Source organism: Streptomyces sp. NPDC026377 (genome assembly GCF_055567715.1).
In genome coordinates this window covers 1-56327 of the sequence record NZ_JBVHPV010000019.1, presented here as the reverse complement: position 1 = coordinate 56327, position 56327 = coordinate 1, and the positions used below count along the sequence as shown (strand labels likewise).

The 56327-nt window shown below is 72.6% G+C and carries 49 protein-coding genes and 3 tRNA genes (1 of these 52 running past the window's edge); 29 read left to right on the top strand and 23 right to left on the bottom strand.

What is annotated here, in order from left to right; translation table 11 throughout:
• The 3 genes from ACZ4MU_RS29850 to ACZ4MU_RS29840 all read left to right on the top strand — a co-directional run.
• On the top strand, nt 1–119 hold the final stretch of the coding sequence (locus ACZ4MU_RS29850) for a hypothetical protein (RefSeq protein ID WP_467882432.1). It extends 607 nt beyond the left edge of the window; the window shows 119 of its 726 coding nt (coding positions 608–726); the start codon falls outside the window, past its left edge; its stop codon occupies nt 117–119.
• A gap of 85 nt (nt 120–204) precedes the next feature.
• Nucleotides 205–1626 carry an acyl-CoA synthetase gene (locus tag ACZ4MU_RS29845; RefSeq protein ID WP_467882430.1) on the top strand — a complete coding sequence of 474 codons (1422 nt, stop codon included), beginning with the start codon at nt 205–207 and terminating at the stop codon, nt 1624–1626.
• The gene (locus ACZ4MU_RS29840) at nt 1619–2977 is read left to right on the top strand and encodes a carboxyl transferase domain-containing protein (RefSeq protein ID WP_467882429.1); all 1359 of its coding nucleotides are present in this window, start codon (nt 1619–1621) and stop codon (nt 2975–2977) included. Before ACZ4MU_RS29845 ends, ACZ4MU_RS29840 begins: the two co-directional genes overlap by 8 nt.
• A gap of 246 nt (nt 2978–3223) precedes the next feature.
• Here the strand turns inward: ACZ4MU_RS29840 and ACZ4MU_RS29835 are convergent, their stop codons facing one another.
• From ACZ4MU_RS29835 to ACZ4MU_RS29815, 5 genes are all read right to left on the bottom strand, one after another.
• A complete protein-coding gene (locus ACZ4MU_RS29835) occupies nt 3224–4489 on the bottom strand; it encodes an MFS transporter (RefSeq protein WP_467882427.1) in 1266 nt (421 codons plus the stop codon).
• Between the two features lie 83 nt (nt 4490–4572).
• A complete protein-coding gene (locus tag ACZ4MU_RS29830; RefSeq protein ID WP_467882426.1) occupies nt 4573–5307 on the bottom strand; it encodes a class I SAM-dependent methyltransferase in 735 nt (244 codons plus the stop codon).
• A 1070-nt stretch (nt 5308–6377) separates the two neighbouring features.
• A tRNA-Ile gene (locus ACZ4MU_RS29825) sits at nt 6378–6451 on the bottom strand.
• Nucleotides 6452–6615: 164 nt separating this feature from the next.
• Nucleotides 6616–6688: transfer RNA gene (locus ACZ4MU_RS29820), tRNA-Asn, on the bottom strand.
• Between the two features lie 5 nt (nt 6689–6693).
• Nucleotides 6694–6766, bottom strand: a tRNA-Asn gene (locus tag ACZ4MU_RS29815).
• Nucleotides 6767–6960: 194 nt separating this feature from the next.
• Here ACZ4MU_RS29815 and ACZ4MU_RS29810 point away from each other — a divergent pair.
• The 4 genes from ACZ4MU_RS29810 (at nt 6961) to ACZ4MU_RS29795 (ending at nt 12678) form a co-directional block, all read left to right on the top strand.
• Nucleotides 6961–7272, top strand: coding sequence for a YtxH domain-containing protein (locus ACZ4MU_RS29810; RefSeq protein WP_406555018.1), 312 nt, complete (start codon nt 6961–6963; stop codon nt 7270–7272).
• A 72-nt stretch (nt 7273–7344) separates the two neighbouring features.
• A complete protein-coding gene (locus tag ACZ4MU_RS29805) occupies nt 7345–8790 on the top strand; it encodes an FGGY family carbohydrate kinase (protein ID WP_467882424.1) in 1446 nt (481 codons plus the stop codon).
• 232 nt (nt 8791–9022) lie between these two features.
• Nucleotides 9023–10756, top strand: a complete 1734-nt coding sequence (locus tag ACZ4MU_RS29800) for an ABC transporter ATP-binding protein (protein ID WP_467882423.1) — start codon at nt 9023–9025, stop codon at nt 10754–10756.
• Nucleotides 10753–12678, top strand: coding sequence for an ABC transporter ATP-binding protein (locus tag ACZ4MU_RS29795; protein WP_467882421.1), 1926 nt, complete (start codon nt 10753–10755; stop codon nt 12676–12678). The genes ACZ4MU_RS29800 and ACZ4MU_RS29795 overlap by 4 nt, the downstream gene beginning before the upstream one ends.
• Nucleotides 12679–12732: 54 nt before the next feature.
• On the opposite strand, the gene ACZ4MU_RS29790 is transcribed toward ACZ4MU_RS29795, so the two are convergent.
• The 5 genes from ACZ4MU_RS29790 to ACZ4MU_RS29770 form a co-directional block, all read right to left on the bottom strand.
• Nucleotides 12733–13965, bottom strand: a complete 1233-nt coding sequence (locus ACZ4MU_RS29790) for an RNA polymerase sigma factor (protein ID WP_467882420.1) — start codon at nt 13963–13965, stop codon at nt 12733–12735.
• 184 nt (nt 13966–14149) lie between these two features.
• Nucleotides 14150–16039 (bottom strand): DNA primase, encoded by a 1890-nt coding sequence (gene dnaG, locus ACZ4MU_RS29785; RefSeq protein WP_467882418.1) that lies wholly within the window; start codon nt 16037–16039, stop codon nt 14150–14152.
• Nucleotides 16040–16191: 152 nt separating this feature from the next.
• Complete coding sequence (locus ACZ4MU_RS29780; protein WP_467882417.1) at nt 16192–17466, bottom strand: NAD(P)/FAD-dependent oxidoreductase; 1275 nt, start codon at nt 17464–17466, stop codon at nt 16192–16194.
• Between the two features lie 179 nt (nt 17467–17645).
• On the bottom strand, nt 17646–18947 hold the full coding sequence (locus tag ACZ4MU_RS29775) for a deoxyguanosinetriphosphate triphosphohydrolase (RefSeq protein WP_467882416.1): 1302 nt from the start codon (nt 18945–18947) through the stop codon (nt 17646–17648).
• A 46-nt stretch (nt 18948–18993) separates the two neighbouring features.
• On the bottom strand, nt 18994–19911 hold the full coding sequence (locus ACZ4MU_RS29770; protein WP_467882415.1) for a sirohydrochlorin chelatase: 918 nt from the start codon (nt 19909–19911) through the stop codon (nt 18994–18996).
• Nucleotides 19912–20090: 179 nt separating this feature from the next.
• On the opposite strand from ACZ4MU_RS29770, the gene ACZ4MU_RS29765 reads away from it, so the two are divergent.
• A complete protein-coding gene (locus tag ACZ4MU_RS29765; RefSeq protein WP_467882413.1) occupies nt 20091–20780 on the top strand; it encodes a SanA/YdcF family protein in 690 nt (229 codons plus the stop codon).
• On the opposite strand, the gene ACZ4MU_RS29760 is transcribed toward ACZ4MU_RS29765, so the two are convergent.
• Nucleotides 20710–21225, bottom strand: a complete 516-nt coding sequence (locus ACZ4MU_RS29760) for a gamma-glutamylcyclotransferase family protein (protein WP_467882411.1) — start codon at nt 21223–21225, stop codon at nt 20710–20712. The genes ACZ4MU_RS29765 and ACZ4MU_RS29760 overlap by 71 nt on opposite strands.
• Nucleotides 21222–21545, bottom strand: a complete 324-nt coding sequence (gene cutA, locus ACZ4MU_RS29755) for a divalent-cation tolerance protein CutA (protein ID WP_467882410.1) — start codon at nt 21543–21545, stop codon at nt 21222–21224. The genes ACZ4MU_RS29760 and cutA overlap by 4 nt, the downstream gene beginning before the upstream one ends.
• Nucleotides 21546–22392: 847 nt before the next feature.
• Between cutA and ACZ4MU_RS29750 the strand changes: the two genes are divergently transcribed.
• Nucleotides 22393–24048, top strand: coding sequence for a M4 family metallopeptidase (locus ACZ4MU_RS29750; protein ID WP_467882408.1), 1656 nt, complete (start codon nt 22393–22395; stop codon nt 24046–24048).
• Between the two features lie 33 nt (nt 24049–24081).
• Here the strand turns inward: ACZ4MU_RS29750 and ACZ4MU_RS29745 are convergent, their stop codons facing one another.
• Complete coding sequence (locus ACZ4MU_RS29745) at nt 24082–24705, bottom strand: NADPH-dependent FMN reductase (protein ID WP_467882406.1); 624 nt, start codon at nt 24703–24705, stop codon at nt 24082–24084.
• 57 nt (nt 24706–24762) lie between these two features.
• Between ACZ4MU_RS29745 and ACZ4MU_RS29740 the strand changes: the two genes are divergently transcribed.
• The 8 genes from ACZ4MU_RS29740 (at nt 24763) to ACZ4MU_RS29705 (ending at nt 32666) form a co-directional block, all read left to right on the top strand.
• Complete coding sequence (locus tag ACZ4MU_RS29740; RefSeq protein WP_467882405.1) at nt 24763–25542, top strand: aminotransferase class IV family protein; 780 nt, start codon at nt 24763–24765, stop codon at nt 25540–25542.
• Between the two features lie 134 nt (nt 25543–25676).
• Nucleotides 25677–26267 (top strand): hypothetical protein, encoded by a 591-nt coding sequence (locus ACZ4MU_RS29735; RefSeq protein ID WP_467882403.1) that lies wholly within the window; start codon nt 25677–25679, stop codon nt 26265–26267.
• A gap of 6 nt (nt 26268–26273) precedes the next feature.
• A complete protein-coding gene (locus ACZ4MU_RS29730) occupies nt 26274–26984 on the top strand; it encodes a class F sortase (protein WP_467882402.1) in 711 nt (236 codons plus the stop codon).
• 351 nt (nt 26985–27335) lie between these two features.
• Nucleotides 27336–29867 carry a nitrite reductase large subunit NirB gene (nirB, locus tag ACZ4MU_RS29725; protein ID WP_467882401.1) on the top strand — a complete coding sequence of 844 codons (2532 nt, stop codon included), beginning with the start codon at nt 27336–27338 and terminating at the stop codon, nt 29865–29867.
• Nucleotides 29864–30196, top strand: a complete 333-nt coding sequence (gene nirD / locus ACZ4MU_RS29720) for a nitrite reductase small subunit NirD (protein WP_467882399.1) — start codon at nt 29864–29866, stop codon at nt 30194–30196. Before nirB ends, nirD begins: the two co-directional genes overlap by 4 nt.
• Nucleotides 30197–30252: 56 nt before the next feature.
• On the top strand, nt 30253–30837 hold the full coding sequence (locus ACZ4MU_RS29715; protein WP_467882397.1) for a TetR/AcrR family transcriptional regulator: 585 nt from the start codon (nt 30253–30255) through the stop codon (nt 30835–30837).
• A gap of 72 nt (nt 30838–30909) precedes the next feature.
• Nucleotides 30910–31692 (top strand): SDR family NAD(P)-dependent oxidoreductase, encoded by a 783-nt coding sequence (locus tag ACZ4MU_RS29710; RefSeq protein WP_467882395.1) that lies wholly within the window; start codon nt 30910–30912, stop codon nt 31690–31692.
• A 53-nt stretch (nt 31693–31745) separates the two neighbouring features.
• A complete protein-coding gene (locus tag ACZ4MU_RS29705; RefSeq protein ID WP_467882393.1) occupies nt 31746–32666 on the top strand; it encodes an oxidoreductase in 921 nt (306 codons plus the stop codon).
• 62 nt (nt 32667–32728) lie between these two features.
• On the opposite strand, the gene ACZ4MU_RS29700 is transcribed toward ACZ4MU_RS29705, so the two are convergent.
• From ACZ4MU_RS29700 to ACZ4MU_RS29685, 4 genes are all read right to left on the bottom strand, one after another.
• Nucleotides 32729–33739, bottom strand: a complete 1011-nt coding sequence (locus ACZ4MU_RS29700; protein WP_467882391.1) for an ArsR/SmtB family transcription factor — start codon at nt 33737–33739, stop codon at nt 32729–32731.
• Nucleotides 33740–34275: 536 nt separating this feature from the next.
• Nucleotides 34276–37011, bottom strand: a complete 2736-nt coding sequence (gene ppdK / locus ACZ4MU_RS29695) for a pyruvate, phosphate dikinase (protein ID WP_467882389.1) — start codon at nt 37009–37011, stop codon at nt 34276–34278.
• A 404-nt stretch (nt 37012–37415) separates the two neighbouring features.
• The gene (gene dusB, locus ACZ4MU_RS29690) at nt 37416–38561 is read right to left on the bottom strand and encodes a tRNA dihydrouridine synthase DusB (RefSeq protein WP_467882388.1); all 1146 of its coding nucleotides are present in this window, start codon (nt 38559–38561) and stop codon (nt 37416–37418) included.
• A 24-nt stretch (nt 38562–38585) separates the two neighbouring features.
• Nucleotides 38586–38846: a hypothetical protein gene (locus ACZ4MU_RS29685; RefSeq protein WP_467882387.1), complete on the bottom strand. Its 261-nt coding sequence runs from the start codon at nt 38844–38846 to the stop codon at nt 38586–38588.
• Between the two features lie 144 nt (nt 38847–38990).
• On the opposite strand from ACZ4MU_RS29685, the gene ACZ4MU_RS29680 reads away from it, so the two are divergent.
• Nucleotides 38991–39827, top strand: a complete 837-nt coding sequence (locus ACZ4MU_RS29680; RefSeq protein ID WP_467882386.1) for a helix-turn-helix domain-containing protein — start codon at nt 38991–38993, stop codon at nt 39825–39827.
• Entirely contained in the window at nt 39824–40033 is a 210-nt protein-coding gene (locus ACZ4MU_RS29675; protein ID WP_467882384.1) for a DUF397 domain-containing protein, read from the top strand. The genes ACZ4MU_RS29680 and ACZ4MU_RS29675 overlap by 4 nt, the downstream gene beginning before the upstream one ends.
• Before the next feature lie 17 nt (nt 40034–40050).
• Here ACZ4MU_RS29675 and ACZ4MU_RS29670 read toward each other — a convergent pair whose 3' ends face one another.
• Nucleotides 40051–40926, bottom strand: a complete 876-nt coding sequence (locus tag ACZ4MU_RS29670) for a helix-turn-helix transcriptional regulator (protein ID WP_467882382.1) — start codon at nt 40924–40926, stop codon at nt 40051–40053.
• Between the two features lie 161 nt (nt 40927–41087).
• On the opposite strand from ACZ4MU_RS29670, the gene ACZ4MU_RS29665 reads away from it, so the two are divergent.
• From ACZ4MU_RS29665 to ACZ4MU_RS29655, 3 genes are all read left to right on the top strand, one after another.
• Nucleotides 41088–42485, top strand: a complete 1398-nt coding sequence (locus ACZ4MU_RS29665; protein WP_467882575.1) for an MFS transporter — start codon at nt 41088–41090, stop codon at nt 42483–42485.
• Nucleotides 42486–42600: 115 nt separating this feature from the next.
• On the top strand, nt 42601–43617 hold the full coding sequence (locus ACZ4MU_RS29660; RefSeq protein ID WP_467882381.1) for an aldo/keto reductase: 1017 nt from the start codon (nt 42601–42603) through the stop codon (nt 43615–43617).
• Nucleotides 43618–43683: 66 nt separating this feature from the next.
• Nucleotides 43684–44280 (top strand): TetR/AcrR family transcriptional regulator, encoded by a 597-nt coding sequence (locus tag ACZ4MU_RS29655; protein ID WP_467882379.1) that lies wholly within the window; start codon nt 43684–43686, stop codon nt 44278–44280.
• Between the two features lie 27 nt (nt 44281–44307).
• On the opposite strand, the gene ACZ4MU_RS29650 is transcribed toward ACZ4MU_RS29655, so the two are convergent.
• From ACZ4MU_RS29650 to ACZ4MU_RS29640, 3 genes are read right to left on the bottom strand one after another with little or no spacing between them, the layout of a single operon-like run.
• On the bottom strand, nt 44308–45150 hold the full coding sequence (locus tag ACZ4MU_RS29650) for a DUF4097 family beta strand repeat-containing protein (protein WP_467882377.1): 843 nt from the start codon (nt 45148–45150) through the stop codon (nt 44308–44310).
• A complete protein-coding gene (locus ACZ4MU_RS29645) occupies nt 45147–45830 on the bottom strand; it encodes a response regulator (RefSeq protein ID WP_467882375.1) in 684 nt (227 codons plus the stop codon). Before ACZ4MU_RS29645 ends, ACZ4MU_RS29650 begins: the two co-directional genes overlap by 4 nt.
• Nucleotides 45818–47071 (bottom strand): sensor histidine kinase, encoded by a 1254-nt coding sequence (locus tag ACZ4MU_RS29640; RefSeq protein ID WP_467882373.1) that lies wholly within the window; start codon nt 47069–47071, stop codon nt 45818–45820. Before ACZ4MU_RS29640 ends, ACZ4MU_RS29645 begins: the two co-directional genes overlap by 13 nt.
• Before the next feature lie 170 nt (nt 47072–47241).
• Here ACZ4MU_RS29640 and ACZ4MU_RS29635 point away from each other — a divergent pair, with 170 nt between their 5' ends.
• The gene (locus ACZ4MU_RS29635; protein ID WP_467882371.1) at nt 47242–47631 is read left to right on the top strand and encodes a hypothetical protein; all 390 of its coding nucleotides are present in this window, start codon (nt 47242–47244) and stop codon (nt 47629–47631) included.
• 154 nt (nt 47632–47785) lie between these two features.
• Here the strand turns inward: ACZ4MU_RS29635 and ACZ4MU_RS29630 are convergent, their stop codons facing one another.
• The gene (locus tag ACZ4MU_RS29630) at nt 47786–49168 is read right to left on the bottom strand and encodes a glycine--tRNA ligase (protein ID WP_358837184.1); all 1383 of its coding nucleotides are present in this window, start codon (nt 49166–49168) and stop codon (nt 47786–47788) included.
• Between the two features lie 180 nt (nt 49169–49348).
• On the opposite strand from ACZ4MU_RS29630, the gene ACZ4MU_RS29625 reads away from it, so the two are divergent.
• From ACZ4MU_RS29625 to ACZ4MU_RS29605, 5 genes are all read left to right on the top strand, one after another.
• Nucleotides 49349–50305 carry a metal ABC transporter substrate-binding protein gene (locus ACZ4MU_RS29625; protein ID WP_467882369.1) on the top strand — a complete coding sequence of 319 codons (957 nt, stop codon included), beginning with the start codon at nt 49349–49351 and terminating at the stop codon, nt 50303–50305.
• Nucleotides 50306–50415: 110 nt separating this feature from the next.
• Complete coding sequence (locus tag ACZ4MU_RS29620) at nt 50416–51186, top strand: metal ABC transporter ATP-binding protein (RefSeq protein ID WP_467882367.1); 771 nt, start codon at nt 50416–50418, stop codon at nt 51184–51186.
• Between the two features lie 2 nt (nt 51187–51188).
• Nucleotides 51189–52082, top strand: a complete 894-nt coding sequence (locus ACZ4MU_RS29615; RefSeq protein ID WP_467882365.1) for a metal ABC transporter permease — start codon at nt 51189–51191, stop codon at nt 52080–52082.
• A gap of 59 nt (nt 52083–52141) precedes the next feature.
• Complete coding sequence (locus ACZ4MU_RS29610; protein WP_467882364.1) at nt 52142–52570, top strand: Fur family transcriptional regulator; 429 nt, start codon at nt 52142–52144, stop codon at nt 52568–52570.
• 487 nt (nt 52571–53057) lie between these two features.
• Nucleotides 53058–53696, top strand: coding sequence for a ScbR family autoregulator-binding transcription factor (locus tag ACZ4MU_RS29605; protein ID WP_467882363.1), 639 nt, complete (start codon nt 53058–53060; stop codon nt 53694–53696).
• A 214-nt stretch (nt 53697–53910) separates the two neighbouring features.
• On the opposite strand, the gene ACZ4MU_RS29600 is transcribed toward ACZ4MU_RS29605, so the two are convergent.
• Nucleotides 53911–55521 carry an AfsR/SARP family transcriptional regulator gene (locus tag ACZ4MU_RS29600; protein ID WP_467882361.1) on the bottom strand — a complete coding sequence of 537 codons (1611 nt, stop codon included), beginning with the start codon at nt 55519–55521 and terminating at the stop codon, nt 53911–53913.
• A gap of 713 nt (nt 55522–56234) precedes the next feature.
• On the opposite strand from ACZ4MU_RS29600, the gene ACZ4MU_RS29595 reads away from it, so the two are divergent.
• Nucleotides 56235–56327, top strand: a 93-nt coding sequence (locus tag ACZ4MU_RS29595; RefSeq protein WP_280842533.1) for a biotin carboxylase N-terminal domain-containing protein, incomplete at its 3' end; no start/stop codon positions are given.

The window sequence follows — 56327 nt, the reverse complement described above, 5'->3', positions numbered from 1 at the left end:
TGGCGGCAAGCGGGTTCGCCGGGGCGCGGATCTCCCGGGCGGCCCGGATGTGGACGTTCCGGATCGGCTACGGGCTGGTCGCGGTGTACGCGGTCAAGGTGGCGCTGCCCCTTCCTTGATCGCGGTGCCGCGTAGGGTTTCGGGTGGCCCTTCCGGGCCGGTGTTCCTGCCTGGCCCGCCGTCGACTGCGAGGAGCCCTCTCCCGTGTCCCCTCTCCTTCCCGCGCTGCGAACCGCCGACCGCAAGGAGGCCCTCCGCTTCGGCGAGCACTCCCTCACCTACGCGGAACTCGCCGGGGCCGCGGGCGCCCTGGCGGGCCGGCTCGCCGGAGCCGGTCGTGTCGCCGTCTGGGCGACGCCGAGCCCGGAGACGGTCGTCGGGGTGGTGGCGGCGCTGCTGGCCGGGGTCCCCGCCGTACCGCTGAACCCCAAGACGGGCGAGCGCGAGCTGGCGCACATCCTGGCGGACAGCGCGCCGACGGCTGTCCTCGCCGCCCCCGGCGCCTCGCTTCCGCCCGCGTTTGAGGCGCTGACCAGGATCGACGTACGCACCACGGCGGAGCCGGGCGCGGAGCTCCCGGCCACCGAACCCGACCCGGACTCCCCCGCCTTCGTCGTCTACACCTCCGGCACCACCGGCCCGCCCAAGGGGGCCGTGCTGCCCCGCCGGGCCGTCGCCGTCACGCTCGACGCGCTCGCGGAGGTCTGGGCGTGGACTGACCGGGATGTCCTCGTCCACGGGCTGCCGCTCTTCCACGTCCACGGTCTGATCCTCGGCGTCCTCGGACCGCTGCGGCGCGGCGGCTCGGTGCGGCATCTGGGCAGGTTCTCGGTGGAGGGGGTGGCCCGCGAGCTGTCGGCGGGGGCGACGATGCTGTTCGGGGTGCCGACGATGTACCACCGGATCGCCGAATCCCTCGACAGCGACCTGGAGTTGGCGAAGGCGCTGGCCGGGGCGCGGCTGCTGGTGTCGGGCTCGGCGGCGCTGCCCGTCCACGACCACCGCCGGATCGCGGCGGCGACCGGCCGCACGGTGATCGAGCGGTACGGGATGACCGAGACGCTGATGAACACCAGCGTACGGGTGGACGGCGAGCCCCGGCCGGGGACGGTCGGCGTGCCGCTGCCGGGCGTGGAGCTGCGACTGGCGGACGAGTCGGACGGCATCGGCGAGATCCAGGTGCGCGGCCCGCACCTGTTCACCGGCTATCTCAACCGCCCGGACGCCACCGCCGCCGCCTTCACCGGGGACGGCTGGTTCCGTACCGGGGACATGGCGAGTCTGGACGCGGACGGGTACGTACGGATCGTGGGCCGCAAGGCCACCGACCTGATCAAGAGCGGCGGTTACAAGATCGGGGCGGGCGAGATCGAGAACGCGCTGCTCGACCACCCCGAGGTGCGCGAGGCCGCCGTCACCGGTGAGCCGGACGCCGATCTCGGGGAGCGGATCGTGGCGTGGGTGGTCGCGGCCGACCCCCAGTCGCCGCCCACGGCCGAGGAGTTGGCGGCGCATGTGGCGGCCCTGCTCTCCCCGCACAAACGGCCGCGTACGGTCCGCTTCCTTGAGGCGCTGCCGCGCAACGACATGGGCAAGATCATGAAGCGGGCGCTGGGCCATGGCTGAGCGGCTGACCGCGCGGGCCGCGATCGGGGCGGCCACGTCCGCCTTCACCGAACTGTTCCCGCCCGAACGCGAGGCGGGCCCGGCGGAGGGCCCGCTCGGCTGGGAGGGGTACGCGGCGTCGAGGGCACGGGCCGAGGAGCGCACGGGCGAGCAGGAGTCGGTGGTGTACGGCCTGGCGGAGGCGGACGGCCGGCCGTGCGTCCTGCTGGCCTTCGAATTCGGCTTCCTCGGCGGGTCGTTGGGGCAGCGCACGGGCGACCGCCTGGAGGCGGCGTACCGGGCGGCGCGGGAGCGGCGGCTGCCGCTGGTGTCGCTGATCGCGACCGGCGGCAGCCGGATGCAGGAAGGCATGGTCGCGCTCACCCAGCTCCAGCGGGTGGCCCGCCAGTCCGCGTTGCTGCGTGCGGCCGGGCTGCCGCAGATCGCGGTCCTGCGCGACCCGACGACCGGCGGCGGCTGGGCCACGCTGGGCGCGGGCGCGGACGTGGTCCTGGCGCTGCCGGGTGCGCAGGTGGGCTTCGCGGGCTCCCGGGTCCGCCCGGCCGACGCGGACCCCACGGCGTACGCGGCCGAGGGGCAGCTCGCGGCCGGGGCGGTGGACGCGGTGGTGCCGGTGGCGGAGCTGCGCGGGGTGCTGGGGAGGTGGCTGGGGCTGCTCTCCGGCGGGGTTCCGGGCGGCCCGGTGGCCCCGGCGGACGTACCCGCGGCGCTGGGCGGGGCGGGGCTGCCGGGGACGGGCTGGGAGGCGGTCGAGCAGGCACGGGCCGCGTCCCGCCCCCGGGCATCGGCCTACCTCGACGCGTACTTCACCCACCGTCTCCCGATCAGCGGGGACCGGTGCGGGGGTGTGGACGCGGGGGTGATGTGCGGGTTCGGGTCGCGGGACGGCCGTACGGTGGCGTACGCGGCCCAGACCGGCACCGCGACCCGCCCGGCGGGCTACCGCACCGCAGCCCGCCTCCTCCACCTGGCCGACCGTCTGGGCGTGCCCGTCCTGACCCTGGTCGACACCCCGGGCGCGGCCAACGACGCGGCGGCGGAACGGGCCGGGCAGGGGGCGGCCGTCGCGGAGTGCTTCGGGGCGGTGGCGGGGGTGGGGGTGCCGGTGACGACGCTGGTGATCGGCGAGGGCGGCTCGGGCGGCGCCCTGGCCCTCGCGTCCCCCGGCCGCACCTGGCTGACCCCGTCGAGCTACTTCTCGGTGATCGCGCCGGAGTTGGCGGCGGCGATTTTGAAGCGGGGGGAGGGTGAGGTGCGCGGGACGGCGGACCAGCTGGGGCTCCGCCCCCAGGACCTGGTACGCCTGGGCCTGGCCCGGGGGGTGGTCTCGCCCGCCCCGCCCGTTCCCTGAGCCCTCCGGGGGTTGGGGGGCGCTTGGTTCGTCTGCGAACCGTGCGGGGCTGGTCGCGCAGTTCCCCGCGCCCCTTCAGGGGGTCTGCCGCACCCGGAGAACAAGGCTCAGCCCCAGGCTTTCAGGGGCGCGGGGAACTGCGCGACCAGCCCACCACCGGCCCGCAGGTGAACGGAAACAGCCCGGCGGGGTGCAGGGGCCGCAGGCCCCGGAACGGGGGGCCGGGGGCATAGCCCCCGGGCACCCCTACGCCTGCGGGTCCCGCGCGTCGTACCGCGCGAACCCCCTCCGCACCACCCCCAGCACCCCCACCGCCACCACACACGCAACCCCACCCCCCACCACCGCGACCCCCGGCGACGCCAGATCCGCCGTCGTCCCCGCGAGGAAGTCGCCGAGCCGGGGGCCGCCCGCCACCACCACGATGAACACCCCCTGCAACCGCCCCCGCATCTCGTCCGGCGCCGCGACCTGGAGCATCGTGTTGCGGAACACCATGGACACCGTGTCCGCGCACCCCGCGACCGCGAGGAAGACCAGGCCCAACCACAGCTGGCGGGTGAGGCCGAACACCGCGATCGCCGCGCCCCACGCGCCGACCGCCAGCAGGATGGCGAGGCCGTGCCGGTGGACGCGGCCGAGCCACCCCGAGAACACCCCGCCCAGCAGCGCACCGACCGCGGGCGCGGCGACCAGGAGGCCGGTGGTGCGGGCGTCACCGCCGTACCAGAGCACCGCGACGGCCGGGAACAGCGCGCGCGGATGCGCCAGGATCATGGCGCAGAAGTCGGAGAAGAACGTCATCCGCAGATTGGGCCGGGTCGCCAGGAAGCGGAACCCGTCGAGCACGGACGCCCGCCGCCCTCCCGAGCCCTCCCGGTCGGGCAGCATCGACGGCAGCCGCCACATCGCGTACAGCGACGCGGCGAAGGTCACCGCGTCGATGGTGTACGCCGACTGATAGCCCGCGAACCCGACGAGCAGACCGCCCAGCATCGGCCCGAGCAGCATCCCCGAGGTCATGGTGATCGAGCTCAGCGCGTTCGCCGCGGGCAGCTGCTCCGGCGGCAGCAGCCGGGGGATCATCGAGGAGCGGGCGGGCCCGTTGAGGGCGGCGCAGACGGACTGGAGCGCGACGATCCCGTACAGGAACCAGACGTGCGCGAACCCGGCGAAGGCGGCACCGGCGAGCCCCGCCGACAGCACTGCGGACCCGGTCGCACTGGCCAGTCCCAGCTTGCGCCGGTCGACGGTGTCGGCGATCGCCCCGCCGTACAGCCCGAACACCATCAGCGGCACCAGCGAGAACAGCCCGACGAGCCCGACGCTGAAGCTGGACCCGGTGATGTCGTACACCTGGAGGGAGATCGCCAGGCTGGTCATCCCCTGGCCGACCCAGGAAATGGTGTTGCCGAACCAGAGCCGCCGGTAGTGCGCCGAGCCGCGCAGCGGCGTGAGGTCGGCGAGTATCCGGCTGCGGGTCTTGGGCGGGGCTTCGCTGTCGGCGGTCACGCGCGATGCTAACCGGCGGGCCCCGGGCCGGCGGGCGACGGGGGGACGTCCACGCGGACGCCCGGCCCCGTCACGGCCGTGGGTCAGACCCGCTCGGCGTGCACGTACGACATCGGGTAGACGATGCGCCCCTTCTCGTCCACGTCGAAGGCGTCCGGGTCGAACGGCAGGGTGCCGCCGGTCTCCTGGCGCTGCTTCTCGAAGTACTCACGGGTGTGGTTGGTGGTGCACAGGCTGTCCTCGATGGCGAGGATCCGCCACTGGCCGTCCAGGTTGGTACGGAAGTTGTCCTTGCTCACCCGCAGCTGCTGCGGCGGCAGACCGACCAGCTCGGACTCGGCGAAGGCGAACAGGTGCAGCTTGGCGCCCGGCACGGTGACCCGGTGCAGGGCCGCGGCGTACGCGCGCCGCTGCTCGTCGCTGAGCACGTGGTAGAGCCCGTAGTCCAGGACCGTCTCGAAGCCGCCCTCGATCCCCTCGAACTTCGTGGCGTCCGACACCGCGAAGGTCATGTCCAGACCGCGCTCGCGGGCGCGCTCCTGGGCCTGGCCGATGGCGGAGGGCGAGAAGTCGAGGCCGGTGACGTCGTGGCCGCGGCTCTTGAGGTGCAGCGAGTTCTGCCCGGTGCCGCACCCGGCGTCCAGCACCTTGCCGTGGAACGCGCCGGACGCCTCCAGGGCCACGACGACGGGCTGCGGCTCGGGGATGTTCCAGGGCGCGAAGTCGAACTTCATCCCCAGCCCCTCCGTCCGCACCTTCCCCGCGTACAGCGGATCGAAGTTGGCGCTGCCCGCCGTGTAGACCTGCTCCGTGCTCACGTGGTGCCTCCCGTTTACGGTCCGCCGAAATCAAGCGATGCGGTCAATCTCCCGGACCCAATCCTCTCGGGACAAGTCCGGGTGGCTGATCAGACGTTCAATTTCGGGAACTCCGCGGTTGAACGGGGGTTGACAGGGGAGGGAATTCCGGAACGGGAGGGAGCGGGAAATGGTGGCCCGGGGTGTGGGGGCCCGGCCCGGCATCGGGCCGGGCCCCCACACCCCGGGCCACCGGGCGGCACGTCCCGCCCGGACGCGGGACGCCCGCCCCCGCTTCGGGCCGCGCTGGCGCGGGCCCGGGACCGGGGCGGGGCCGGGGGCTTGAGGCCAGTGCCCCAAGGCCGACAGGCCCGGACGCAGACCCAGGCCCCCAGGCCAGTGGCCCAAGACCCGTGGGCCCGGAGGTCCAACGCCGACAGGCCAGAGGCCGCAGGCCCAAACCCCTGCCCCCTGCCCCGAGGCCGGAACCGCCGATCCACAACCGATCGGCCCGTGGCCGGCAGCCCCGACTTCGGCCGCAGGTCCCGCCGAGGACCCAGCCGCCCCCCACCCCGAGTGGTCGCCCGCCCCCTCCGGAAACCCGAATCCCCCGCCCCCCACCAGCGCCCGCAATTCCTCTTCGGAAATGAGCAGACCCCGCCCCCGGCAATTCCCAACCGGAAAAGAAAAACGCGCGCCCCCACCCCCACCCCCGGACATTTCCCGCCGCGCATTTCGGCGAACGCCATTCCCCACCGACGGCCGCCCCGGCTGCCCCGCCCCGCCTCTCGCGGCGCGGACCACCACCGTGTTGACGCCCACCCCCGGCCCCGCCCGGCCACGCCCCCGGGCACCCCCGGCGCCCCTCCCGAGTACGGACCCAGTACCGAACCGGCACGAAACCGCCCACCCCCTCCCGGCCCCCGGGCACACTCCGCGGTGCGGGCCGGGCACCGAACCGGCACAGACCCGCCGCCCCTCCCCGCCCAAGGCCCCCGCACAAGAAGAGCCCCGACCGCCAAGTGGTCGGGGCTCTGGCCCGCGCGGGCGCACCGCGCAGGTTGAAACGTTTCTGCGGAGGGAACGCAGAGTGGGGCGGGTGGGACTCGAACCCACGGCCGACGGATTATGAGTCCGCTGCTCTAACCGGCTGAGCTACCGCCCCTAACGGCGCGTCGCGCACATTTGTGCGCGCCGTCTGCCGCAGCATAGCCGCTCATACGATCTCCTGCCTCGGATGGTCGGCAACGCACGCCCATGAGGACCCCGTCGCGCCCCGCGCGGTTCCCCGGGGCATGAAAAAGGACCCTCAAGGGGCCCTTTTCACTGCTCTCCCGACTGGACTCGAACCAGTAACCTGCCGGTTAACAGCCGGCTGCTCTGCCAATTGAGCTACAGGAGACCGAGCTCCCCCGACTGGACTCGAACCAGTAACCTGCCGGTTAACAGCCGGCTGCTCTGCCAATTGAGCTACAGGGGAATGTCTCGTTGCACCGAACGTACCTACCCCGGGTGTCCCCGGGCGGCGTGCGCTCGCTGCGACACATACATTAGCGCAAGCAGGGGGGTGCTCCGCCAATCGGTTCCGCCCCGGGTGATCTCGGGGCTGCGCGGGTAGGCGCAGCACACGACGTCACAGTGACGTCGGACAGACGCCACAGAAGGGTGACCGCCATGCGCTACCGGCTCACGTTCGCCGTCGGACTCGTCGTCGGGTACGTGCTCGGAACCCGGGCCGGACGCGAGCGCTACGAACAGTTGAAGAAGTCCGCCCGCCAGGTCGCCCAGAACCCGGCGGTGCGCAACACCGCGGAGTCGGCCGCCCAGAACGGCCGGGCGTACGCGGGCAAGGCCATCCACGCGGTGAGCGAGAAGGTCTCCGACAAGGTCGGCGACAAGGCGCCGAAGTCCATCGCCGACCGGGTGCGCTCGCTGCGCGGGCGCGGCCAGGGCGGCGAGGACGACTGGGGCACCAGCAACACCTGACACCGGCGCCCCTCGGGAGCCGGTCATCACGCGGGGGCCCGGTGGGCCCCCGCGTGATGCAGAATCGTGCGCATGGGGATAGTCGCCGGGCTGGACAGCTCTTCCGCCTTCACTCGCATCGTCGTCTGCGACACCGACACCGGTGCCGTCCTGCGGCAGGGGTACGCCCCGCATCCCGTGGATCCGAAGGCCGCCGAGGTCGATCCACAGGCCTGGCTGCTCTCGCTCGGCGAGGCCGCGGCGGGCGGGCTGCTCGAAGGCGTGCAGGCCATCGGGGTCGCCGCCCAGCAGCACGCGCTGATCGCGCTGGACGCCCAGGGCTCTCTCGTACGGGCCGCGCTGAGCGGCAACGACAAGCGCGCCCAGGTGGCCGCCGCGGATCTGACCGACGCGCTCGGCGGGCGCGAGGCGTGGGCCAAGGCCGTCGGCTGTGTGCCGCAGGCGAGCCAGGCGGTCGCGAAGCTGCGCTGGCTGGCCCGCAACGAACCCGACGCCGCCCAGCGCACCGCCGCGATCGTCCAGGCCCACGACTGGCTGGTGTGGCAGCTCCTGGGCCGTCCGGCCCGCCGTACCACCGACCGCGGCGCCGCCTCCGGCACCGGCTACTGGTCGGCCGCGACCGGCTTCTACCGCCCCGACCTCGTCGAGCTCGCGCTCGGCCACCACGTGGCGCTGCCCGAGGTGCTCGGCCCCTCCGACGCCGCCGGCACCACCCCCGAGGGCCTGCTGATCTCGGCCGGGACCGGCGAGACGATGGCCGCGGCCTTCGGCCTCGGCGTCGGGCCCGGCGACGCGGTCGTCTCGCTCGGGGCCTCGGGTTCGGTCATGGCCGTGCACCACGAGGCGCTGGCCGACGCGGCCGGGATGATTACGTCGTTCGCCGACGCCACCGGCCGTCATCTGCCCGTGGTGCATACGAGCAACGCGGTACGGGCGCTGCGCGGCACGGCGGAGATGCTCGCCGTCGAGAGCCTGGAGGAGCTCTCCGCCCTGGCGCTGAAGTCGACCCCGGGCGCCAGCGGGCTTGTCCTGCTGCCGTATCTGGAGGGCGAGCGCACCCCCCGGCTGCCGCACGCGGCCGGGACACTGGCCGGGCTGCGGCGCGAGTCGATGAAGCCCGAGCACCTGGCGCGGGCCGCGTTCGAGGGCATGCTCTGCTCGCTGGCGGACGCGCTGGACGTGCTGCGCTCGCGCGGGGTCGAGGTGCGCCGGGTCTTCCTGCTCGGCGCCGCGGCCGAGCTGCCGGCCGTACAGGCGGCGGCGCCGGCGATCCTGGGCACCCAGGTGGTCGTGCCGCAGCCCGCCGAGTACGCGGCGCTCGGCGCGGCCCGGCAGGCGGCCTGGGCCCTCGGGGTCTCGCAGGGCTCCCTCGCCCCGCACACCCCGCCCGCCTGGCAGGGTGCGGCGGCGCAGGTCTTCGAGCCGGGCGAGGAGCTGGCCGTGGGGCAGGCGGTGCGCCAGCAGTACATCGCGACGCGGGACGAGATCCATCCGGGCGCGTTCGACACCGGGGTCTGAGCGGAGCCCGAGCGGAGCCCGAGCGGAGCCCGAGCGGCAGGTTCCGGTCATCGGGCGCGGAAATCGAGCCGTACGGGGTGATTCCCGGTGCGGTGCCTTGACTGCGCCGGAGGTCCGTCCTTGACTCATCCTTTTGACTCGCCCTTGGCTTAATCGCTTGAGGTTCCAGGGGCGGAGTGTCGCAAGATGGGGGGTCGAACCCCTCGATCTTGCCGACCCGGAGAGCCTTCACGTGCTCATACGTCTCCTGCGGACCCATCTGGTTCCGTACAAGAAACCGATCGCGCTCCTGGTGCTGCTCCAGCTGCTCCAGACCTGCGCGACCCTCTATCTGCCGACCCTGAACGCCGACATCATCGACAACGGTGTCGTCGACGGGGACACCGGCTACATCCTGGAGTTCGGCGGCATCATGATCGCCGTCAGCCTCGTCCAGGTGGTCTGCAACGTCGGCGCCGTCTACTTCGGCGCGCGCACCGCCGCGGCCCTGGGCCGGGACATGCGCGCGGCCGTCTTCGCGCGGGTGCAGTCGTTCTCCGCGCGTGAGGTGGGCCACTTCGGGGCGCCGTCCCTGATCACCCGGACCACCAACGACGTGCAGCAGGTCCAGATGCTGACGCTGATGTCGTTCACGCTGATGGTCTCGGCGCCGATCATGTGCGTCGGCGGCATCGTCATGGCGCTCGGCCAGGACGTGCCGCTCTCCGCGGTGCTGCTCGCCGTGGTGCCGGTGCTCGGCATCTGCGTCTCGTTGATCGTGCGGAGGATGCGGCCGCTGTTCCGCACCATGCAGACCCGCCTGGACACGGTGAACCGCGTGCTGCGCGAGCAGATCACCGGCAACCGCGTGATCCGGGCGTTCGTGAAGGACGACTACGAGAAGGGCCGCTTCAAGGGCGCCAACACCGAGCTGACCGACGTCTCGCTCGGCACCGGCCGGCTGATGGCGCTGATGTTCCCGACCGTGATGACCGTGGTGAACGTCTCCTCGGTGGCCGTGGTGTGGTTCGGCGCCCACCGGATCGACAGCGGCTCCCTCCAGATCGGCCAGCTCACCGCGTTCCTCACGTATCTGATGCAGATCGTGATGGCCGTGATGATGGCCACCTTCATGTTCATGATGGTGCCGCGCGCCGAGGTCTGCGCCGAGCGCATCGAGGAGGTCCTTTCCACCGACACCAGTGTGGTGCCGCCGAAGGCCCCCGTGCGCGAGCTGCGCCGCAGCGGCCATCTGGAGGTCCGCGGCGCCGACTTCACCTATCCCGGCGCCGAGGAGTCCGTGCTCAAGGGGGTGGACCTGGTGGCCCGTCCCGGTGAGACCACCGCGGTCATCGGGTCGACCGGCAGCGGCAAGTCGACGCTGCTCGGGCTCGTCCCGAGGCTGTTCGACGTGACGGGTGGCTCGGTCCTGGTGGACGGCGAGGACGTGCGCGGGATCGATCCCGCCCTGCTCGCCAGGACGGTGTCGATGGTGCCGCAGAAGCCGTACCTCTTCTCCGGGACCGTCGCCACGAATCTGCGGTACGGCAATCCCGACGCCACCGACGAGGAGCTCTGGCACGCCCTGGAGGTCGCCCAGGCCAAGGAGTTCGTCGCCAGGTTGGAGGGCGGGCTCAACGCGCCGATCGCGCAGGGCGGCACCAATGTCTCCGGCGGCCAGCGCCAGCGGCTCGCCATCGCGCGGACCCTGGTGCAGCGCCCGGAGATCTACCTCTTCGACGACTCCTTCTCTGCGCTCGACTACGCCACCGACGCGGCCCTGCGGGCGGCGCTGCTGCGCGAGACACGCGAGGCGACCGTCGTGATCGTGGCCCAGCGGGTCTCCACGATCCGCGACGCCGACCGGATCGTCGTCCTGGACGAGGGCCGGGTCGTCGGCACCGGCCGCCACCACGAGCTGATGGCCGAGAACGAGACTTACCGGGAGATCGTGCTCTCCCAGCTGACGGAGGCCGAGGCGGCATGAGCGGAAACATGGCCCGGATGATGGGCCAGGGCGACGGCAAACGCTCGATGGACTTCAAGGGTTCGTCGAAGCGGCTGCTGCGGCAGCTCGCGCCGGAGAGGGGCACGCTCTGGGTGATGCTCGTGGCCGCGGTGCTCAGCGTGGGGCTCTCGGTGGTCGGGCCCAAGGTCCTCGGCAAGGCGACCGACCTGGTCTTCGCGGGAGTCGTCGGCCGGCAGATGCCGGAGGGGACCACCAAGGAGCAGACGCTCCAGCGGCTGCGCGACAAGGGCGACGGCGGTCTCGCCGACATGCTCTCCGGGGTGCGCTTCACCCCCGGCCACGGCATCGACTTCGGTTCGGTCGGCCGGGTGCTGCTGGTGGCGCTCGCGGTGTACGTGGGCGCGGGGCTGCTGATGCTGGTGGCGACCCGGCTCTCCAACCGGGCGATCAACCGTACGGTGTTCCGGATCCGCGAGCAGGTGCAGGCGAAGCTGTCACGGCTGCCGCTGTCCTACTTCGACCGCGCCAAGCGCGGTGAGGTGCTCAGCCGGGCGACCAACGACATCGACAACATCTCGCAGACGATGCAGCAGACGATGGGCCAGCTCATCAACTCCCTGCTCACCATCGTCGGCGTACTGGCGATGATGTTCTGGATCTCGCCGCTGCTGGCGCTGGTGGCGCTGGCGACCGTACCGCTGTCGGTGTTCGTCGCGACGAGGATCGGCAAGCGGTCGCAGCCGCAGTTCGTGCAGCAGTGGAAGACCACGGGCCGGCTCAACGCGCATGTGGAGGAGATGTACACCGGGCACACCCTGGTGAAGGTCTTCGGGCGCCAGGAGGAGTCGGCGCGGCAGTTCGACGAGCAGAACGAGGCGCTGTACGAGGCCGGGTTCCGGGCGCAGTTCAACAGCGGGGTGATGCAGCCGCTGATGATGTTCATCTCGAACCTGAACTATGTGCTGGTCGCGGTGGTCGGCGGGCTGCGGGTCGCCTCGGGCGCGCTGTCCATCGGCGATGTGCAGGCCTTCATCCAGTACTCGCGGCAGTTCTCGATGCCGCTCACCCAGGTCGCCTCGATGGCGAACCTGGTGCAGTCGGGCGTCGCCTCCGCCGAGCGGATCTTCGAGCTGCTCGACGCGGACGAGGAGGAGCCGGACGCGGAGTCGGCCGAGCGGCCGGTGGAGCGGCGCGGCGCGGTGACCCTGGAGAAGGTGGCGTTCCGGTACGACCCGGAGAAGCCGCTCATCGAGGACCTGTCGCTGAAGGTCGAGCCCGGGCAGACGGTCGCGATCGTCGGTCCCACGGGCGCGGGCAAGACGACGCTGGTCAATCTGCTGATGCGGTTCTACGAGGTGACGGACGGGCGGATCACCCTGGACGGGGTGGACGCGGCCCGGATGTCGCGCCGGGAGCTGCGCTCGGGCATCGGCATGGTGCTCCAGGACACCTGGCTGTTCGGCGGCACCATCGCGGACAACATCGCCTACGGCGCGGACCGGCCGGTGACCCGCGAGGAGATCGAGGAGGCGGCCCGGGCGGCGCACGCGGACCGGTTCGTCCGGACGCTGCCGGACGGGTACGACACGGTCATCGACGACGAGGGCACGGGGGTGAGCGCGGGCGAGAAGCAGCTGATCACCATCGCCCGGGCGTTCCTGTCCGACCCGGTGATCCTGGTCCTCGACGAGGCGACGAGCTCCGTGGACACCCGCACGGAGGTGCTGATCCAGAAGGCTATGGCGCGGCTGGCCCATGGGCGTACGTCGTTCGTGATCGCGCACCGGCTCTCCACCATCCGGGACGCCGACGTCATCCTCGTGATGGAGAACGGGGCGATCGTGGAGCAGGGCACGCACGACGAACTGCTGGCCGCCGAGGGCGCCTACGCACGGCTGTACGCGGCGCAGTTCGCGCAGGCGGTGGCGGAGGTCGACTGAGAGCCGGTCCGGCGCCGGGGCTCCGCCTGTGCCCGCCCGGGCTCGGGCGGAGCCTCAGTCCAGATAACCCCTCAGCTGGTCCGCGAAGGCGTGGTCGCGGAGCTTGTTGAGGGTCTTGGACTCGATCTGGCGGATGCGTTCGCGGGTGACGCCGAAGATGCGGCCGATCTCCTCCAGCGTGCGCGGGCGCCCGTCCGCGAGCCCGTAGCGCAACTGCACCACCTTGCGTTCGCGCTCGCCCAGCGTGGACAGCACGGCCTCCAGGTGCTCGCGCAGCAGCAGGAAGGCCGCCGACTCCACGGGAGACGCCGCGTCGCCGTCCTCGATGAGGTCGCCGAGCGCCACGTCGTCCTCCTCGCCCACGGGCGCGTGCAGCGAGACCGGCTCCTGGGCGAGCCGGAGCACCTCGCTCACGCGCTCGGGCGCCAGGTCGAGATGGGCGGCGACCTCCTCGGGCGTCGGCTCGTAGCCGCGCTCCTGGAGCATCCGGCGCTGCACCCGCACCACGCGGTTGATCAGCTCCACCACATGGACGGGGACGCGGATGGTGCGGGCCTGGTCGGCGAGCGCGCGGGACATGGCCTGGCGGATCCACCACGTCGCGTACGTGGAGAACTTGTAGCCGCGCGCGTAGTCGAACTTCTCGACCGCGCGGATCAGTCCGAGGTTCCCCTCCTGCACCAGGTCGAGCATGGTGAGCCCGCGCCCCACATAGCGCTTGGCGACGGAGACGACCAGGCGCAGGTTCGCCTCGATGAGCCGGCGTTTGGCCATCCGGCCCATGACCACCAACTTGTCGAGGTCGACGGCGAGTTGGGAGTCCGGGTCCGGGGTTCCGGCGAGCTTCTCCTCGGCGAACAGGCCCGCCTCCACCCGGCGCGCCAGCTCGACCTCCTCCGCGGCGGTGAGCAGCGGGATGCGGCCGATCTCGCGCAGGTACTGGCGGAACAGGTCGGACGAGGGGCCGCCGGTGTCGGCGCGGCCCGGCACCCGCTCGGGCGGCTCGGGCACCTCCACCACGTCGTCGACGAGTTCGACGGGGGGCGCCTCGGCCTCGGGGTGGAGCACGGCCCGGGTCTGCGGGGGCACGGTGGCCACGACGTCGTTGTCGGTCAGGGTCTGGGTCTGCACGGGGGCGACCTCCAGGGTGATCGCTGCCGGATCGGGGGCGTGCGGCAGCGGGACGGGGGCGGCCGGGCCGCTGTCCGTCCCGTACACGATGAGCGGATCCGCGGGGATGTGGTACCCACCTTCGGTGGGCCGGCCGCGCTCCGAGGACTCAGGCACCGCCCCCAGTGTGGGGTACGACACATCTCCGCCACGAGGGGCGTGCGGTGACTTTTTGAAGCCGGTCCGTGACCGGGCGGTTACCTCTGTGGCAGCGGACGCGCGCCGTGCTGCCGGGGTCCGGGTACCCCGCGGGGGCCCGGTCAGTCCGGCCGGACGCGCCCGAGCGGGCCGCGCCCGGGGCTCAGAGGGCTTCCGAGCCCCGGTTGCGCAGCGCCTGGCCGTACTGCTGGAGGACCCACAACTCGTTCTGTACGGCGGCCAGTCGCTCGGGGTCGCCGTTCTGCCCGAGGCGGGCGAGCGTGCCCTGGATGTCGAGGAGGCGGCGGTCGACGGCGCGCCGGCGGACGGCGACGAGCTGCTCGCCCGCGTACGCCTCGTCGACCACGCGGGCGTGGACGGCCTCCACGGCGAGCTCGGTGACCAGGGCGCGGACCGTGTCGTTGGGCGCGGACTCCATGACGGCCTGGAGGTAGTCGGAGGGGGCGTCCGTGGCGCCGCCGGCGTCCATGATGCACTGGCGCACCGCCGCGTACGGCGGGGCCGTGAACTCGTCCACTCCGTACGCGTCGAAGGCCGGGGAGACCAGGTGCGGGTGCTGGAGGGCGAGCTTGAGGAGCTCGCGCTCGGTGCGGTGGGCGGGGCTGCGCAGGTTCAGGGCGGGGCCGGAGGAGGCGGCCGGGGCCAGCGCCTCCCCGTACGGGCGGCCGCGGTCCGGGGCCGGGCCCTTGCCGCCCCGGTCGCGGGCCCAACGGGCCAGCTGGGCCACGCGCTTGACGACGAACTGGGTGTCCAGGATGCCGAGGATGCCGGCCAGCTGGACGGCCACCTCGTGCTGGGAGGCGACGTTCTTGATGCGGGCCACGATCGGGGCGGCCTCGTCGAGGGCGGCGGCGCGGCCCGCCGGGGTCTCCAGGTCGTAGCGCCGCACGATCTGGCGGATGGCGAACTCGAAGAGCGGGGTGCGGGGCTGGACCAGGTCCGCGACCGCCTCGTTGCCCTTGGCCAGGCGCAGTTCGCAGGGGTCCATGCCGTCGGGGGCGATGGCGATGTAGGTCTCGGCGGCGAACTTCTGGTCGTCCTCGAAGGCGCGCAGGGCGGCCTTCTGGCCCGCCGCGTCGCCGTCGAAGGTGAAGATCACGCGCGCGCTGCCGTTGTCCATCAGGAGCCTGCGCAGGATCTTGATGTGGTCGCCGCCGAAGGCCGTGCCGCAGGTGGCGATGGCGGTGGTCACCCCGGCGAGGTGACAGGCCATCACATCGGTGTAGCCCTCGACGACCACGGCGCGGCTGGACTTGGCGATGTCCTTCTTGGCCAGGTCGATCCCGTACAGGACCTGCGACTTCTTGTAGATCGCGGTCTCGGGGGTGTTGAGGTACTTGGGGCCGTTGTCGTCGTCGCGGAGCTTGCGGGCGCCGAAGCCGACCACTTCGCCGGAGACGTCGCGGATCGGCCACATCAGGCGGCCGCGGAAGCGGTCGATGGGGCCGCGGCGGCCCTCCTGGGAGAGCCCGGAGAGGGTCAGCTCCTTGTCGCTGAAGCCCTTGCCGCGCAGGAAGCGGGTGAGGTGGTCCCAGCCGGCCGGGCTGTAGCCGACGCCGAAGTGGGCGGCGGCGGCCTGGTCGAAGCCGCGCTCGGCGAGGAACTTGCGGCCGATCTCGGCCTCGGGGCTGGTGCCCAGCTGCTCGATGTAGAACTGCGCGGCGGCCTTGTGGGCCTCGACCAGGCGGATGCGCTCGCCGCGCTGGTGGGAGGGGTTGTAGCCGCCCTCCTCGTACCGCAGGGTGATGCCGGCGGTGGCGGCCAGGCGCTCGACGGCCTCGGAGAACGACAGGTGGTCGATCTTCCGGACGAAGGCGATCGTGTCGCCGCCCTCCTGGCAGCCGAAGCAGTGGAAGAGGCCCTTGCTGGGGCTGACCTGGAAGGACGGGGACTTCTCGTCGTGGAAGGGGCACAGGCCCTTGAGGTTGCCGCCGCCCGCGTTGCGCAACTGGAGGTACTCGGACACGACGGCGTCGATCGGGACCGCGTCCCGGACCGCCTTCACGTCGTCATCGTTGATCCTGCCTGCCACGCGGCAAGTCTACGGGGCGGGGAGGACAGTGCCCGGCGCCCGTCACCGCCCGGCCGGGGGTCCGGGGGTCGCCCCCGGGAGAGACCGCCGGGGCGGGGAGGACAGTGCCCGGCGCCGCCCGGCCGGGGGCCCGGGCGGCGTGGGGCCGGGGGTCAGGGCCTCGTCACGTCGGTCAGGGGGATTGACGGGTCCGCCAGGCGGTCCGGGTCGACCTGGACGCCCTTCGTGCCCGCCCTGATCAGGTCCTGGATCGCCTCTGTGACGTCCCACACGTTCACGTTCATCCCCGCCAGCACCCGCCGCTCGCTCAGCCAGAAGGCGATGAACTCGCGCTTGCCCGCGTCGCCCCTGATCACCACCTGGTCGTAGCTTCCGGGGGGCGCCCAGCCCGAGTACTCCAGGCCCAGGTCGTACTGGTCGGAGAAGAAGTACGGCACCCGGTCGTAACTGGTCTCCTGGCCCAGCATCGCGCGCGCCGCGGCCGGGCCGCCGTTGAGGGCGTTGGCCCAGTGCTCCACCCGCAGCCGGGTGTCGAGCAGCGGGTGGTGGGCCGCGGCCACGTCGCCCGCGGCGAAGATGTCCGGGTCGGAGGTGCGCAGCGAGGCGTCGACCGCGACCCCGCCGCCGTGCGCGCGGTCGACGAGCGCGAGCCCGGCGGACTCGGCGAGCGCGGTGCGCGGCGCCGCCCCGATCGCGGCGAGCACGTCGTGCGCCGGGTGCTCCTCGCCGTCGTCGGTGCGGGCGGCGAGGACCATGCCGTCCTGGCCGACGATCTCGGTGAGCCGCGCGCCGAAGTGGAAGCGGACGCCGTGACCGGCGTGCAGCTCGGTGAAGATCTGGCCGAGCTCGGGGCCGATGACCTGGTGCAGCGGGGTCTGCTCGGGCTCGACGACGGTGACCTCGGCGCCGTACCCGCGCGCGGCGGCGGCGACCTCCAGGCCGATCCAGCCCGCCCCCGCGATCACCAGGTGGCCGTTGTCGCGGCCGAGGGCCTTGAGCGTGTTGCGCAGCCGCTCGGAGTGGGCGAGGCGGCGCAGATGGTGGACGCCCGCCAGGTCGGTGCCGGGGATGTCCAGGCGGCGGGGCTCGGAGCCGGTGACGAGCAGCAGCTTGTCGTAGCCGATGACGGTGCCGTCGCCCAGGCGGACGGTCCTGGCCTCGCGGTCGATGGCGGTGACGGTCTGGCCGAGGTGGAGCTCGATGTCGTTCCGCGCGTACCAGCCGGGTTCGTGGACGAAGACGCTGTCGCGCTCCTCCTTGCCGGAGAGGAGGCCCTTGGACAGGGGAGGCCGTTCGTAGGGGTGCTCCCGCTCGTCGCCGATGAGGATCACCCGGCCGTTGAACCCCTCGGCGCGCAGGGTCTCGGCGGCCTTGGCCCCGGCCAGTCCTCCACCGACAATGACAAATGTCCGGTCTGCGTCGACCACTTGATGCCTCCTCGTTGCTCAGCCGCCATCTGCGAGCGTCCCGCACGGAGCGTGATGGGGGAAGAGGGCTTGCTCCGTTGGGGGCGCCGAGTGGCCGGGCTTGATCGGTGCGTCGTACGTAGGGAAAGACGAAGGGAATACGGCGGGATCACGTCCGGGAAAGGGCGCCGCGCCGCCGCTCAGCGGCGCGGACCGGTGAGTCTGGCGTGCAGGGACAGGGCCGCCGCGTCCGTCAGGGACGCGATCTGGTCGACGATGACCCGCTTGCGGGCCCGGTCGTCACCGGCCGCGGCGAAGAGCGCGCGGAACTGCGGGTCGAGCCCGTCCGCCGGAGCGCGCGCCGTGAGCGCTTCGGCCAGTTCGGCCAGAATGACGCGCTGGTCGGCGCGGAGCCGCTCCTGTTCGTCGCGCTGCATCACATAGCGGACGGCCACCGCCTTGAGCACCGCGCACTCGTTGCGCGCGGCGCGCGGCACCACCAGCTCCGCCCCGTACCTGCTCAGCCGGCCCGCGCCCCAGCGCTCGCGGGTCGCGCCCTCTGCGGCCAGGCAGAACCGGCCGATGAGCTGGCTGGTGGCGTCCTTCAGGCGGGCCTGGGCGACCGCCGAGCCGTCGTACCCGTGCGGCCACCACTCCTCGTCCATCAGCCGGTCCAGCGCGGCCGCGAGCTCCTGGGGGTCGGTGCCGGCCGGCACGTACCGCCCGATGGCCACGCGCCAGATGTCCTCTCGCTCGGGCTCGGAGAAGAGCAGGTTGGGGTCGATGTGGCCGGCGTGCAGCCCGTCCTCGAAGTCGTGGACGCAGTACGCCACGTCGTCGGCCCAGTCCATGACCTGGGCCTCGAAGCACTGGCGGTCGGCCACGGCGCCCTCGCGGACCCAGTCGAAGACCGGCAGGTCGTCCTCGTAGACCCCGAACTTCACGGACTGCGGGTCGGTGGGGTGACCGCCGCGCGGCCAGGGGTACTTGGTGGCCGCGTCCAGGGCGGCCCGGGTGAGGTTGAGGCCGACGCTGACCGCCTCGCCGCTCTCCTCGTCGCGCATGAAACGCTTGGGTTCGAGGCGGGTGAGCAGGCGCAGCGACTGGGCGTTGCCCTCGAAGCCGCCGCAGTCCTTGGCGAAGTCGTTGAGCGCCTGTTCGCCGTTGTGCCCGAAGGGCGGGTGGCCCATGTCGTGCGCGAGGCAGGCCGCCTCGACGAGGTCGGGGTCGCAGCCGAGGGCCGCGCCGAGCTCGCGGCCGACCTGGGCGCACTCCAGGGAGTGGGTGAGCCGGGTGCGCGGGCTGGCGTCCCAGAGGCGGCCGGTCCCACCGGGCGTGACGACCTGCGTCTTGCCCGCCAGCCGGCGCAGCGCCCCGGAGTGCAGCACGCGTGCGCGGTCGCGCTGGAAGGCGGTGCGGCCGGGTCGTTTGTCCGGTTCCGCGGCCCACCGTTCGACGTCGGTCGGCTCGTATCCGGGGTGGTGTGCTGCGATGCCTTCCATGCACCGACAGTAAACGGAACCACTGACAAGCGGACGGGGCGGGTGCTCAGGCCGTGGCGAGTGCGCGGGGCGGGGAGGCGAACGGGGCCGCGGCGAGCGCCTGGTCGTAGCGGTGCAGGACGAGGCGGGCGACGGCCGGGTGGGCGCCGAGCGGGGCGGCGGCGACCCCGCGCGCGTGGGCGGCGCTCTGGGTGGCGAACCGGCCGGGCGCGGTGAAGTACGAGGCGATCGCGACCCGGTGGCAGCCGCGCGCGGCGAGCGCACGCAGCGCCTCGGGGACGGTGGGGGCGGCGGCCGAGGCGTAGGCGGGCAGCACCGGTACGCCGAGGCGGTCGGCGAGCAGCGCGGCGGTGCGGCGGGTGTCGGCGGCCGACTGGGGGTCGCGCGATCCGGCCCCGGCGAGCACCACCGCCCGCCCGCCACGCGCGCGTGGGTCCTCGTCCCATCCGGCCTCGACGAGCCGCTCGTACAGCGCCTCGACGAGCATCGGGTGCGGTCCGAGCGGCCGGGCGATACGGGTGCGCAGCCGCGGGGCGTCGGCGGCGGCGGCCGGGATGTCCTGCTTGACGTGGTAGCCCCGGCTCAGCAGCAGCGGTACGAGGACGGCGTGCCCGGCGCCGAGTCCGGCGAGGGTGTCGGGCAGCGCGGGCTCGTCGATCTCGATGTGGCCGAGCCTCACGTCGAGCCCGGGGCGCAGTTCGCGGACCAGATCGAGCAGGGCGGTGACGGTGCGCAGGGCCCTGGGGTCGCGGCTGCCGTGGGCGACGGCGACCAGGGTGGGCCGGGAGGGGGCCGGCCGGGAGGTCGTGGGCATCGGCTTGCGGCTCCCGTTCAGTCGTACGTGGCTGAGCTGGCTGCCCAGTTGGGCGGCGACGCGGGTGACGAGACCGGCCGTGCTGTCGAGCGGCGGCGACCGGCGGGCGGGCGGGAAGTGCGACCGGGTCTGGGGCTCCGTCTCCGTCATGGACCGATCCTGCCGGGCCCACATTGCCATGTCGTTGCGTCGTGGTGACGAGTGTTTTCCGCCGCCTCACGGGCGCGGGGCGCGCGCGGGGATCTCGTACGAGGGGCGCGGGGGCAGAACCACGCGCCCCCTCCCCCGCGTCCGATCTCCCGTAACACCGTCGACCCCAGGGGGACCCCATGCGTCTGCCGCGCGCCCGCCCACGGATCGCTCTGCCGCGCACCCGCACAGGTCAGCGGCGGGCCGTGCAGGTGGTCGCGGCGCTGTGCACCCTGGCGCTGGCGCCCGCCGCCTGGATGTTCACGGCCGCCGACGGCAAGGTCGGCACGGTGGCGCAGGCGCCCTCGTCCGGCGTCGCGGTGGTGTTCGGGGCCGGGCTGTGGAACGGCGAGCCGTCGCCGTACCTGGCGCACCGCCTCGACGCGGCCGTCGAGCTGTACCGGGCCCGTAAGGTCGGGGCGGTCCTGGTGACCGGGGACAACGGGCGGCCGGAGTACGACGAGCCGGACGCGATGCGCGCCTACCTGGTGGCGCACGGCGTCCCGGACCGGCGGGTGGTGAGCGACTATGCCGGGTTCGACACCTGGGACTCGTGCGTACGCGCCAGAAAGATCTTCGGGGTGGAGCGGGCGGTGCTGGTGAGCCAGGGCTTCCACATCCGGCGGGCGGTCGCGCTGTGCGAGGCCGCGGGGGTGGACTCCTTCGGGGTCGCGGTGGACGCCGTGCACGACGCCACCTGGTACTACGGCGCCACCCGCGAGGTGTTCGCGGCGGGCAAGGCGGCCCTGGACGCCGCCTTCACACCCGGTCCGCGCTTCCTCGGGCCGAAGGAGAGCGGGGTGGCGCGGGCGCTGGCCGGCGGGCGGTGAGCCAGTCGCCGCCGGGCAGCGCGGTGCCTTGCTCGCGCAGCTCCCGGGCGAGCGGGGCCGCCGCCAGGTAGACCCAGGCGCGCGCCGTTGCCCCGCCCGGCAGCTCGGCGGTCCGCTCCACCCGGTCGTACAGGTTGCGGGGGTCGCCCGGGCCGTGGCACTCCTCCAACCGGTCCAGTACGCGCAGGACTTCGGCGTACGCCTCGGGGCGCGGGGTGATCAGCGCGCCGGTGACCACGCCGTCCCCCCGCGTCGCGTACGGATAGCCCGGCCCCTCGTACAGCACCGCTCCGGGCAGCCGCGCGGGGGCCTCGTGGGCGGTACGGCCGGCCAGCAGCCGCAGGTAGTAGCGCTCGCCGGGGCGCAGGGTGCCGTAGACGAAGAACGGCAGACCGGGCCCGGGCCCGGGCCCGGGCCCGGGGGCGGCCGGCGCGCCGGCCCTCACGCCGTCTCCGCGGCGAGCCAGGCCAGGTAGTCGGCGCTGCCGCGCACCACCGGGGTCGCGATGATCTCCGGGGTGTCGTAGGTGTGGGCGGCGAGCAGATGGCGCTCCAGGTCCGCGTAGCGCGCGGCGGCCGTCTTGAACTGGACCCGCCACTCCTCGGCGGTTTCGACGGCGCCCTGCCAGCGGTAGACGGAGGTCACCGGGCCGGTGATCTGCGCGCAGGCGGCGAGACGGGCCTCGACCGCGCCCCGGGCCAGGGCGTCCGCCGCGGCGGGGCTGTCGGTGGTGGTCGTTACGGTCAGGTACTCGGCGGGGGTCACGGGGGCGCTCCCTCGGGGTGGCGGGGCCTCGGCCCGGGTCTTGTCGGACGGCTGGGACCGCGCGTAGGCACGGCTGCCACCCAGTGTCCCGGGTGCCGCGCCGTCCTGGAGGCGGCCCGCCTCAACGCACCCGTGCGGACCTCGGGCCCGGGGGCCGCCATCGGCGCTGCTGTCATCTCCCGCCTGCGGGCCGTGCCTGGCTGAGCGCGCAGTTCCCCGCGCCCCTGGGGGGTTGCCATCGTCGTGCGGGGCCGTGCCCCCGGGGGCCACCGTCTGCGTTACGACGCCCACTCGCCTGCGGGCCGTGCCCGGGGGGCCGCCATCGGCGCTGCTGTCATCTCCCGCCTGCGGACCGTGCCTGGCTGAGCGCGCAGTTCCCCGCGCCCCTGGGGGGCCGCCATCGGCGCCGCTGCACCCACCGGCGTGCGGGCCGCGCCCCGGAGGCCGCCATCTGCGTTGCGGCGCCCACCCGCCTGCGGGCCGTGCCCGGGGGGCCGCCATCGGCGCTGCTGTCATCCCCCGCCTGCGGACCGTGCCTGGCTGAGCGCGCAGTTCCCCGCGCCCCTAAAAGCCCGTGGCCGAGCCAGACGGCCAGGGCGCCCCGGACCCCCTCAGGGGCGCGGGGAACTGCGCGACCAGCCACCCACCACCCGCAGCCGAACGAACACCCCGGTCCCCCTGAAGGGGCGCGGGGAACTGCGCGGCCAGCCGCCCACCACCCGCGGACAACCAACCCCCCACGCACCCCCCACCCCCGCCCTATGGACAGCCCCTGTCATGTCCCCCTAAAACTGATGCGGCATCAGCTTTACCCGAGCCGACCGACCCCCCATGACCGAGGAGCCCGATGAGACCGACACGGAACGCATCGCGCCTCACCACCGCCGGGATAGCCGTCGCGGCCGGCGCCATGATCGCCGCCGCGCTCGCCCCCGCCTCCGCCGTGGCCGAACCCCGGCCCCAGGCCCAGACCCCCTCCAGCGCCCGCACCGCCGCCATCGCCGCCGCCGACAGCGCCGTCGGCGCCCACGCCGCCGCGCTCGCCGTGACCGCCGCGCAGGGCACGTCCGTCAGGGACGTGATCACGGACGCCGACGGCAGCCGGCATGTGCGCTATGACCGCACGTACCGCGGACTGCCCGTCCTCGGCGGCGACTTCGTCGTCCACCTCGCCCCCTCCGGCGCCTACCGCGGCGCCGACCGCGCCGTGGGGAACGACCTCTCGGTACCGACCGTGACCCCCGCGATCCCCGCCCCCCGCGCCGCGGACCTCGCCTCCGCCGAACTGCGCGCCGCCCACAAGGGCCTGACCGGTCTGAAGGCCAGGCCGCAGCTCGTCGTGGACGCCCTGCACGGCACCCCGAAGCTCGTCTGGCGGACCCAGATCGCCGCCCGGGACGCCCGGGGCAACCCCGTCGCGCGCGTGGTCCTCACCGACGCCCGCACCGGCGCCGGGATCGACGGCTGGGACGCCATCGAGACCGCGACCGGCGACGGCCAGTCGCTCTACAGCGGCACCGTGCCGCTGGAGACCACGCTGTCGGGGTCCACGTACCAGCTCAAGGACCCCACCCGCGGCAACACCTACACCGGTGACGCCCAGAACAAGACGGACCTGTGCTTCTTCGGCATCTGCTTCGTGCGGGCGCCCGCCGTCCTGTTCACGGACGCCGACAACCACTGGGGCAACGGTGCCAACACCGACCGCGCCTCGGCAGCCGTGGACGCGCAGTACGGCACCAACACGACCTGGGACTACTACAAGAACGTCCACGGCCGCAACGGCATCGCCGGCGACGGGAAGGGCTCGTACAACCGCGTCCACTACGGCAGCAACTACAACAACGCCTTCTGGGACGACAGCTGCTTCTGCATGACGTACGGCGACGGCGACGGCACCACGTTCGGCCCGCTCGTCGCCCTCGACGTGGCCGGGCACGAGATGTCGCACGGCGTCACTTCCAAGACCGCCGCCCTCACCTACTCCGGTGAGTCCGGCGGCCTCAACGAGGCCACCAGCGACATCATGGGCACCATGGTCGAGTGGTACGCGGGCAACTCCGCCGACCAGGGCGACTACCTCATCGGCGAGAAGATCGTGAAGCCGGGCTTCGGCAAGCCCGCCCTGCGCTTCATGGACAAGCCGTCCACGGACACCAAGTCGGCGGACTGCTGGTACTCGGGCGTCGGCAACCTCGACGTCCACTACTCCTCCGGCGTCGCCAACCACTTCGCCTATCTGCTCTCCGAGGGCAGCGGCGCCAAGGTGATCAACGGCGTCTCGTACAACAGCCCCACCTGCAACGGCTCCACGGTCTCCGGCATCGGCCACGACAAGGTCGGCAAGATCTGGTACCGGGCCCTGACCGTCTACATGACGTCCTCCACCAACTACGCGGCCGCCCGCACGGCGACCCTGAACGCGGCGAAGGACCTGTACGGCAGCGGCAGCGCGGAGCAGAACGCGGTCGCCGCCGCCTGGTCGGCGGTCTCCGTCGGCTGACCCCGGCGCCCCGACCCGTCCGTACGCCGCGGCTCAGGCGGCGTACGGACGGGACTCCTTGGCGTCCCGCAGGGTCCTGCCCCACCAGGCGAGCTGGTCGAGCAGCCGCTTGACGGCGGCCTCGGGACCGGCGGGCTCGCGCAGCTCGCCGTCGGGTTCGAACAGGCCGTGGGCGTGGTGGAAGCTGACCGTGTCCCGGACGGTGACCGCGTGCATCTCGGCGAAGACCGCGCGCAGGTGCTCGACCGCCCGCAGGCCCCCCGACATCCCTCCGTAGGAGACGAAGCCGACCGGCTTGGCCTGCCACTCGACGAAGTGCCAGTCGATGAGGCTCTTCACCGAGGCCGGGAAGGAGTGGTTGTACTCGGGGGTGAGGACCAGGAAGGCGTCCGCCCCGGCGAGCTTCGGCGTGACGGTGTCGAGGACCGCCCTGACCGGTGGCGCCGGATCGTAGGAGAGCGAGGTCGGCAGCCGGGCCCCGGCGAGGTCGACCACCTCCACCGCGAAGTCCTCGCGCTCGCGCAGCCGGGCGAGCAGCCACCGGGCGACGACGGGGCCGAAGCGCCCCTCGCGGTCGGAGCCGAGGACGACGGCGAGGCGCAGAGGGGCGTTGGAAGGGGCGGTGGGCTCCGCGTGGGGAGCGGTGGTGAGGTCCATGCGGAGGAGCGTCACACCTCAAGTTGGCTTCAGGTCAAGTCCGGTTACGGTGGCCCCATGACGAGCCCTCATGTCGAGATCAACGGCCTGCCCGCCGACGCGGTCAGTCTCCGTATCCCCGCCCTGACCGGCAATTACGGCCACTTCACCGCGATGCAGGTACGCGGCGGCCGGGTCCGCGGGCTCGCCCTGCACCTGGCGCGGCTCGACGCGGCGACCCGCGAGCTGTTCGGCACGGGGCTCGACGGGGAGCGGGTCCGCACCCTGGTGCGCCGCGCCCTGGCCGGGGCCGGCGTCGAGGACGCGGCGGTGCGCGTCTATGTGTACGAGCCGGAGGAGGACCCGGCCGTGATGGTGACCGTGCGCCCGCCGGTCGACCTCTCACCCGAGCCCCAGGACCTGCTCTCCGTGCCCTACGAGCGGCCGGTCGCCCACATCAAGCACCTCGGCGGCTTCGCCCAGCGGTACTACGGCCGGGCCGCCGTCCGCCAGGGCCGCACCGACGCGCTGCTGACCGGCCCGGGCGGGGAGATCGCCGAGGGGGCGGTCACCAACATCGCGTTCTGGGACGGCAGCACGGTGGTGTGGCCCGACCGCCCGGCGCTGCGGGGCACCACCATGGCGCTGGTCGAGCAGCGGCTGCCCGCGTACGGCACGGCCACCGCCCGGCGCCCGGTCACCCTGGACGGCCTCGGCGCGTACCGGGCGGCCTTCGTCACCAACTCGCAGGGCATCGCCCCGGTGGCCCGGATCGACGACACCGCCTTCGCCGTGGACACGGAGCTGATGGAGACCCTCCGGCGGCTGTACGCGGAGGTGCCGTGGGACACGGTGTGAGCCGGGGCGCCCGCGCGAACGGGTGACGGGCCGCACCCGGCCGTCACCCGTTCGCCCCCTGCCGGGGGGCGGGCGCCGGCGCGGGCCACTTACCTCGGAGGGAGAAGCACGGCATCCCGCTCCCCGGAGGACCCATGCGTACTGCCCGCCTGCTGACCGGTTCCGCGCTCGCGGCCGCCCTGCTGGGCCTGGGCGGCGCACCCTCGTACGCCAACGACTTCGGCGGGGCGGGCGTGGAGGTCTCGCCGTCGACGGCCGCGCCGGGCGCCACCGTCACCGTGAACACCACCGCGTGCGGCCACGACGGCCATGCCACCGGGGACGCGCGCGCGGTGGGCGACGGGGAGTTCCCGCTGAGCGTCTCCACCCACCGGGAAGTGCTCGCCGGGCAGTTCACCGTGCCCCCCACCGCCCGGTCCGGGACCTTCCAGATCACCGTGGCCTGCGACAACGGCAAGTCCGCGCGGGGTGAACTGACGGTCTCGGGCGGTGGCGAGAACACCTTCCGCGACTGGGGTGAGCACCAGCCCCCGGAGGAGCGCGAGCACCACCCCTCAAAGGAGTGGCAGGAGCCCCGGGGGCATGTGAAGACCGGGCTCGGCGGCAGTACGGCCACCTCCGACCGGACCGAGATCGCGGCCGGGGCGGCCGTTCTGGCGGTCGCCGCCGTCGCCGGCGGGGTGCTGCTGCGCCGCCGGGCCGGCGAGCTGCGCGACCGGGGCTGACCGCTCTTGTCGGCGCGGTCGGCCCAGGCACTGCGGGACGCCCAGGCCGCGCGGCGGCGCAACGGCTGGCTGATATGCGTGGCCGTGTGCGTCGGGGTGTGGCTGCTGCGGCAGGGCACGGAGGCGTCCGAGCCGCCGCGGCCCACGCGCGCGGAGGCGTTCGCCGACGCGGGCACCGGGTCCGCCCCGGCGGGCGGGACCGGCTCGCCCCACGCGCGCGTGGACGGACCCCGCACCGGCGGCGCCCTCGCGGGAGGGGCCCTGCCCCCCGCCGAGCCCGTACGCCTGCGGATCCCGGCGATCCGGGTGGACGCGCCGGTGATCCGGCTCGGCCTCGCCCGGGACGGCTCCCTGGACGTGCCGCGGGACAGCGGCGGCGCGGCCGGGTGGTACAAGGACGGGACCGCGCCGGGGGCCGACGGTACGGCCGTGATGGCCGGGCACGTCGACGACGTCCGGGGGCCCGCCGTCTTCTACGCTCTGGGCGCGCTGAAGAAGGGCAGCCGCGTCGAGGTGGCCCGCGCCGACCGGCGCACGGCCGTCTTCACTGTCGACGCGGTCGAGGTGTATCCGAACGACGCCTTCCCCGACCGGCGTGTGTACGGCCCGGCCGGACGTCCCGAGCTGCGCGTGATCACCTGCGGCGGCGGCTTCAGCGAGAAGACGGGCTACCGGGGGAACGTGGTGGTCTTCGCCCACCTGACCGGGACGGAGTGACCACGGGGCCCCGGCCGGGGGCCCACCGGGCGCCCCGGGGCGGCACGTCCGGACCCTGCCCGGATCGAGGGGCCCCGCACGCCCTCCCGCGGCAGCACCGGAACCGGCAGGACCCGAAGGGCACCCCCTCCCCGCACGCGCCGGCTCACCGCCGGCCGGCCCGTTCGCGCAGAACACTCACAGGCACCCCGTCGCGGGGCTGAGCGGCCCGTTGCGCCCGGGAAACCGGTCAGATCCGACCGGGAAACAGCCGTCTTGCAGGCTGCGGTCATGGGTTCGGACACCATGCCGGCCCGCCGCCGGCCAACTGGCCCCCGCCGCACCCGCTCACCCACGACGGAGGGTTCCGACATGACCACACCCGCACCCTCGGCCGCAGCCCGCACGATCGTCGTGGTCGGCCACGGCATGGTCGGCCAGCGATTCCTGGAAGCCCTCGCCGAGAAGGGGGTCACCGACCACGCCCGTGTGGCGGTCCTCGCGGAGGAACCCCGGCCCGCCTACGACCGGGTCCACCTCACCTCGTACTTCACCGGCACCACTCCCGACGAACTCTCCATGGTGGAGGAGGGGTTCATCGACAAGTACGGCATCGAACTGCACCTGGACGACCCGGCGCAGAGCGTGGACCGGGCGGGGCGCACGGTCACCGCGCGCTCCGGGCGCGTCTTCGCGTACGACGTGCTGGTGCTCGCCACCGGCTCCTACCCGTTCGTACCGCCGGTGCCCGGCAAGGACCTGACGGGCTGCTTCGTCTACCGGACCATCGAGGACCTGCTCGCCATCGAGGAGTACGCCCGCACCGCGACCACCGGTGCGGTGGTCGGCGGCGGGCTGCTCGGTCTGGAGGCGGCGGGCGCGCTCAAGGGCCTCGGACTGGCCACGCACATCGTGGAGTTCGCGCCCCGGCTGATGCCCGCCCAGGTCGACGACGGGGGCGGCGCGGCCCTGCTGCGCACCATCGAGCAGATGGGCCTTTCGGTCCACACCGGCGTCGGCACCCAGGAGATCACCGGCGAGCGGGCCGTGGACGGCATGCTCCTCTCCGACGGCTCCCGCCTCGACACCGACCTGGTCGTCTTCTCGGCCGGGGTGCGCCCCCGCGACCAGCTGGCCCGCGACTGCGGTCTGGCGGTCGGCGAGCGCGGCGGCATCGTGGTCGACGAGCGCTGCCGCACCTCCGACCCGGCCGTCTACGCCATCGGCGAGTGCGCGCTGGCCTGCGACGGCAAGGTGTACGGCCTGGTCGCGCCGGGCTACGAGATGGCGGTCGCGGTCGCCGACGCGCTGGCGCGGGGCGAGGCGGCGCCGGAGAAGTCCTTCACCGGCGCCGACATGTCCACCAAGCTCAAGCTGCTCGGCGTGGACGTGGCCTCCTTCGGCGACGCGCACGGCACCGCCGAGGGCAGCCTCGACGTCGTCTACACCGACGCCCGCTCGGGCATCTACAAGAAGCTGGTGGTCTCCCCCGACGGCACCCTGCTGGGCGGGGTCCTGGTGGGGGACGCCGAGATGTACGGCACGCTGCGCCCGCTCACCGGCCACATCCCGCCGATCCCGGCCGAGCAGTTGGTGCTCCCCGCGGGCCTCGGCGCGCCCGTGGCGCTGGGCCCGGAGGCGCTCCCGGACGACGCGGTGATCTGCTCCTGCCACAACGTCACCAAGGGCGAGGTCACCCCGCTCGCCTCGCTGCCCGAGGTCAAGAAGTGCACCAGGGCCGGCACGGGCTGCGGCAGCTGCGTCAAGACGCTGGAGAAGCTGCTGCCGAAGACCGGCGACGGCGGTCTGTGCGACTGCTTCGCCCAGACCCGCCAGGAGCTGTACGAGATCGCGCTGGCGCTGCGCGTCGGCTCCTACCGGCAGCTCCTGGACGAGCACGGACGCCCGGCCGCGCGCGGCGGCGAGGGCTGCGAGATCTGCAAGCCCGCCGTCGCCTCCATCCTGGCGAGCCTGGGCCACGGCCACATCCTCGACGGCGAGCAGGCCGCGCTCCAGGACACCAACGACCACTTCCTCGCCAACATCCAGCGCAACGGCTCGTACTCGATCGTGCCGCGCATCCCCGGCGGCGAGATCACCCCCGACAAGCTGATCGTCATCGGCGAGGTGGCCCGCGACTACGGCCTCTACACGAAGATCACCGGCGGTCAGCGCATCGACCTCTTCGGCGCCCGGGTCGACCAGCTCCCGGTGATCTGGGCGCGCCTGGTGGCCGCCGGGTTCGAGTCGGGCCACGCGTACGGCAAGTCGCTGCGGACGGTGAAGTCCTGTGTGGGGCAGACCTGGTGCCGGTACGGGGTGCAGGACTCGGTGAAGATGGCGATCGACCTGGAGCTGCGCTACCGGGGGCTGCGCTCCCCGCACAAGCTGAAGGCGGCGGTCTCGGGGTGCGCCCGCGAGTGTGCCGAGGCCCAGTCCAAGGACTTCGGCGTGATCGCCACGGCCAACGGCTGGAACCTGTACGTGGGCGGCAACGGCGGCGCGACCCCGCGCCACGCGGACCTGCTGGCCCAGGATCTGAACGACGACGAACTGGTCCGGCTGATCGACCGGTTCCTCATGTTCTACATCCGCACCGCCGACCGCCTGGAGCGCACCTCGGTGTGGCTGGAGCGGATCGAGGGCGGCCTCAAGCACGTCAAGGACGTGGTGGTCGACGACTCCCTCGGCATCTGCGACGAGCTGGAGGCGCTGATGGCCGCCCATGTCTCCGCCTACCGCGACGAGTGGGCCGAGACGGTGGAGGACCCCGAGCGCCTCGCCCGTTTCGTCTCCTTCGTCAACGCGCCCGGCACGCCCGACCCGACGGTCCGGTTCGTGCCCGAGCGCGGCCAGATCAAGCCCGAACTGCCCGTCCTGGCCCTGGAGGTGGCCGCACGATGAACGAGAACAGCATCCGACTGCGACTGGAAGACGGCTGGTTCGAGGTGTGCGGGCGCGAGCGGCTCATCCCGGGCCGGGGAGTCGCCGCGCTGCTGCCCGACGGGCGCCAGGCGGCGGTCTTCACCGACCGCGCCGGACGCGCGTACGCCATCGACAACCGCGACCCGTTCACCGGCGCGTACGTCATGTCGCGCGGGCTGCTCGGTTCCGCCGGGGGCCGGGTCTTCGTCGCCTCTCCCCTGCTGAAGCAGCGCTTCGACCTGGAGACGGGCCGGTGCCTGGACGACGACGAGGTCAGCATCCAGGCGTACGCGGCCGAGGCGTCCTGAACGGACCACCCAAAGGATCTTGACCGTTCGTTCCAGATAGCCGTACTGTCGGCCTCATGGCCAGAACCAAGGAATTCGATCCGGACGCCGCGCTCCAGTCGGCCCTTGAGCTGTTCTGGCAGCGCGGCTACGAGGCGACCTCGATGGCGGACCTCGTCGACCGGCTCGGCATCGGCCGGGCCAGCATCTACGCGACCTTCGGCAACAAGCACCAGCTGTATCTGAAGGCGCTCGACCGCTACGGCGAGACGTCCAGTGCGGCCCTGTTCGGCGAGCTGTCGCAGCCCGGCCCCGCGCTGCCCGCGGTCCGCGCGGTCGTGCGCCGCTTCGCCGCCGAGTCCACGGCCGCGGAAACCCGCCGACACGGCTGTTTCGTCACCAACACCGCCGCCGAGGTGGGCGCGCGCGACAGCGCCGCGGCCCGCCGGGTCGAGCAGTCCTGGGAGCGCCTGGAGACACTGCTGCACTCCGCGCTCGTACGCGCCGCGGCCCAGGGCGAGCTGCCGCCGGAGCGCGATCCGCGCGCGCTGGCCCGGATGTTCCTGGTACTCATGCAGGGCATGCGCGTGACGGGCAGGGCGTGCGAGGACCCGGCGAGGGTGCGCGAGGCGGCCGAGGCCGCGCTGACCCTGCTGGACTGAACGCCCCCGAGGGGCGCCGCACCGAAGCGGCGCCCCTTTCTTCTCCCCTCATAACAGAACGGTTGGTCAAATATGTCTGCTCGCTCAGCCGCCCGCTTCACCGGCAGGACCGTCCTCGTCACGGGCGCCGGCTCCGGGATCGGCCGCGCCGTCGCGCTCGCCTTCGCCGCCGAGGGGGCGCGGGTGGCGGTCGCCGGCCGCACCGCCGCGCCGCTGGAGGAGACCGTCGCCCTGGTCGAGGAAGCGGGCGGGACGGCCGCCGCGTTCACCGCGGACGTGTCCCGTGCCGAGGACGTCCAGGCCCTGGTGGAGGCCGTCGTCGCCCGCTTCGGCTCGCTCGACGTCGCCGTCAACAACGCCGGGGTGCTGCGCGGCCGGGGCGGCGCGGCCCTCGCCGACCTGGCGCCCGAGGACTGGCGGGCCATGCTCGACACCAACCTCACCGGCGTCTTCCTCGCCCTGCGGGCCGAGGTCGCCCAGATGCGCACCCAGGAGACGGGCGGCGCGATCGTCAACATCGGCTCCAACCTCGGCGCCCACAAGCGGATCCCGGGCGCCGCGGGCTACCTCACCACCAAGGCCGCGGTCTCCGCGCTGACCCGGGCCGCCGCCCTCGACCACATCCAGGAGGGCATCCGCGTCAACGCGGTCAGCCCCGGTGCCTCCGCCACCACGATGTCGCTGCGCGCGGGCGAGGACGAGGCCGGGCGCGCGGCGCGGATGAAGGAGGAGTCGCCGCTGGGCCGGGTGTCGAGCACCGCCGAGGTGGCCGCGGCGGTCCTCTATCTGGCCTCGGACGAGGCCGCGTCGGCGGTGGGCACGGACCTGGTGATCGACGGGGGCGCCGCCGCCTGAACGGGCCCGGCGGCCCCCTGCTGCCCGGACCTACCGGACGGTACGGTAACCGCATGACTCAGGGCTGGAGCGCGAGGGACATCCCCGACCAGAGCGGCCGTACCGCGGTGGTCACCGGGGCCAACAGCGGGATAGGGCTCGTCACGGCACGCGAACTCGCCCGCAAGGGCGCCCATGTGATCCTGGCCTGCCGCAGCGAGGCCAGGGGCAAGGAAGCCGAGGCGCTGATCCACCGTCAGGTGTACGGCGCCAGCGTCGAGTTCGCCCCGCTGGACCTTGCCGACCTGGCTTCGGTGCGGGCCTTCGCCCGGACGTACCGCCGCGACGGCCTGGACCTGCTGATCAACAACGCGGGGGTGATGGCCCTGCCGTACGGCACGACGGCGGACGGCTTCGAGCGGCAGTTCGGGGTGAACCACCTGGGCCACTTCGCGCTGACGGGCCTGCTCCTGTCCCGGCTGCGGGCGGCTCCGGCGGCGCGGGTGGTCTCGGTCTCCAGCGGGATGCACGCACTGTCCGACCTGGACCTCACCGACCTCAACAGCGAGCGCCGCTACCGCCGCTGGACCGCCTACGCCCGCTCCAAGACGGCCAACCTGCTCTTCATCCACGAGCTGGCCCGCAAGCTGCGCACGGCGGGCTCGGGCGTGGTCGCCGCGGCCGCGCACCCCGGCTACGCCTCCACCAACCTCCAGACGGCGGGTGTCCGCATGGAGGGCCGCCGCACGGCCGAGCGCCTGGCCCGGCTGGGCAACCGCCTCCTGGCCCAGCCCGCCGAGGCGGGCGCCCTGCCGACCCTCTACGCGGCCACGGCGCCCGGCGTCCGCCCCGACTCCTTCACCGGCCCCCGCCTCCAGGGCTGGCGCGGCGCCCCCGCGCGGTCGTCCCGGGCGAAGTGGACCCTGGACGACGCCACGGGGGAACGGCTGTGGGTGGCCTCCGAGCAACTGACCGGGGTGCGGTACGGGCTGTAGGGCGGCCCCCCCGGAGCGGCTGTTTCCGGCCACCCCCGGGGAATCCACCGTACGGCCGCGCCCTACAGCGTCGCCGTGGCGGAACGTTCCGCCACCGTCGGCTGGCCGCCCCGCAGCAGCGCCGACCCCAGCGGGGTCAGCGTGTGCAGCACCGCGCTGCCGTGCCGCAGGGTCACCAGCAGGCCGGCCTCCCGCAGGACGCCGGCGTGCTGGCTGGCCGAGGCGAGCGACACCCCCGCCCGGCGGGCGAGTTCGCTCGTCGTGCAGCCGTGGCCTATCGACTGGAGCACCGCCGAGCGGGTGTGCCCGACGAGCCGGCCCAGCGAGGGGCCGGGCGCGGTGCCCGCGCTCTGCCGCTCGTACGGCGTGTGGGTGTGCGTCACCGGATAGACCAGCACCGGCGGCAGCAGCGGGTCCTGGAGCGCCACCGGGGTGCGGCGGCAGAAGAACGACGGCTGGAGCAGCAGCCCGCGGCCCTCCAGGTACAGGTCCCGGTCCACCGGGTAGTCCGCTTCCAGGACGGGGGCCCGCCAGCGCGTCATCGGCGGGAGCGAGGCGAGGAGTTCGTCCGCCCCGCCGTCCAGGAGCGCGCGTCCGCGGGCCGCGCGGTCGGCGTCGACACGGGCCTGGATGTGCGTCCAGTACGGCGCTATGGCGGCCCGGTGGTAGCCGCGCAGGACGCCCATGAGACGATCCAGCGGCTCGGCGCGCCCGTCGGCGAGCGCCCGCAGCCACCGGGGCAGCCCCCTGGGTCCCGCGACCCGGGAGAGCTCGTCGTGCAGCCGGTCCTGTCCCGTCTCGCGGACGGCTTCGAGCCCGGAGTCGATGGTGTGCGGCCCTTCGGCGGGCGTGAGAAAGTCGGGAAAATAGCCGCGGCCCGGCACCACTGCGGAGAGCAGTCGTGTTTCACCGTTCAACCGGGTACGCGTTTCCGTTCGCCATTCACCGAAGACTAGGGCGCCCCGACGGTCTCTTAATCGATGAAAGCTGAGAATCGTTTCCCACAGCGCGTCCGGACCGGGCGCCATGCGCACCCGGGCCAGGTCCACGCCAGTGAAATGAATACGCAGCACCGAATCTCCACCTGTCTCGAATGTTGCAGCGTGTCGCATCATGTTGCACCCGCAATCGTCCCGCCCCTGAGTATGCCTACCGTCACACGCCGTGACCACCGGCCTTTCAGCCACAGTTGAAAGGCATCGCGAGCAGTCGGTGAGTACCGAAAAGCTGTACGACGTCGGGCACGACACCGGGCCAACCGGAAAGACGTTGTGAGGACCGTGGGGGGCTTTGCTTCGTCTGGCGGCGGTAGGCAAGGTGGCGGCTCCGTGCCCGGCGGGGATGACAGAGTGCGGTTCGCGGATGGGGATCCGTGAACCGCACTCTGCATTTGGGCCAGGGGCCGTTAAATGTCCGTGCTTCAACAGGAATTAAGCGCCCGCACACCCGGAGCACATCCGCGCGGGCCCCGGAACAACAACAAGCGGAATGCCGCGCGGACATGCGGAAGGGGCGGCACCCCCGCACAGGGTGCCGCCCCTTCCATGTGAACCGGAACCGCCGTCGGATCGGTGGTGAGGGTCGGGGACCCGACGGCGGCTCCGGAGCCTCAGCGCGAGTCGCTGCCCTTGGCCTCCGTAGGAGACACCGCCGCCGCGCGGCCCGCCTCCAGGCGCGCCACGGGGATGCGGAACGGGGAGCAGGAGACGTAGTCCAGGCCCACCTCGTGGAAGAAGTGCACCGACTCCGGGTCACCGCCGTGCTCTCCGCAGACGCCCAGCTTGAGGTCGGGGCGCGTGGCGCGGCCGGCCTCGACGGCCGAGCGGACCAGCGAGCCGACGCCGTCCTTGTCGATGGTCTCGAACGGCGAGACCCCGAAGATGCCCTTCTCCAGGTACGCGGTGAAGAAGCTCGCCTCCACGTCGTCGCGCGAGAAGCCCCACACCGTCTGGGTCAGGTCGTTGGTGCCGAAGCTGAAGAACTGGGCGGCCTCGGCGATCTGGCCCGCCGTCAGGGCGGCGCGCGGCAGCTCGATCATCGTGCCGATGGTCAGCTTGAGCTCGGTGCCGGTGGCGGCCTCGACCTCGGCGATGACCCGGTCGGCCTCCTCGCGGACGATCTCCAGCTCCTGGACCGTGCCGACCAGCGGAATCATGATCTCCGCGCGCGGGTCGCCCTTGGCGCCCCGGCGCTCGGCCGCCGCCTCCGCGATCGCCCGTACCTGCATGGCGAACAGGCCCGGAATGACGAGGCCCAGGCGCACACCGCGCAGGCCCAGCATCGGGTTCTGCTCGTGCAGCTTGTGAACGGCCTGGAGCAGGCGCAGATCGTTCTCGTTGGCGTCCTTGCGGGACTCGGCGAGCGCGACGCGCACCGACAGCTCGGTGATGTCGGGCAGGAACTCGTGCAGCGGCGGGTCGAGCAGGCGCACGGTGACCGGCAGGCCGTCCATGGCCTCGAAGAGCTCGACGAAGTCCTTCTTCTGGAGCGGCAGCAGGGCACTGAGTGCCTTCTCGCGCTCGTCGTCGGTGTCGGCCAGGATCAGCCGCTCGACCATCTCGCGGCGCTCACCGAGGAACATGTGCTCGGTGCGGCACAGGCCGATGCCCTGGGCGCCGAAGCGGCGCGCCCGCAGGGCGTCCTCGGCGTTGTCGGCGTTGGCCCGTACGCGCAGCCGGCGTACCCGGTCCGCGTACGCCATGATCCGGTGCACGGCCGCGACCAGCTCGTCGGCGTCGTCGGCGCCCGCGTGCATCCGGCCCTCGAAGTACTCCACGACCGGGGACGGCACGACCGGGACCTCACCGAGGTACACCTTGCCGGTGGAGCCGTCGATGGAGACGACGTCGCCCTCCTCGACGACCACGCCGCCGGGAGCGGTCATCCGCCGCCGCTTGGTGTCGACCTCCAGCTCCTCGGCGCCGCAGACACAGGTCTTGCCCATGCCGCGCGCCACGACCGCCGCGTGCGAGGTCTTGCCGCCGCGCGAGGTCAGGATGCCCTCGGCGGCGATCATGCCGTCCAGGTCGTCCGGGTTGGTCTCGCGGCGGATGAGGATGACCTTCTCGCCCGAACGCGACCACTTGATCGCGGTGTACGAGTCGAAGACGGCCTTGCCGACGGCGGCACCCGGCGACGCGGCGATGCCCCGGCCGAGCTGCTCGACCTTGGCGCTCTCGTCGAAGCGGGGGAACATCAGCTGGGCGAGCTGGGCGCCGTTGACGCGCTGGAGCGCCTCGGCCTCGTCGATCAGGCCCTGGTCCACGAGCTGGGTGGCGATGCGGAAGGCGGCGCCGGCGGTGCGCTTGCCGACGCGGGTCTGGAGCATCCACAGCTGGCCGCGCTCGATGGTGAACTCGATGTCACAGAGGTCCTTGTAGTGCGTCTCAAGGGTCTCCATGATCTGCATGAGCTGGTCGTACGACTTCTTGTCGATCTGCTCCAGATCGGCGAGCGGCACGGTGTTGCGGATGCCCGCCACCACGTCCTCGCCCTGGGCGTTCTGGAGGTAGTCGCCGTAGACGCCCTGGTGGCCGGAGGCCGGGTCGCGGGTGAAGGCGACGCCGGTGCCCGAGTCGGGGCCGAGGTTGCCGAAGACCATGGAGCAGATGTTGACGGCGGTGCCCAGGTCGCCCGGGATGCGCTCCTGGCGGCGGTAGAGCTTGGCGCGGTCGCCGTTCCACGATTCGAAGACCGCCTTGACGGCGAGGTCCATCTGCTCGCGCGGGTCCTGCGGGAAGTCGCGGCCGGCCTCGGTCTTGACGACCTTCTTGAAGTGCTTGACCAGCTTCTTCAGATCGGCGGCGTCGAGGTCGGTGTCGACGGTGACCTTCTTGGCGGCCTTGGCCTCCTCGAGGGCGTCCTCGAAGAGCTCGCCGTCCACGCCGAGGACGGTCTTGCCGAACATCTGGATGAGGCGGCGGTAGGAGTCCCAGGCGAAGCGCTCGTCGCCGGACTGCTTGGCCAGGCCCGTCACCGAGGCGTCCGAGAGGCCGATGTTGAGGACGGTGTCCATCATGCCGGGCATGGAGAACTTGGCGCCCGAGCGTACGGAGACGAGCAGCGGGTCGTCGGCCTGGCCGAGCTTCTTGCCCATCTTCTGCTCAAGGGCGTCGAGGTGCGCGGTGACCTCGTCGCGCAGCTCCGCCGGCTCCTCGCCGCTGTCGAGGTAGACCTTGCACGCCTCGGTGGTGATGGTGAAGCCGGGAGGGACCGGCAGACCGAGGTTGGTCATCTCGGCGAGGTTCGCGCCTTTTCCACCGAGCAGGTCCTTGAGGTCCCTGTTCCCTTCGGTGAAGTCGTAGACGAACTTCTGGCTGTGCTGGAGGTCTTTGTCTTCCGACACGGGTCTCGACTCCTCGGCTCCGAAAAAGCGTGGCGGGCTGCCCTGACGGCCAGGAACATACCCAGATCGAAGGTGTCTGGGTACGTCCACTTGCGCGTCATGGGGCCTTAACCACTCGTCCGCCAGCAGATCGAAAGTAACCGGGAAGTAACCGGAGCGATCTTGATGTGTTCACCCCCTGAAGCCGGTTTTACCAAAACCGAAGATTTAGCGCTCACCTGAGCGTCGCTCTCGACAGGTGAGTTCACTTCTTGAAGACTGAAGGGGTGGCACTCAGTGCCACCCCTTCTAGAGATGCGGCCGCCTTCAAAGTGCTCATCTGAGCGCAACCCCTATCAGGGGTGGCGAGAATCACGCCGTGCGGAGGGCTGGAATTCCACGATCCGGACCCGGATCCGAGCCTCTCAGCCCCCGGAGGTGTCCAGCTCGGCATCGGCGCTGACACCCGAGCAGTCGTACGGGTCCTTGAGCCAGCCGTCCGGCAGGACCACGCGGTTGTTGCCCGAGGTGCGCCCGCGCGGCCCGTCCGCGCCGTCCGGCCAGGGCTGGTCCAGGTCCAGCTCGCTCAACTGAGCGCTCAGCTCCTCCAGGGACGAGGTGACCGCCAGGCGCTTGCGCATCTCCGAGCCGACCGAGAACCCCTTGAGGTACCAGGCCACGTGCTTGCGGAAGTCGATCACACCGCGCGTCTCGTCGCCGATCCACTCCCCGAGCAGGGTCGCGTGCCGCACCATCACCTCGGAGACCGTGCGCAGGGTGGGGCGCGCGTAGGAGCCCGTCCCCTCGAAGGCGCCCACCAGGTCACCGAAGAGCCAGGGCCTGCCCAGGCAGCCTCGGCCCACGACCACGCCGTCGCAGCCGGTCTCCTTCATCATCCGCAGCGCGTCCTCGGCGGACCAGATGTCGCCGTTGCCGAGCACCGGGATCTCCGGGACGTGCTCCTTCAGGCGCGCGATGGCGTCCCAGTCGGCGGTGCCGCCGTAGTGCTGGGCGGCGGTGCGGCCGTGCAGCGCTATCGCGGTGACGCCCTCCTCGACGGCGATCCGCCCGGCGTCCAGGAAGGTGATGTGGTCGTCGTCGATGCCCTTGCGCATCTTCATGGTGACCGGCAGGTCCCCGGCGTTGGAGACCGCCTCGTTCAGGATCGCGCGCAGCAGGGGCCGCTTGTAGGGCAGGGCCGAGCCGCCGCCCTTGCGGGTCACCTTGGGCACCGGGCAGCCGAAGTTCAGGTCGATGTGGTCGGCCAGGTCCTCGTCGACGATCATCCGGACCGCCTTGCCGACGGTGACCGGGTCCACCCCGTACAGCTGGATCGAGCGGGGCGTCTCCGTCGCGTCGAAGTGGATCAGCTGCATGGTCTTCTCGTTGCGCTCGACCAGCGCCCGCGTCGTGATCATCTCGCTCACGAACAGCCCCTTGCCACCGCTGAACTCGCGGCACAGGGTACGGAACGGGGCGTTGGTGATGCCGGCCATGGGCGCCAGCACCACCGGGGGCTGCACGGCATGCGGGCCGATGTTGAGCGTGGTCATTACGCCATTGTCGCGCATGCCCGAGGTTATTAGTTAGCCGTACTACACGAACCGCCACTCGAAGGCCCCACGGCGCGCCTGCGCACCCGCCCCGCCACGGACCACGTACGCCACGTCTTCCAAGCGGCGGGCGAAGATCCCGTGCCCGGTCTCGGCGGTGTGCGTCATGATCTCGACACTTCCCCCCTCCAGGTCGTTCGTCGCGGCCAGCGTCCATGCGCATCCGCTGCCGTGCAGGCACTGGGCCGTCATGGTCACTTCGCCGGCCGGGTGCCGCTCCGTCACGTATTCCGGGCTGCTCATGATCCCGCCCTCTCGGCGGCCCTGTTCTCGCCGGGCACGTCCGCTCCTCTCCGTAGTGCTATTACTACTGGGCGCGTTCAGCGTGGCTCACACCTGGGGACCATTCAACTTGCTGGAAGCGAACGGAAGGTTGGTGAACGTCCTTTGAACCGCAAGGAGTTGAGGCCGGACGCCTCGCCGCAGGCAGCTTATGGGGCGCGTCTGCGCAGCCTGCGGGAGGCGAAAGGCTGGACTCAAGACGATCTCGCCGACCGGATGGAATACTCCAGCGTTCACATCTCGGCGGTGGAAACCGGCCGGAAGCCTTCGACTCTCCGGTTCTCGCGCAGTGCGGACCGGGCGTTCGGCCTTCAGGGCACCGGGGACACGTTCGAGCGCGAGTACCGACAGATGCGGCACGGCAGCCTGCTGGAGGGGTTCCCGGAGTACGTGAAGTACGAGGGGCGGGCGGTTGAGCTGCGGCTGTACGAGGTGGGTGTCGTCCCGGGCCTGCTCCAGACCAGGGAGTACGCGGCAACGCTGGAAGCCGACGCGGTCCGGCGGGAGGCCAGTACGCCCGAACAGGCCGAAGAGCGAGTCCGATTGGTGGCCCGCAGGCAATCCACGCTCGTCCGCAGCCCGTCCCCGTTGATCCACGTCGTGCTCGACGAAAGCTGTATCCGGCGGCCGATGGGCGACTCTTCCATCATGGCGGCCCAGTTCGACCGTCTGCTGGAGTTCGCCGCGATGCCGAACACCCTGCTCCAGGTCGCCCCGTTCAGCATGGGGGCGAGGAGGCCGTTCAGTCTGCCGGTAACCGTGTTGACCATGCCGGACCGCTCGATCATGTCCTATGCCGAGTCGGCGCAGCGGGGGCATCTGGAGCGGGACGGCGGCGCTGTCGTGGCCATACTTAAGGCATACCATCAGCTGCAGGCCGAGGCGTTGCCGCAAGCGGCGTCCGTGGCTCTGATCGACCAGTTTCGAAAGGGTTCCCAGTGACGACCGAATCCCCCTGCTGGTTCACGAGTTCGTACAGCGGTAACGGCGGCCAGTGCGTAGAGGTCGCCACGAACCTTGCCGCCACACGCGGCACGGTCCCCGTCCGTGACTCCAAAAACCCGACCGGCCCGGCCCTGAACCTCCCCGCAGGCACCTTCTCTTCCTTCGTGGCAGGTCTCAAGGCCGGTGAGTTCGGCTCCATCTGAGCGTGCGCCGGTCGGGATCACCGCGCGGCCCCGACCGGCGCCGCTTCCCGGACCGAGATCTCCAGCAGCCGCTCCAGCCCCGCGCGTGAGGCGGCGTCCAGCGGCACGTACGTCACCAGGCGCGGGCCGGAGGAGGGCCCCAGCCACAGGTTGGTGTGCTCCAGGTGCAGCAGCCCCACATGGGCGTTGCGGATGTACTTCTCCCGGCCACTCTGGTCGACCACCTCGTGCCGCGCCCAGATCTCGCGGAACTCGGGCGATCCGTTCTCCAGCCGGTTCAGGAGCGTCTTCCACGCGGGCTCGGCCAGGTGCTCGGCCATCGCGGCGCGGAACTTGGCGGCCATCATCCGGTTGACGTCCGGCAGGTCGGCCACGGCCGCGCGCCAGTCGTCGTTGGTGAAGGCCAGCCACATGCAGTTGCGGTCCTCGGGCGCCAGCGCGTCCAGGTCGCAGAGCAGCCGGGCGTACGTGCGGTTGTAGGCAAGGATGTCGTACCGGCTGTTCTGGATGCAGGCGGGCACCGGCTCCAGCTGGTCCAGCATCGCGCGCAGGGCCGGAGTGACCGTCGGGCAGGGCGCGTTGGGGTTGGGGTCGGTGGCGCCCGCGAGGGCGAACAGATGGGTGCGCTCGCTGGCGTCCATCAGCAGAGCGCGCGCGAGGGCGTCCAGGACCTGGGCGGAGACCTGGATCTCGCGGGCCTGCTCCAACCAGGTGTACCAGGTGACGCCGACTGCGGAGAGATGGGCGACCTCCTCGCGGCGCAGCCCCGGGGTGCGCCGGCGGCGGCCGTGCGGCAGGCCGACCTGCTCGGGCGTGATGCGCTCGCGGCGGCTGCGCAGGAACTCCGCCAGCTCGTGCCGGCGGACGTCGGACTCCGGGGCCACAGTGGTCATGGCACCAGGGTGCCGCAGCGCCCACCCCATTGCCAGGTACTGCGTGTACCAGGATAAAGAGACTCTGGTACCAGGCTGGGCGAGGGGCGATCGTCTTCTGCGTGAGCAATGACGTGACTATTTCCGCATCCACCGCCACGGCCGAGACCCCGGCCGTCCCGGTGATCCGCCACAGCGGCGCGGCGATCGGCCCGCTGGGGCTGTTCACCGTACTGCTCGGCGCGGCCCTGCCCCTGATCGACTTCTTCATCGTCAACGTCGCCCTGCCCGCCATGGAGAAGGACCTGGCGGCGGGCCCGGCCACGCTGGAACTGGTGGTCGCGGGCTACGGCGTCGCGTACGCCGTGCTGCTCGTCCTCGGCGGCCGGCTCGGCGACACCGCCGGGCGGCGCCGGCTCTTCCTCATCGGCATGGCCGCCTTCGGGGTGACCTCGCTCGCCTGCGGTCTGGCGCCGAGCGCCTGGACGCTGGTGGCGGCCCGGGTCGCCCAGGGCGCCGCCTCCGCGCTGATGCTGCCGCAGGTCCTCGCCACCATCCAGGCCACCACGGCGGGACCGCGCCGGGCGCGCGCGATGAGCCTGTACGGCGCGACCGCCGGGCTCTCCATGGTCGCCGGGCAGATCCTCGGCGGCGTGCTGGTGGCGGCCGACATCGCGGGCAGCGGCTGGCGCGCGGTCTTCCTGGTCAACGTCCCGGTGGTGATCGTGGGGCTGGTGCTCGCGGTCCGCAGTGTGCCCGAGACCCGCTCGGACCGGCCCGCGTCGGTGGACGTGCCCGGCACGCTGCTGCTCGCGCTCTCGCTGATCAGCCTGCTGCTGCCGCTGACCGAGGGGCGGGCGGCCGGGTGGCCGCTGTGGACCTGGGTCTCGCTCGCCGTCTTCCCCTTCGCCGCCCTCGCGTTCTACCGCACCGAGCGGCGCGCCGACCGCCTCGGCGGGACGCCGCTGGTCCCGCCGAGCCTGCTGCGGCTGCCCTCGCTCCGCCGGGGCCTGGTGATGATCGTGCCGTTCTCGGTCGGCTTCAGCGGCTTCATGTTCGTGATCGCGGTCGTCCTCCAGCAGGGTCTGCGGATGGGGCCGGTGTCGGCCGGGCTGGCGCTGGTGCCGATGGCGGTGGCGTTCTTCGCCGCCTCGCTGGCCGGGCCGCGCCTGATCGGCCGGTACGGGAGCCGGATCGTCACCACCGGCGGCATCCTCCAGGGCATCGGCATCACGGTCCTGGTGCTCACCGTCTGGCGGGGCTGGTCCGGCCTCGGCATAGCGGAGCTGGCGCCCGGGGTGGCGCTCGCCGGGCTCGGCCAGGGCCTCCAGCTGCCGGTGCTGTTCCGGATCGTGCTCTCGGACGTGCCGACCGACCGCGCCGGCGTGGGCAGCGGCGTGCTGGTCACCACCCAGCAGTCCGCCCTCGCCCTCGGTGTCGCCACCCTCGGCAGCCTCTTCCTGTCGCTGCTGCCGTCGATGGGCACCCGGGACGCGCTGGTGGTGACCCTGCTGGTCCAGCTCGCGGCGGTGGTCCTGACCGCGCTGCTGAGCCTGCGGCTGCCGAAGACCGTGGGGTGAGGGGCGACACCCGCACGAGAGGTGGCAGGTGTCAGATGACAGATATTGAAATCTGTCATCTGACATGTCACAGTGGAGGGGCACCCCCTCCCGTCCCCTCCAAGGAGTGACCGCCATGCGCACCCGCACCCTCGGCACCACCGGCCCCCAGGTCTCCGCCCTCGGCCTCGGCTGCATGGGCATGTCCGCGCTGTACGGCGACGCCGACCGGGCCGAGTCGATCGCCACCGTCCACGCCGCCCTCGACGCGGGCGTGACCCTGCTCGACACCGGCGACTTCTACGGCATGGGCCACAACGAACTGCTCATCGGCGAGGCGCTGCGCAGCGCGCCCGCCGCCGCCCGCGAGCGAGCCCTCACCAGCGTCAAGTTCGGCGCCCTGCGCGACCCGGACGGCGGCTGGGCCGGGTACGACGGCCGCCCGGCGGCGGTGCGGAACTTCGCGGCGTACTCGCTCCAGCGCCTCGGCGTCGACCACATCGACGTCTACCGCATCGCCCGGCTCGACCCGGACGTCCCGGTCGAGGAGACCGTCGGCGCGATCGCGGAGCTGGTCGAGGCCGGTCACGTACGGCACATCGGGATGTCCGAGGTCGGCGCGGACACCCTGCGCAGGGCCGCGGCCGTCGCCCCGATCTGCGACCTCCAGATCGAGTACTCGCTCATCTCGCGCGGCATCGAGGACGAGATCCTGCCGACCGCCAAGGAGCTGGGCATCGGGATCACCGCGTACGGCGTGCTCTCGCGCGGGCTCATCAGCGGCCACTTCAGCCGCGACCGGCAGCTGGCGGCCAATGACTTCCGCGGTATGAGCCCCCGCTTCCAGGGCGAGAACCTCGACCGCAACCTCGGCCTCGTCGAGGCGCTGCGGAAGGTCGCCGAGCACCAGGGCGTCTCGGTCGCGCAGATCGCGATCGCCTGGGTGATGGCGCAGGGCGAGCGGTTCGGCGCGGACGTGGTGCCGCTGGTCGGCGCCCGCCGCCGGGACCGGCTGGCCGAGGCGCTGGGCGCCCTGGACGTCACCCTCGACGCCCGCGACCTGGCCGCCATCGAGGCGGCGGTCCCGGCCGGGGCGGCGGCGGGCGAGCGCTACCCGGCCGCGCAGATGGCGCATCTGGACAGCGAGCGCTGAGGGCCTGTCTTCGCGTTGTCCACAGGGCCGGACCCGGTGGCGGAGTCGGCGGGTAACGTCAAGGTCATGAGTACGGAACCCCTGACCGCCGAGCGCATCCTCGAAGCGACCGAGGAGGTGCTGCGCCGCCACGGCCCGGCGAAGGCCACGGTCGTCGACGTCGCCCGCCAGCTCGGCGTCAGCCACGGCAGCGTCTACCGCCACTTCCGTACGAAGTCGGCGCTGCGGGAGGCCGTCACCAAGCGCTGGCTGGACCGCACCACACGCGAGCTCGCCTCGATCGCGGACGACGAGCCCCAGGAGGCGGAGGCGACGCTGCGCGCCTGGCTGGCGAAGCTCTTCGAGGCCAAGCGGCGCAAGGCGGGCGACGACCCCGAGCTCTTCGCGACGTACGAGGTGCTGCTCGCGGAGAACAGCGCGGTGGTCGAGGAGCACATCACCGAACTGGTCGACCAGCTCGCGCAGATCGTCCACCGGGGCGTCGAGCGCGGGCGGTTCACGGCGCTGGGGCCGGACGGGCGGACGGCGCGGGCGGTCTTCGACGCCACCAACCGCTTCCACGACCCGGCGTACGCGCCGCAGTGGCCGCGGCCGGAGATCGAGAGCGAGTTCACGGCCGTGGTGGACCTGGTGGTGCACGGCCTGCGGGCCCACCGGGCGTGACGGCGGAGGCGGGCGGTGCTACCGGTGCTACCAGCGGGTGCGGTCCGCGATCGCCGTGCCCGAGCCGGCCGAGAGCTCGACGAGGCGGTCCGAGGCGGGGTCGCGCAGGGAGTCGTCGATGTCGCGGGTGCCCGATCCCTTGGTGCCCGTGATCCGGTAGTGCGAGCCGGCGGGGAGGATGAGCTCGACTCTGCCCGAGTTCGTGGTGGCGGTGACCTTCCGGGGCGGGGCGGCGAATTCCAGCTCGGCGTGGCCGGACCCGGAGCGCAGCTCGGCCTCGGCGGAGCCGATCGCGGCGCCGCTGACCGAGCCGGAGCCCACGACGGCCTTCAGCGGGCCGCGCACGCCGTAGAGCTTGATGGTGCCGGAGCCGCCGTGCAGGGCGACGGGTCCGGTCAGGCCGCTGACCCGGACGGCGCCGGAGCCGCTGCGGACCGTGAGGCGGACCCCGGCCGGGACGGTCAGGTCCAGCTGGACCGAGCAGCCGAGGCTCGTGACGGCGAACCGGCCGTCGCACTCGGGCCGCAGCCTGAGCGTGTCGCCGTCCCACTCCTTGCGGACCTTCGGCTTGCGCAGCGACCAGGAGAGCCGCTCCTGGACGCGGACCTCGCCGTCGGCGCCGGGGACCACGGTCAGCTCGGCGCTTCCCGCCTCGACCTCGACGGCCCCCACCGGGTGGCGGTCGCTGGTCTCGACACTGGTGTGGCTGGTGGTCTGGCGGGCGAGCTGGGCGTACACCTCGATGCCGAGCGGCGCCACCACGAACAGCGCGCTGAGCACGGCGACCAGGATCCACCTGCCCCGGTGCCGGGGCCGGTCGGCGCGGGGGGCGGTGCGGTGGTCCGGGCCGGGCCGGGCGGTGGTGCTCATGCGCCGCCGTCCGGTGAACCGCTGTCCGGTGAGCCGCCGTCCAGGAAGCGCAGGACGGCGAGGACACGGCGGTGGTCGCCGTCGGCGACCGGCAGGTCGAGCTTGGCGAAGATGCTGTTGATGTGCTTGGCGACGGCGCTCTCCCCGACGACCAGCTGCTCGGCGATCCCCGCGTTGGAGCGGCCCTCGGCCATCAGGGCGAGGACCTCGCGCTCGCGGGGGGTGAGGCGGTCCAGCGGGTCGGTGCCGCCGCCCCGGCGCAGCAGCAGCTGGGCGACGACCTGGGGGTCGAGCGCGGTGCCGCCGCCGGCCACCCGCCGCAGGGCGTCGATGAACTCCTCGACGTCGGCGACGCGTTGTTTGAGCAGATAGCCGATGCCGCCCGAGCGGGCGCTGAGCAGATCGGCCGCGTACCGCTCCTCCACGTACTGGGACAGGAGCAGGACGGCGGTGTCCGGCCACTGCCGGCGGATCATCAGCGCGGCCCGTACGCCCTCGTCGGTGAAACCGGGCGGCATCCGGACGTCGACGAGGGCGAGTGTCGGCCGGTGTTCCTCGACGGCGGCGAGCAGCCCGTCGGCGTCCTCCGTCTCGGCGGCGACCTCGAACCCCGCCATCTCCAGGACCTTGACGAGTCCTATGCGCAACAGCACCGAATCCTCGGCGATCACAGCCCGCACGGCAGCTCCACGGTGATGACGGTCGGGCCCCCGAGGGGGCTGTCGAGATGGATGGTTCCGTCCACGGACCCCACGCGCTTGGCGAGGCCGCGCAGTCCGGTGCCGCCGGCGGCGTCCGCGCCCCCGGCGCCATTGTCGCTGACGGTGAGGCGGAGCAGGTCGCCTCGGCGGCGCACCCGCACCGAACAGCGCGTCGCCCGGGCGTGCTTGGCGACGTTCGCCAGCGCCTCGGAGACGACGAAGTAGGCGACGGCCTCCACGGTGGGCGCGGGGCGCCGGTCCAGGTCGACGGTGAGCTCGACCGGCAGCGGGGCGCGGGCGGCGATGCCGGAGAGCGCCGCGTCCAGGCCCCGGTCGTCCAGGACGGCCGGGTGCAGCCCGCGCACCAGGCTGTTCAGCTCCTCGATGGCCTCCTTGGCCTCGCGGTGCGCCTCGTCGATGACGGCCCGGGCCTCGGGCGGCAGGTCGGTGAGGGTGGCGCGGGCCAGGCCCAGGTTCATGGCGAGGGAGACCAGGCGCTGCTGGGCGCCGTCGTGCAGATCGCGTTCGATGCGGCGGCGTTCGGCGTCGGCGGCGTCCAGGACCCCGGCGCGGCTCTCGGCCAGGGTCTCCACGCGCCGCTCCAGCTCCTTGGCCCGGCTGGGGCCGAGGAGGGCGGCGGCCGCGTGGCCGTCGAGCCGGACGGCGGCCGCGGCGAACCAGGGCGTGGCGAGCAGGAGGAGCACCCCCGCGACGGTGAACAGCGCGTACGCGTCGGTCCATTCGGGCAGTCCCGCGTGCAGCGGCACCGCCCACAGCCAGGACAGCACGAAGGCGCAGAAGAGGCCCCCGACCCAACCGCCGACCACCAGCACACCGGCCGCCGCGGCGAGCGGGGCGATGAGGAGGTGGTAGCCGTAACTCCGCCAGGTCGACTCCGACCGCAGCCGCTCAACGAGCCCGCGCCGGGTGAAGGCGCGGCTCTGCCAGGCGATGCCGGGCACGTCCAGGCCCAGCAGCGACCAGAAGCGGCTGCGCTGGAGCGTGGTGAGGAGCGGGCTGAGGAGGAACACGAAGAGCAGGGCGTCGGGGGTGTGTCCGGGCGCCAGGACCAGATACGTGATCGAGCCCACGGCGGGCAGCGCGAGCGGTATGCCCGCCACCGCGAAGGCGGTGTTGCGCCAGGCCCACGCCGACCACGGGGCGTGCGCGGCGGCCCAGTCGGTCGCGCGCCGCAGCGGGCCGGGAGTTGCCATGTGCATACCGTAAACGCCCAGCTCGGAGCGGTGCCATCACGCTACTGCCCGCCCGGGGGTGAAGCTGGCACCACCCCCGGTTCGGGCCGTCGCGTTACTGATCTCAACGGCTGGGCAGGCGAGGCTTGTTGCCGTGCTCGGCGGACTGGCCGCCGGGCCGGAAGGAGACCGCCGCCATGACACTCGTCGCCCCGCAGATCCGCATCCGCCGGCCGCGCCTGGCGACGCTGCTGACGGGTGCGGGGGTCGTCCTGGTGCCGTGGATGGTGGTCCTGGCCAAGACGCTGCCGTCGACGGTGGAGGTGTCCAACTGGCCGCTGGCCTGGATAGGTCTGGACGCGGGGCTCGCCGTGGGGCTCGTGGGGACCGGGATGCTGCTGCGGCGCGGGGACCCGCGGGTGTCGCCCGCCGCCGCGGCGACGGGGGCGCTGCTGCTGATGGACGCGTGGTTCGACGTGACGACGGCGGCGGCCGGTCCGGAATGCGCGACGGCCATCGCGCTCGCCCTGTTCGCGGAGTTGCCGCTCGCTGTGGCGTGCGGGGTGGTCGCGGGGCGGCGCGCGTAGGACGTCACCTGCGGGCGGCGGGGGCTGGTCGCGCCTCCCCCGCGCCCCTCAAGGCAGAAGGCCTGGCCCCGTACCGCGTGTTCATGCGGTACGGGACCAGGCCTTCAGGGGCGCGGGGAACTGCGCGGACAACCACAGATCACCCGCGGACGAACTAGCAGCCCAGAAGCCTCGCACCCAGGTACGACTGGATCTGGTCCAGGGACACCCGCTCCTGGGACATGGTGTCCCGCTCGCGGACGGTCACCGCGTTGTCGTCGAGGGTGTCGAAGTCGACGGTGACGCAGAACGGCGTACCGATCTCGTCCTGGCGGCGGTAGCGGCGCCCGATCGCACCCGCGTCGTCGAACTCGATGTTCCAGTTCTGCCGCAGGTCCGCCGCGAGGCCCTTCGCCTTCGGCGAGAGCTGCGGGTTGCGCGAGAGCGGCAGCACCGCGACCTTGACCGGCGCCAGGCGCGGGTCGAGGCGCATCACGGCGCGCTTCTCCATGACGCCCTTGGCGTTGGGCGCCTCGTCCTCGCTGTAGGCGTCGAGGAGGAAGGCCAGCATGGAGCGGCCGACACCGGCGGCGGGCTCGATGACGTACGGGGTCCAGCGCTCACCGGCCTCCTGGTCGAAGTACGACAGGTCGCTGCCGGACGCCTTGGCGTGCGCCGAGAGGTCGTAGTCGGTGCGGTTGGCGACACCCTCCAGCTCGCCCCACTCGCTGCCGCCGAACTGGAAGCGGTACTCGATGTCGGCGGTGCGCTTGGAGTAGTGGGAGAGCTTCTCCTTCGGGTGCTCGTACCAGCGCATGTTCTCCTCGCGCAGGCCCAGGCCGGTGTACCAGTTCCAGCGCTCCTGCATCCAGTACTCCTGCCACTGCTCGTCCTCGCCCGGCTTGACGAAGAACTCCATCTCCATCTGCTCGAACTCGCGGGTGCGGAAGATGAAGTTGCCGGGCGTGATCTCGTTGCGGAAGGACTTGCCCATCTGCGCGATGCCGAAGGGCGGCTTCTTGCGCGAGGTCTGCTGGACCTGGCCGAAGTTGGTGAAGATGCCCTGCGCGGTCTCGGGGCGCAGGTAGGCGACGGAGCCGCTGTCCTGGGTCGGGCCGAGGTGGGTGGAGAGCAGACCCGAGAAGTTCTTGGGCTCGGTGAAGGTGCCCTTGTTGCCGCAGTTGGGGCAGTTGAGCTCGGCGAGGCCGTTCGCGGGCTCCTTGCCGTGCTTCTCCTCGTACGCCTCGATCAGGTGGTCCGCGCGGAACCGCTTGTGGCAGGAGGTGCACTCGGTTAGCGGGTCGGTGAAGGTGGCGACGTGACCGGAGGCCTCCCAGACCTCGGTGGCCAGGATCACCGACGAGTCGATGCCGACGACGTCCTCGCGCGCGGTGACCATGTAACGCCACCACTGGCGCTTGAGGTTCTCCTTCAGCTCGACACCCAGCGGCCCGTAGTCCCAGGCGGCGCGCTGACCACCGTAGATCTCGCTGCACGGGTAGACGAAGCCACGGCGCTTGCTCAGGTTGACGATGGTGTCGATCTTGTCGGCGGCCACGTTGCTCTCTTCATTACGACGACGACGAACGGCGAATGCCTCAGATTAGCGGCGGCCTGCACCCCTGGATCAAATCGGTATCCCGCCAGGCATCGCGCCAGGCCCCCCGGCAGCGCCCGGGGAGGGCCGCCGCCCCACCCTTGTTGACAATCGTTTCCACTTTTGTTGAAAATGAGTGTCATGAACGTACGACGCCTCATACCGGCCGCCGCCCTCTCCACCACCGTGGTGCTCGGCCTCGGCGCCCTGACCGCCTGCTCGGACACCGACGCGGGCCCGGGCCGCAAGGACGGCAAGCTGGACGTGGTGGCGTCGTTCTATCCCATGCAGTACCTGGCGGAGCGCATAGGCGCCGGCCACGTCTCCGTACGCAGCCTGACCAAGCCGGGCGTCGAGCCGCACGACCTGGAGCTCAGCCCCCGCCAGACCGCCTCGCTCGGCCGGGCCGGTCTGGTCGTCTACCTCAGGGGCGTCCAGCCCGCCGTGGACAAGGCCATCGCCCAGTCCGGCGCCGGGCACACCGTGGACGCCGCCGGGCTGACCAAGCTGGAGGACCACGGCACCGAGGTCGGCCACGGCCACGAGGGCGAGGAGCACCACGGCGAGAGCGAGGCGGGCGCCGACCCCCACGTCTGGCTGGACCCGGTCAAGTACGCCGAGGTCGCCCGGGGCGTCGGCAAGGCCCTGGAGAAGGCCGACCCCGACAACGCGGCGGACTACGAGAAGAACACCGCCGCAGTGGTCAAGGACCTCGGGGCGCTCAACGAGAAGTTCGCGGCGGGCCTGCGGACCACCGCCACCAAGACCTTCATCACCACCCACTCCGCGTTCGGCTACCTCGCCGAGCGGTACGGGCTGACCCAGGAGGGCATCGCGGGCATCGACCCCGAGGCCGAGCCGAGCCCCGCCCGGGTCAAGGAGCTCCAGTCGATCGCGCGGAAGGACCACGTCGACACGGTCTTCTTCGAGACGCTGGCCAGCGACAAGACCGCCAGGACGCTCGCCGGGGACACCGGCCTGAAGACCGACGTCCTGGACCCGCTGGAGGGCATCACCGACAAGTCCAGGGGCAAGGACTACCTCCAGGTGATGGAGTCCAACCTGGCCGCGCTCCGCAAGGCGCTCGGCGCGAAGTGACGACCCGCGAAGCACCGGCTCCCGGCCCCGCGTCCCGCCCGGCCCGCGCATCCACCTCGGCGTTCACGCCCGCATCCGCATCCGCATCCGGCACATCGGAGGCACCAGTGATGGACCCCACGACGGAACCCGTCATATCCCTGCGCGCGGCCACGGCCACCCTCGGCTCGCGCCCGGTGCTGCGCGGCATCGACCTCACCGTCGAGCGCGGCGAGGTCGTCGCCCTGCTCGGCGCCAACGGCTCCGGCAAGTCCACCGCCGTGCGCTCGGTCATCGGCCAGGTGCCGCTCACCGGGGGCCGCGTCGAGCTGTTCGGTACGGAGCTGAAGCGCTTCCGGGACTGGGCGCGCGTCGGCTACGTACCGCAGCGCACCACCGCCGCCAGCGGGGTGCCCGCGACCGTGCGCGAGGTGGTCGCCTCGGGGCGGCTGTCCCGTACGAAACTGGGGCTGCTCTCCCGGGCGGACCGGACGGCCGTGGCCCGGGCCATCGAGCTCGTGGGCCTCGCCGACCGCGCCAAGGACTCGGTGAACGCCCTCTCCGGCGGCCAGCACCAGCGCGTCCTGATCGCCCGCGCGCTCGCCTCCGAGCCCGAACTGCTGATCATGGACGAGCCGATGGCGGGCGTCGACCTGGCCAGCCAGGAGATCCTCGCCGCGACCCTGCGCGAACAGGTCGCGGGCGGCGCGACCGTCCTGCTCGTCCTGCACGAACTCGGTCCGCTGGAGCCGCTGATCGACCGCGCGGTGGTGCTGCGCGACGGCTGCGTCACCCACGACGGGCCGCCGCCCAAGGCCACCGGCCAGCATGCCCTGCCCGGCCACGACCACGTCCACCCCCACTCGGCCGTCGAGCCGATCCGTACAGGACTGCTGAGCTGACCATGGAAATCCTCCAGACCGCCTTCATGCAGCGGGCGCTCATCGCGGCCGTCCTGGTCGGCATCACCGCGCCCGCCGTCGGCATCTACCTCGTCCAGCGCCGCCAGGCCCTGATGGGCGACGGAATCGGCCATGTCGCCATGACCGGCGTCGGCCTCGGCTTCCTGCTCAACACCAGCCCGGTGTGGATGGCGACGCTCGTCTCCGTCCTCGGCGCCGTGACGATGGAGTTGATCCGCGCGTACGGCAAGACGCGCGGCGACATCGCGCTCGCCATGCTCTTCTACGGCGGTATGGCGGGCGGTGTGCTGCTGGTCAACCTCTCGGACACCGGCTCCAACGCCAACCTCTCCTCGTACCTCTTCGGCTCGCTCTCCACCGTCTCCGACTCGGACGTCACCTCGATCTGCGTGCTCGCCGCGTTCGTGGTGCTCGTCACCGTCGGGCTGCGGCGACAGCTGTTCGCGGTGAGCCAGGACGAGGAGTTCGCGCGGGTCACCGGGCTTCCGGTGCGGGCTTTGAACCTGCTGGTCGCGGTCACCGCCGCGATCACGGTGACGGTGGCGATGCGGGCCGTCGGACTGTTGCTGGTCAGCGCGCTGATGGTGGTGCCGGTCGCGGCGGCCCAGCAGGTCTCGCGCTCCTTCGCGGTGACGTTCGTCCTCGCGGTGGTCATCGGTACGACGGTCACCCTGGCCGGAACAGTCACCTCGTACTACCAGGACGTGCCGCCCGGGGCGACGATCGTGCTGCTCGCGATCGGCGCGTTCATCGCCCTGACCGCGCTGGCCGCGCCCCTGGCGCGCAGGCGCGCGCGGGTGGCCGAAACCGCCGCCCAGCGGTGCACCCTGGAGGTGCCGGGGGCGCGTACCGCCTCCGACGAGGCCACGGTCTGACCCCGACCTGGCAGAATGGCCCGACGACGTGAGCGGGCGACGGTTAGAGGGAGGCACCTGTGGCGACGGCTGGACCACCCGTACGCGGCCGGTCGACCAAGCAGCGGGCCGCCGTGGCGGCGGCCCTCGACCAGGTGGACGAGTTCCGCAGCGCGCAGGAGCTGCACGACATGCTCCGGCACCGGGGCGACTCCGTGGGGCTGACCACGGTCTACCGCACCCTTCAGTCGCTCGCCGACGCGGGCGAGGTCGACGTGCTGCGCACCAGCGACGGCGAGGCCGTCTACCGGCGCTGCTCCTCGGGTGACCACCACCACCATCTGGTCTGCCGGATGTGCGGCAAGGCCGTGGAGGTCGAGGGCCCGGCGGTGGAGAAGTGGGCGGACGCGATCGCGGAGCAGCACGGCTTCGTGAACGTGGCGCACACCGTGGAGATCTTCGGCACCTGCGCGGAGTGCGCGGCGGCCGGGGAGACGCAGACGCAGTGAAACTGACGCGGTGACGCGGTCACGTAGACGCGGTGACGCGGACGCGGTGACGTAGAGACGCAGTCGGCGCACGAAGCAGACATACGCGTCCGAAGAGCCCGGCGGGCCGGTGGAATCCACTGATCCGCCGGGCCCTTTCGCGTACCCCCAACATCACCCGAAGCAGAGCCTTACAGACCGGGTGTCCCGTTCGTCGGCGCCGAGCGGGACATCCCGGACGGTGCCCGCACGAGGCCCCGACGAGGCCCGGACAGGAGCACCCACCCGCTTCCAGCCGGAGTCCGCCGCCCCGTCCCACCCCAACTCACCTTTACGGGCAGGCCAGATGGGTAGGACGCGGAGTGGGCCGGGACCGGCCGACGAACGCTTTGGGCCAGACTCCATCCGCACTAAAGAAACCGTCGAGTTGGTTTATATACACTCTCCTCCTCGGCTCCTGTCACCCCAGAAGCCCCCCTCCTTCCTGCGCGACAACGGAGTGACCACCATGAGCAAGCAGCAACGGGCTGAGCGGACACGTCAGACGCTGATCCTGGCGGCGGCCGAGGTGTTCGACAGGGACGGCTTCGCCCCCTCCTCACTGACCGCGATCAGCACCCGGGCAGGCGTCAGCAACGGGGCGCTGCACTTCCACTTCGTCAGCAAGAACGCCCTGGCCGAGGCGGTGGCCGAGCACGCCATGACGTCCCTGCGGCAGATCGCGCCCCCGCGCGAGTCCGGGCACGGCCGGGCGCTCCAGCTCCTGGTGGACACCACACACGCGCTGGCCTTCCGGCTCGGTGACGACGTGGTCCTGCGGGCGGGCTTCGGGCTCAGCTCGGACGCGACCTGGAAGGGGCCGATGGATCTGCGCCAGTACTGGGTGGACTGGGTCGGTGACGTGCTGGCCGGGGCGGCGGCCGAGGGCGCGCTCGCCGAGGGGGTCGCGGTGGAGGACGCCAAGGCGGTGATCGCGGCGACCACGGTCGGCTTCGAGGCGATGGGGCGCAGTCAGCCGCGCTGGTCCTCGCGGCAGATGTTCGGCAAGTTCTGGCGGCTGCTGCTGCCCCGCCTCGCCCGGGCCGACGCACTCGGTTCGCTGAAGCCCGACGGCAGCCCCGGCCTGGCCGCCGCGCTGCCCGTCTAGACACCGGCACACCGGCACACCGGCCCACCGGCACACGGATGCGGGGCCCGTCCGGCGGACGGGCCCCGCATCCTTTCGGCGCCGCAGGGGTGCGGGCGTCGGGGGTGGGTCCGTGTCCCGCCCCCCGACGGGGCACGGATCCATCCCGGCGCCCGCACCGGTCCGTGGCCGAGGCCGGCCCGTGACCGGGGGCCGGGCCCGTGGCCGGGGGCGGTCAGGCTCCGATTCGCCGGGGCGGGCGGACGTAGGGCGCGGAGTACGCGGCCGTCCGCACCCGGGCCACCTGTCCGTCGGGCTGCCCGTCCCGCTGCCCGACGAGTTGCCCCTCCCGCTGCCCGTTGACGGCCTGGGGGCGCGTGCGGGGCGTGCCGGGCCTTGCGTAGGCCTCGTGCACCCGCCAGTGGCCCGGGGAGGCCTCGGCCGGGCCGTAGGAGACCTCGGGTCCGGCGGCCAGGCGGGAGTCGTCGCAGACGAGGATCTCGCCGGGCGCGGCCCGGGCGAGCAGCCGCTGGCAGAGGTCCAGCAGGACCCCGTTGACGGCCAGCGGGGTTCCGGGGTCGCCGGGGGCGTAACGGACCAGCGCCCGGCCGGTCGCGACGGCCGCGTGCAGGCGCAAGCCCCGGTCGGGGACGACCGCGTCCCGCACGGCGGCGGCGGCCCGGAGCGCGCGCAGGGCGGCGCCGTCACCCCGGGTGTCCTGGAACAGGCCGAGGGAGACCGGGCCGACGGAGCCGACGACCAGTCCGCCGAAGTGCTCGACCCGGGCGCGGGTGACCGCGCCGGCCCGCTCCAGCATCTCGTCCAGATCGACCGCCTCGCCGAGCCCGGGACCGAGCCCGGGACCGAGGCCGCCGCCGGGGTGCACCCCTGAGCCGACGCGTGCCTGGACGAGGAGGACGCTCAGCACCTCACGGCGTGTCACGTCCTCTTGTACGTCAGTCCGTTGGGGCACGGCCACGGGCCGCGTCGACGCCGTACGCTCCGGAGTCCTGGCGTGCCTGCGGTGGCCGGAGACGGCGGTCAGCGTGCGGCGCCGGTCGCCGCGCTCGCACGGCTGGTCGGCGGCGGCGACGGGCGCGAGGGCCGCCGACCGTGCGGGGACGGGCGCCGGGCGCCCGGGAGCGAGGTCCAGGGACGGGTCGTGGGCGAGGATGGCCTGCTGGAGGCCGCGCAGCTCGTGGCCGGGCTCCAGACCGAGGTCCTCCACCAGGGTGGCCCGCAGGCGGTTGTAGACGGCCAGCGCGTGGGCCTGCCGTCCGCAGCGGTACAGGGCCAGCATCAGCTGACCCGAACTGCGCTCGCGCAGCGGCTCGGCCTCGACGGCGGACTCCAGCTCACCGAGGACGGCGTAGTGCTGGCCGCACGCCAGCCGCGCCTCGAAGTAGTCCTCCAGGACATCGCGCCGGGTGTTCTGCACGGCCCTGAGCTCGGGCCACACGACGCCCGTCTCGGCCAGGTCCGCGAGCGCCGGGCCGCGCCAGAGGGCGAGTGCCGCGCCGAGGGAGGCGACGGCCGCCTCGGGCCGCCCGCCCGCGAGTTCGGCCCGGCCCTCGCCGACCTTGCGCCGGAAGACGTGCAGATCGATCTGGTCCGGGTCGGTGCGGATCAGATACCCGGGCGCGCGGGTGAGCAGTTCGGCGCCTCCCGCCCCCTCGGGGTCGCTCTCGCCGAGGATCCCGCGCAGCCCCCAGACCGCGTTCTGAAGGATCTTGCGTGCCGTCGCCGGGGTGCTGTCCGCCCGCCAGAGCGCGGACAGCAGCCTGCTCGTCGGAACGACCTGGTTCGCCTGGAGCAGCAGACAGCCCAGCGTCGCCCGCTGTTTCACTCCCCCCAGAGTGACAGGCCGACCACCGGACATCACCTCAAGTGGCCCCAGCATACGAAAGCGCATAACTCCCCCAAGTCCTGTGTGCACCAGCGCGCCGCATTGACTTGTTAAAGAGATTACAAACCGGCATCCCGGTTTGTCAAAAGTATGATACGCGGGCGAATCGCCCAGAACTATCGGTGGATTCCGAAGCTTCCCCTCCCGCCCGGTCAGAGGAACCGTACGACAGGTTGGTTTTACGGAGCCTTACGGGGGAGGCAGCCCCCAGGTCGGCGCCGGGGGCCGCAAGATCGGCGATCTGTGACGTACACGACAGCCGACCGGGGTCATCCTCGGGGCAGTTCACGGCGGAGTACGGGAATTCGGGGATTCCGGTCTCCCGTGACCAGGAATGCATTACCGGGACCGATCGGGCGATCGCCGGGCAGGGCCGAAGTCAACCCCCGAGCCATTTCCCGCAATTCCCCGCCCGGGGGCGCCCCGGGCGGGGAAACCGTCCGCCGCCCGCCACCGACTCCCGTACGCACCAGGGCGCTTGGGGCCTCTCCGGTACCCGGCGCTCTGCGTTGGATTACCGGACGGTGGACAACTGCGGAGTAACGCCGGATACCGTCTCTCCAGGATGCTTCGAGGGTGGAGCTGTACAAACCACAGGGCGTTTCGCTCTCGATCTTTCCGCTTCAGCACCCGCAAGTTGAGGAGCAGTCGTCGTGCGCAAGGTGCTCATCGCCAACCGTGGCGAAATCGCTGTCCGCGTTGCCCGGGCGTGTCGGGACGCCGGGATCGCCAGCGTAGCCGTCTAC

Excerpts from the sequence above, each read along its gene's own strand:
- ACZ4MU_RS29840 (WP_467882429.1), top strand. The coding sequence starts at position 1,619 with ATGGCTGAGCGGCTGACCGCGCGGGCCGCGATCGGGGCGGCCACGTCC.
- ACZ4MU_RS29810 (WP_406555018.1), top strand. The coding sequence starts at position 6,961 with ATGCGCTACCGGCTCACGTTCGCCGTCGGACTCGTCGTCGGGTACGTG.
- ACZ4MU_RS29805 (WP_467882424.1), top strand. The coding sequence starts at position 7,345 with ATGGGGATAGTCGCCGGGCTGGACAGCTCTTCCGCCTTCACTCGCATC.
- ACZ4MU_RS29795 (WP_467882421.1), top strand. The coding sequence starts at position 10,753 with ATGAGCGGAAACATGGCCCGGATGATGGGCCAGGGCGACGGCAAACGC.
- ACZ4MU_RS29775 (WP_467882416.1), bottom strand. The coding sequence starts at position 18,947 with ATGGAAGGCATCGCAGCACACCACCCCGGATACGAGCCGACCGACGTC.
- ACZ4MU_RS29770 (WP_467882415.1), bottom strand. The coding sequence starts at position 19,911 with ATGACGGAGACGGAGCCCCAGACCCGGTCGCACTTCCCGCCCGCCCGC.
- ACZ4MU_RS29765 (WP_467882413.1), top strand. The coding sequence starts at position 20,091 with ATGCGTCTGCCGCGCGCCCGCCCACGGATCGCTCTGCCGCGCACCCGC.
- ACZ4MU_RS29750 (WP_467882408.1), top strand. The coding sequence starts at position 22,393 with ATGAGACCGACACGGAACGCATCGCGCCTCACCACCGCCGGGATAGCC.
- ACZ4MU_RS29745 (WP_467882406.1), bottom strand. The coding sequence starts at position 24,705 with ATGGACCTCACCACCGCTCCCCACGCGGAGCCCACCGCCCCTTCCAAC.
- ACZ4MU_RS29740 (WP_467882405.1), top strand. The coding sequence starts at position 24,763 with ATGACGAGCCCTCATGTCGAGATCAACGGCCTGCCCGCCGACGCGGTC.
- ACZ4MU_RS29735 (WP_467882403.1), top strand. The coding sequence starts at position 25,677 with ATGCGTACTGCCCGCCTGCTGACCGGTTCCGCGCTCGCGGCCGCCCTG.
- nirB (WP_467882401.1), top strand. The coding sequence starts at position 27,336 with ATGACCACACCCGCACCCTCGGCCGCAGCCCGCACGATCGTCGTGGTC.
- nirD (WP_467882399.1), top strand. The coding sequence starts at position 29,864 with ATGAACGAGAACAGCATCCGACTGCGACTGGAAGACGGCTGGTTCGAG.
- ACZ4MU_RS29715 (WP_467882397.1), top strand. The coding sequence starts at position 30,253 with ATGGCCAGAACCAAGGAATTCGATCCGGACGCCGCGCTCCAGTCGGCC.
- ACZ4MU_RS29710 (WP_467882395.1), top strand. The coding sequence starts at position 30,910 with ATGTCTGCTCGCTCAGCCGCCCGCTTCACCGGCAGGACCGTCCTCGTC.
- ACZ4MU_RS29705 (WP_467882393.1), top strand. The coding sequence starts at position 31,746 with ATGACTCAGGGCTGGAGCGCGAGGGACATCCCCGACCAGAGCGGCCGT.
- dusB (WP_467882388.1), bottom strand. The coding sequence starts at position 38,561 with ATGCGCGACAATGGCGTAATGACCACGCTCAACATCGGCCCGCATGCC.
- ACZ4MU_RS29685 (WP_467882387.1), bottom strand. The coding sequence starts at position 38,846 with ATGAGCAGCCCGGAATACGTGACGGAGCGGCACCCGGCCGGCGAAGTG.
- ACZ4MU_RS29670 (WP_467882382.1), bottom strand. The coding sequence starts at position 40,926 with ATGACCACTGTGGCCCCGGAGTCCGACGTCCGCCGGCACGAGCTGGCG.
- ACZ4MU_RS29660 (WP_467882381.1), top strand. The coding sequence starts at position 42,601 with ATGCGCACCCGCACCCTCGGCACCACCGGCCCCCAGGTCTCCGCCCTC.
- ACZ4MU_RS29655 (WP_467882379.1), top strand. The coding sequence starts at position 43,684 with ATGAGTACGGAACCCCTGACCGCCGAGCGCATCCTCGAAGCGACCGAG.
- ACZ4MU_RS29650 (WP_467882377.1), bottom strand. The coding sequence starts at position 45,150 with ATGAGCACCACCGCCCGGCCCGGCCCGGACCACCGCACCGCCCCCCGC.
- ACZ4MU_RS29640 (WP_467882373.1), bottom strand. The coding sequence starts at position 47,071 with ATGCACATGGCAACTCCCGGCCCGCTGCGGCGCGCGACCGACTGGGCC.
- ACZ4MU_RS29635 (WP_467882371.1), top strand. The coding sequence starts at position 47,242 with ATGACACTCGTCGCCCCGCAGATCCGCATCCGCCGGCCGCGCCTGGCG.
- ACZ4MU_RS29625 (WP_467882369.1), top strand. The coding sequence starts at position 49,349 with ATGAACGTACGACGCCTCATACCGGCCGCCGCCCTCTCCACCACCGTG.
- ACZ4MU_RS29620 (WP_467882367.1), top strand. The coding sequence starts at position 50,416 with ATGGACCCCACGACGGAACCCGTCATATCCCTGCGCGCGGCCACGGCC.
- ACZ4MU_RS29615 (WP_467882365.1), top strand. The coding sequence starts at position 51,189 with ATGGAAATCCTCCAGACCGCCTTCATGCAGCGGGCGCTCATCGCGGCC.
- ACZ4MU_RS29605 (WP_467882363.1), top strand. The coding sequence starts at position 53,058 with ATGAGCAAGCAGCAACGGGCTGAGCGGACACGTCAGACGCTGATCCTG.